The sequence below is a fragment of the Ornithinibacillus caprae genome, from assembly GCF_009728145.1.
Lineage (GTDB): Bacteria > Bacillota > Bacilli > Bacillales > Amphibacillaceae > Ornithinibacillus > Ornithinibacillus caprae.
The window spans coordinates 230,686-281,897 of the sequence record NZ_WOCA01000004.1; the positions used below are offsets into that span (position 1 = coordinate 230,686).

At 34.7% G+C, this 51,212-nt stretch carries 53 protein-coding genes and 2 pseudogenes (1 of these 55 running past the window's edge); 36 read left to right on the top strand and 19 right to left on the bottom strand.

Translation table 11 applies throughout. The features are described 5' to 3' along the window. Positions 1–98, bottom strand: the 5' portion of a protein-coding gene (locus GMD78_RS07700; protein WP_155668298.1) for a response regulator transcription factor. It extends 595 nt beyond the left edge of the window; only the first 98 of its 693 coding nucleotides appear in the window; it begins with the start codon at positions 96–98; the stop codon falls past the left edge of the window. A gap of 268 nt (positions 99–366) precedes the next feature. Continuing rightward, entirely contained in the window at positions 367–957 is a 591-nt protein-coding gene (locus GMD78_RS07705; protein ID WP_155668239.1) for a DNA-3-methyladenine glycosylase, read from the bottom strand. Positions 958–1,123: 166 nt separating this feature from the next. Here GMD78_RS07705 and GMD78_RS07710 point away from each other — a divergent pair, with 166 nt between their 5' ends. Further along, positions 1,124–1,918: a S16 family serine protease gene (locus GMD78_RS07710; protein ID WP_155668240.1), complete on the top strand. Its 795-nt coding sequence runs from the start codon at positions 1,124–1,126 to the stop codon at positions 1,916–1,918. Positions 1,919–1,931: 13 nt separating this feature from the next. Continuing rightward, positions 1,932–2,585, top strand: a complete 654-nt coding sequence (locus tag GMD78_RS07715; protein ID WP_155668241.1) for a DUF4328 domain-containing protein — start codon at positions 1,932–1,934, stop codon at positions 2,583–2,585. A gap of 43 nt (positions 2,586–2,628) precedes the next feature. Here GMD78_RS07715 and GMD78_RS07720 read toward each other — a convergent pair whose 3' ends face one another. Next, complete coding sequence (locus GMD78_RS07720; RefSeq protein ID WP_155668242.1) at positions 2,629–3,315, bottom strand: DUF421 domain-containing protein; 687 nt, start codon at positions 3,313–3,315, stop codon at positions 2,629–2,631. 306 nt (positions 3,316–3,621) lie between these two features. On the opposite strand from GMD78_RS07720, the gene GMD78_RS07725 reads away from it, so the two are divergent. After that, positions 3,622–5,517 (top strand): PrkA family serine protein kinase, encoded by a 1,896-nt coding sequence (locus GMD78_RS07725; protein WP_155668243.1) that lies wholly within the window; start codon positions 3,622–3,624, stop codon positions 5,515–5,517. Positions 5,518–5,777: 260 nt separating this feature from the next. Further along, complete coding sequence (yhbH, locus tag GMD78_RS07730; RefSeq protein ID WP_155668244.1) at positions 5,778–6,938, top strand: sporulation protein YhbH; 1,161 nt, start codon at positions 5,778–5,780, stop codon at positions 6,936–6,938. Positions 6,939–6,942: 4 nt separating this feature from the next. Here yhbH and GMD78_RS07735 read toward each other — a convergent pair whose 3' ends face one another. After that, positions 6,943–7,167 carry a hypothetical protein gene (locus GMD78_RS07735; RefSeq protein WP_196493757.1) on the bottom strand — a complete coding sequence of 75 codons (225 nt, stop codon included), beginning with the start codon at positions 7,165–7,167 and terminating at the stop codon, positions 6,943–6,945. A 62-nt stretch (positions 7,168–7,229) separates the two neighbouring features. Continuing rightward, a complete protein-coding gene (gene ymzB, locus GMD78_RS07740; RefSeq protein WP_155668246.1) occupies positions 7,230–7,583 on the bottom strand; it encodes a protein YmzB in 354 nt (117 codons plus the stop codon). A gap of 196 nt (positions 7,584–7,779) precedes the next feature. Between ymzB and htpG the strand changes: the two genes are divergently transcribed. Continuing rightward, a complete protein-coding gene (gene htpG, locus GMD78_RS07745; protein ID WP_155668247.1) occupies positions 7,780–9,660 on the top strand; it encodes a molecular chaperone HtpG in 1,881 nt (626 codons plus the stop codon). Positions 9,661–9,690: 30 nt separating this feature from the next. Here the strand turns inward: htpG and GMD78_RS07750 are convergent, their stop codons facing one another. Then, positions 9,691–10,800, bottom strand: a complete 1,110-nt coding sequence (locus GMD78_RS07750; RefSeq protein WP_155668248.1) for a metal ABC transporter solute-binding protein, Zn/Mn family — start codon at positions 10,798–10,800, stop codon at positions 9,691–9,693. A gap of 358 nt (positions 10,801–11,158) precedes the next feature. On the opposite strand from GMD78_RS07750, the gene GMD78_RS07755 reads away from it, so the two are divergent. From GMD78_RS07755 to GMD78_RS07795, 9 genes and pseudogenes are all read left to right on the top strand, one after another. After that, positions 11,159–12,235, top strand: coding sequence for a YibE/F family protein (locus GMD78_RS07755; protein WP_155668299.1), 1,077 nt, complete (start codon positions 11,159–11,161; stop codon positions 12,233–12,235). Next, positions 12,232–13,005, top strand: a complete 774-nt coding sequence (locus GMD78_RS07760; RefSeq protein ID WP_155668249.1) for a YibE/F family protein — start codon at positions 12,232–12,234, stop codon at positions 13,003–13,005. The genes GMD78_RS07755 and GMD78_RS07760 overlap by 4 nt, the downstream gene beginning before the upstream one ends. 116 nt (positions 13,006–13,121) lie before the next feature. After that, on the top strand, positions 13,122–14,528 hold the full coding sequence (locus GMD78_RS07765; protein ID WP_155668250.1) for a SpoVR family protein: 1,407 nt from the start codon (positions 13,122–13,124) through the stop codon (positions 14,526–14,528). Positions 14,529–14,868: 340 nt separating this feature from the next. Next, complete coding sequence (locus tag GMD78_RS07770; RefSeq protein WP_155668251.1) at positions 14,869–15,213, top strand: ArsR/SmtB family transcription factor; 345 nt, start codon at positions 14,869–14,871, stop codon at positions 15,211–15,213. A gap of 24 nt (positions 15,214–15,237) precedes the next feature. Further along, on the top strand, positions 15,238–16,527 hold the full coding sequence (locus GMD78_RS07775; RefSeq protein ID WP_155668300.1) for an arsenic transporter: 1,290 nt from the start codon (positions 15,238–15,240) through the stop codon (positions 16,525–16,527). A gap of 15 nt (positions 16,528–16,542) precedes the next feature. Next, positions 16,543–16,962 carry an arsenate reductase (thioredoxin) gene (gene arsC / locus GMD78_RS07780; RefSeq protein WP_155668252.1) on the top strand — a complete coding sequence of 140 codons (420 nt, stop codon included), beginning with the start codon at positions 16,543–16,545 and terminating at the stop codon, positions 16,960–16,962. Between the two features lie 88 nt (positions 16,963–17,050). After that, positions 17,051–17,161: pseudogene (locus GMD78_RS07785) on the top strand (arsenic metallochaperone ArsD family protein); the annotation flags it as partial. 286 nt (positions 17,162–17,447) lie between these two features. Next, positions 17,448–18,020 (top strand): hypothetical protein, encoded by a 573-nt coding sequence (locus tag GMD78_RS07790; protein WP_155668253.1) that lies wholly within the window; start codon positions 17,448–17,450, stop codon positions 18,018–18,020. A 171-nt stretch (positions 18,021–18,191) separates the two neighbouring features. Continuing rightward, positions 18,192–19,019 carry a mechanosensitive ion channel family protein gene (locus tag GMD78_RS07795; protein WP_155668254.1) on the top strand — a complete coding sequence of 276 codons (828 nt, stop codon included), beginning with the start codon at positions 18,192–18,194 and terminating at the stop codon, positions 19,017–19,019. A gap of 133 nt (positions 19,020–19,152) precedes the next feature. Here the strand turns inward: GMD78_RS07795 and GMD78_RS07800 are convergent, their stop codons facing one another. Next, entirely contained in the window at positions 19,153–20,166 is a 1,014-nt protein-coding gene (locus GMD78_RS07800) for a DUF3231 family protein (protein ID WP_155668255.1), read from the bottom strand. A 125-nt stretch (positions 20,167–20,291) separates the two neighbouring features. Continuing rightward, on the bottom strand, positions 20,292–20,708 hold the full coding sequence (locus tag GMD78_RS07805; RefSeq protein ID WP_155668256.1) for a hypothetical protein: 417 nt from the start codon (positions 20,706–20,708) through the stop codon (positions 20,292–20,294). A 135-nt stretch (positions 20,709–20,843) separates the two neighbouring features. On the opposite strand from GMD78_RS07805, the gene GMD78_RS07810 reads away from it, so the two are divergent. Together GMD78_RS07810 and GMD78_RS07815 are read left to right on the top strand one after the other, a co-directional pair. Continuing rightward, positions 20,844–21,569 (top strand): metallophosphoesterase family protein, encoded by a 726-nt coding sequence (locus tag GMD78_RS07810; RefSeq protein WP_343042184.1) that lies wholly within the window; start codon positions 20,844–20,846, stop codon positions 21,567–21,569. Between the two features lie 14 nt (positions 21,570–21,583). Next, entirely contained in the window at positions 21,584–22,336 is a 753-nt protein-coding gene (locus GMD78_RS07815) for a class I SAM-dependent methyltransferase (RefSeq protein WP_155668257.1), read from the top strand. Positions 22,337–22,482: 146 nt separating this feature from the next. Here GMD78_RS07815 and GMD78_RS21335 read toward each other — a convergent pair whose 3' ends face one another. From GMD78_RS21335 to GMD78_RS07835, 4 genes are all read right to left on the bottom strand, one after another. Continuing rightward, a complete protein-coding gene (locus tag GMD78_RS21335) occupies positions 22,483–22,962 on the bottom strand; it encodes a hypothetical protein (protein WP_196493758.1) in 480 nt (159 codons plus the stop codon). Between the two features lie 231 nt (positions 22,963–23,193). Further along, positions 23,194–24,720, bottom strand: a complete 1,527-nt coding sequence (locus GMD78_RS07825; protein WP_155668258.1) for a hypothetical protein — start codon at positions 24,718–24,720, stop codon at positions 23,194–23,196. Beyond that, positions 24,713–25,261, bottom strand: a complete 549-nt coding sequence (locus tag GMD78_RS07830) for a sigma-70 family RNA polymerase sigma factor (protein ID WP_155668259.1) — start codon at positions 25,259–25,261, stop codon at positions 24,713–24,715. The genes GMD78_RS07825 and GMD78_RS07830 overlap by 8 nt, the downstream gene beginning before the upstream one ends. 170 nt (positions 25,262–25,431) lie before the next feature. Next, positions 25,432–26,259: a CAP domain-containing protein gene (locus GMD78_RS07835; protein ID WP_246187599.1), complete on the bottom strand. Its 828-nt coding sequence runs from the start codon at positions 26,257–26,259 to the stop codon at positions 25,432–25,434. 153 nt (positions 26,260–26,412) lie between these two features. Between GMD78_RS07835 and GMD78_RS07840 the strand changes: the two genes are divergently transcribed. The 8 genes from GMD78_RS07840 (at position 26,413) to GMD78_RS07875 (ending at position 32,934) form a co-directional block, all read left to right on the top strand. Continuing rightward, positions 26,413–27,084: a response regulator transcription factor gene (locus GMD78_RS07840; protein WP_155668260.1), complete on the top strand. Its 672-nt coding sequence runs from the start codon at positions 26,413–26,415 to the stop codon at positions 27,082–27,084. Beyond that, positions 27,081–28,448: a sensor histidine kinase gene (locus GMD78_RS07845; RefSeq protein ID WP_155668261.1), complete on the top strand. Its 1,368-nt coding sequence runs from the start codon at positions 27,081–27,083 to the stop codon at positions 28,446–28,448. Before GMD78_RS07840 ends, GMD78_RS07845 begins: the two co-directional genes overlap by 4 nt. 369 nt (positions 28,449–28,817) lie before the next feature. Beyond that, positions 28,818–29,498, top strand: coding sequence for a zinc metallopeptidase (locus tag GMD78_RS07850; RefSeq protein ID WP_155668262.1), 681 nt, complete (start codon positions 28,818–28,820; stop codon positions 29,496–29,498). Between the two features lie 29 nt (positions 29,499–29,527). Further along, positions 29,528–30,265: a GTP pyrophosphokinase gene (locus GMD78_RS07855; RefSeq protein WP_155668263.1), complete on the top strand. Its 738-nt coding sequence runs from the start codon at positions 29,528–29,530 to the stop codon at positions 30,263–30,265. Between the two features lie 41 nt (positions 30,266–30,306). Continuing rightward, complete coding sequence (locus tag GMD78_RS07860; protein ID WP_155668264.1) at positions 30,307–30,756, top strand: YwnF family protein; 450 nt, start codon at positions 30,307–30,309, stop codon at positions 30,754–30,756. Positions 30,757–30,776: 20 nt separating this feature from the next. Next, complete coding sequence (locus GMD78_RS07865) at positions 30,777–31,064, top strand: hypothetical protein (RefSeq protein ID WP_155668265.1); 288 nt, start codon at positions 30,777–30,779, stop codon at positions 31,062–31,064. 60 nt (positions 31,065–31,124) lie between these two features. Then, positions 31,125–31,535: a Spx/MgsR family RNA polymerase-binding regulatory protein gene (locus tag GMD78_RS07870; RefSeq protein WP_155668266.1), complete on the top strand. Its 411-nt coding sequence runs from the start codon at positions 31,125–31,127 to the stop codon at positions 31,533–31,535. A gap of 232 nt (positions 31,536–31,767) precedes the next feature. Continuing rightward, positions 31,768–32,934, top strand: coding sequence for a TraB/GumN family protein (locus GMD78_RS07875; protein WP_155668267.1), 1,167 nt, complete (start codon positions 31,768–31,770; stop codon positions 32,932–32,934). Positions 32,935–32,980: 46 nt separating this feature from the next. Here GMD78_RS07875 and GMD78_RS07880 read toward each other — a convergent pair whose 3' ends face one another. Next, positions 32,981–33,700, bottom strand: coding sequence for a YebC/PmpR family DNA-binding transcriptional regulator (locus tag GMD78_RS07880; protein WP_155668268.1), 720 nt, complete (start codon positions 33,698–33,700; stop codon positions 32,981–32,983). A gap of 234 nt (positions 33,701–33,934) precedes the next feature. Here GMD78_RS07880 and GMD78_RS07885 point away from each other — a divergent pair, with 234 nt between their 5' ends. Together GMD78_RS07885 and GMD78_RS07890 are read left to right on the top strand one after the other, a co-directional pair. After that, the gene (locus GMD78_RS07885) at positions 33,935–35,176 is read left to right on the top strand and encodes an MFS transporter (RefSeq protein WP_155668269.1); all 1,242 of its coding nucleotides are present in this window, start codon (positions 33,935–33,937) and stop codon (positions 35,174–35,176) included. A gap of 142 nt (positions 35,177–35,318) precedes the next feature. After that, the gene (locus GMD78_RS07890) at positions 35,319–37,013 is read left to right on the top strand and encodes a methyl-accepting chemotaxis protein (protein ID WP_196493759.1); all 1,695 of its coding nucleotides are present in this window, start codon (positions 35,319–35,321) and stop codon (positions 37,011–37,013) included. Positions 37,014–37,123: 110 nt separating this feature from the next. Here the strand turns inward: GMD78_RS07890 and GMD78_RS07895 are convergent, their stop codons facing one another. Next, positions 37,124–38,038 carry a class I SAM-dependent methyltransferase gene (locus GMD78_RS07895; RefSeq protein WP_155668270.1) on the bottom strand — a complete coding sequence of 305 codons (915 nt, stop codon included), beginning with the start codon at positions 38,036–38,038 and terminating at the stop codon, positions 37,124–37,126. Positions 38,039–38,323: 285 nt separating this feature from the next. Between GMD78_RS07895 and GMD78_RS07900 the strand changes: the two genes are divergently transcribed. The 7 genes and pseudogenes from GMD78_RS07900 to GMD78_RS07930 all read left to right on the top strand — a co-directional run bounded on the left by GMD78_RS07900 (position 38,324) and on the right by GMD78_RS07930 (position 42,860). After that, positions 38,324–38,674 carry an ASCH domain-containing protein gene (locus GMD78_RS07900; RefSeq protein ID WP_155668271.1) on the top strand — a complete coding sequence of 117 codons (351 nt, stop codon included), beginning with the start codon at positions 38,324–38,326 and terminating at the stop codon, positions 38,672–38,674. 106 nt (positions 38,675–38,780) lie between these two features. Beyond that, positions 38,781–39,257, top strand: coding sequence for a GNAT family N-acetyltransferase (locus GMD78_RS07905; protein WP_155668272.1), 477 nt, complete (start codon positions 38,781–38,783; stop codon positions 39,255–39,257). 222 nt (positions 39,258–39,479) lie between these two features. After that, positions 39,480–40,165, top strand: a pseudogene (locus tag GMD78_RS07910) (HAD family hydrolase). Between the two features lie 144 nt (positions 40,166–40,309). Continuing rightward, the gene (locus GMD78_RS07915; RefSeq protein ID WP_155668273.1) at positions 40,310–40,675 is read left to right on the top strand and encodes a DUF3221 domain-containing protein; all 366 of its coding nucleotides are present in this window, start codon (positions 40,310–40,312) and stop codon (positions 40,673–40,675) included. A gap of 288 nt (positions 40,676–40,963) precedes the next feature. Beyond that, on the top strand, positions 40,964–41,668 hold the full coding sequence (locus GMD78_RS07920) for a DUF5694 domain-containing protein (RefSeq protein WP_155668274.1): 705 nt from the start codon (positions 40,964–40,966) through the stop codon (positions 41,666–41,668). Between the two features lie 272 nt (positions 41,669–41,940). Continuing rightward, positions 41,941–42,255 carry a hypothetical protein gene (locus GMD78_RS07925; RefSeq protein ID WP_155668275.1) on the top strand — a complete coding sequence of 105 codons (315 nt, stop codon included), beginning with the start codon at positions 41,941–41,943 and terminating at the stop codon, positions 42,253–42,255. A 170-nt stretch (positions 42,256–42,425) separates the two neighbouring features. After that, positions 42,426–42,860 carry a hypothetical protein gene (locus tag GMD78_RS07930; protein WP_155668276.1) on the top strand — a complete coding sequence of 145 codons (435 nt, stop codon included), beginning with the start codon at positions 42,426–42,428 and terminating at the stop codon, positions 42,858–42,860. A 191-nt stretch (positions 42,861–43,051) separates the two neighbouring features. Here GMD78_RS07930 and GMD78_RS07935 read toward each other — a convergent pair whose 3' ends face one another. Continuing rightward, positions 43,052–43,561, bottom strand: a complete 510-nt coding sequence (locus GMD78_RS07935) for a GNAT family N-acetyltransferase (protein ID WP_155668277.1) — start codon at positions 43,559–43,561, stop codon at positions 43,052–43,054. Positions 43,562–43,920: 359 nt separating this feature from the next. On the opposite strand from GMD78_RS07935, the gene GMD78_RS07940 reads away from it, so the two are divergent. Next, complete coding sequence (locus tag GMD78_RS07940; RefSeq protein ID WP_343042190.1) at positions 43,921–44,832, top strand: peptidase U32 family protein; 912 nt, start codon at positions 43,921–43,923, stop codon at positions 44,830–44,832. Positions 44,833–44,843: 11 nt separating this feature from the next. Next, positions 44,844–46,076 carry a peptidase U32 family protein gene (locus tag GMD78_RS07945; protein ID WP_155668279.1) on the top strand — a complete coding sequence of 411 codons (1,233 nt, stop codon included), beginning with the start codon at positions 44,844–44,846 and terminating at the stop codon, positions 46,074–46,076. A 279-nt stretch (positions 46,077–46,355) separates the two neighbouring features. Here the strand turns inward: GMD78_RS07945 and pstB are convergent, their stop codons facing one another. From pstB to GMD78_RS07965, 4 genes are all read right to left on the bottom strand, one after another. Continuing rightward, complete coding sequence (gene pstB / locus GMD78_RS07950) at positions 46,356–47,138, bottom strand: phosphate ABC transporter ATP-binding protein PstB (protein ID WP_246187604.1); 783 nt, start codon at positions 47,136–47,138, stop codon at positions 46,356–46,358. Between the two features lie 84 nt (positions 47,139–47,222). Continuing rightward, entirely contained in the window at positions 47,223–48,107 is an 885-nt protein-coding gene (pstA, locus tag GMD78_RS07955) for a phosphate ABC transporter permease PstA (RefSeq protein ID WP_155668281.1), read from the bottom strand. Then, positions 48,108–49,064 carry a phosphate ABC transporter permease subunit PstC gene (gene pstC, locus GMD78_RS07960; protein ID WP_155668282.1) on the bottom strand — a complete coding sequence of 319 codons (957 nt, stop codon included), beginning with the start codon at positions 49,062–49,064 and terminating at the stop codon, positions 48,108–48,110. 96 nt (positions 49,065–49,160) lie between these two features. Then, on the bottom strand, positions 49,161–50,183 hold the full coding sequence (locus tag GMD78_RS07965; RefSeq protein WP_155668283.1) for a PstS family phosphate ABC transporter substrate-binding protein: 1,023 nt from the start codon (positions 50,181–50,183) through the stop codon (positions 49,161–49,163). A gap of 227 nt (positions 50,184–50,410) precedes the next feature. Here GMD78_RS07965 and GMD78_RS07970 point away from each other — a divergent pair, with 227 nt between their 5' ends. Continuing rightward, positions 50,411–51,013 carry a YpjP family protein gene (locus GMD78_RS07970; protein ID WP_155668284.1) on the top strand — a complete coding sequence of 201 codons (603 nt, stop codon included), beginning with the start codon at positions 50,411–50,413 and terminating at the stop codon, positions 51,011–51,013. Positions 51,014–51,212: the final 199 nt, after the last annotated feature.

Here is a 51,212-nt window from a genome sequence, read left to right on the forward strand (position 1 = left end):
TCATTAACACCATGTACGGTATATGACCACTGCGATAATCGTTCCTTTATTTCATGAAATAAAGTTGTATCGTCTTCAATAAGCATAATATTAAACAATGGTTTCACCACATTTTCTATTAGTAACTACATCTACATACTATAGTAATATGTTTGTAGCTTATGTGTAAATGAATTAGTGAACTGTTCCGAAATAGTTAGAAATCAGGTAAGGAAAAGAGGAGCTTTGCTGAAAATAGTTGTTACATGAACAACGTAAGAAAATTTGAAGGAGATGGAAAAGCAATTATAGTTCAAGCGAGTATGGCTATCTTAAATACACAACCTATATAATTATGTAATGATCAAATTCATGCTCAACATTTATTTACTTAGAAACAAACGGATTATTCGGAATCCAAAATCGATAGGGATAATCCCTTGCTTCACCAGAATTATCAATACCGATTCGTTTCCCTTGGGCTATCTTCCCGGGCTTTTTTCCTTTTGCTATGTATAACGGAGGTTCTAAGAAGGATTGTCCATAATCTTCCATGGTTATACCTAGTGCTTTGGTAAGCTTTCCAGGACCACTGGTAAGGTTTTGGAATTTCTTTACTGGGCGTCTTTGTAACATTATATGAATCCCCCTATATGGCTCCACTGCACGAATGAGTACTGCTTCCGGTTGATTAACTTTTCCACTTACCACATTAACTAGACAGTGAGTGTGCATTGTATAGGTGTATACCATGCCAGGCTGATCAAACATAATTTCCGTTCGTTTTGTTCTACGGTTTCTGTAGCTATGAGCAGCTTGGTCATATTCCCCTAAGTATGCCTCTGTTTCCACGATAAAACCTGATGTGATCCCATCTTTTGTTTCCTTCACTAGGATACAGCCAAGTAAAGATTTAGCTAAATCTATAGTAGGTTGAGAATAGAAATCTACGTCTAATGATTGTAAATGCCAATCCATCGTTATCATCGTCCTTGTATTTTTTAGTTTTGCCTTAAATATAACAAAAGAAAATGTATATCTCCAAAAAAGAAATATGGTAAGGGGGGTGTCAATAATCTTTAGATAACTCTTTAAATTTCTGAAGGTTTGTACGATAGATAGAAAGAGAGGAGGTAAAGGGGGATTGGCAGATAAAAAAGACAAAACAAACTCATGGATAAATTTGCTTAAGAAAAAGGAGTATGTTGCTAGTTTTATCATACTTTTAGTAACAATCGGTATCACCATTCTGTTACTAAAACCATATCATGCAGAATTTATAGCTACAGGCGGAATTAGCTCCGTTGAAGAATTAGGAATTGATGGTAGTGTGTATTTCACTTATGTGGAATCTGGATTGACAAATAATTATTATGAGAGAATCACCTTAGAAATGTTATATGATGATATGGAATTTATCCCGTTAGATGAGCAGGACTTAATTGCCTATGAGTACTACGAGGAAATGGGTGACCAATTTAAGGAAGATACCATTGTTAATGCCGTGGAAAGTGCAAGCTTTGATCAGTTGGCGGATCCTTCTTCAGACGATTTTTTGGATCGTGTATGGGAAATTACAAATAGTTCTGCGCAGTATAGTGGAGATTCCTTTGGATTAATGATTGCGATTGGTTTAGTCGAAGAGTTAAATCAAGAAGATTTTTCAAAGGATGGAACCTATGTAATTGCTGGAACTGGAACGATGGAAGCAGATCATTCCGTTGGTTCAATAGGCGGTATTCGGCAAAAATTGCTAACTGCAGAGAACAATGGGGTAGATATTTTCTTTATTCCAAAGGATAAACAATATTATTATGACATTAGTTTAAGCAATGAGGTAGAGGCAGAACAAGTAATAGCAGAAGAGGGACTTGATGTAAGAGTCGTGGCAGTGGAAACATTAGAGGATGCCATAATATACTTGAGAAATCTGCCATAATAGGGAGGAAATCATGGAAATTACAAGTAAAACAACCGGTAATATGTTAAAACTATTTTTAACCCTTGGTATGGTACTAAGTAGTATTTTAGTTGTGACAACATTTTTTTATGCTTATTTCTACGAGGTTTTTCTATCTATTTCGATCATTGACCAAGCGGTTACTATTATTAATGTAATTATATGGATCATAACAATCATTCTTTATTTAGTATGGATTTACAAAGTTCATAAAGATCTACGAAATTTAAATGCAACTTATCCTATTAAACCTTCTGGTGCATTAGCTAGAATATTGATACCGGTGTATAACTTATATGGATTGTGGAATATCTTTTCGACTATGGTGGACTTTTTAAAAGGAAATACCAGTACAGCAAAACATGCGAAGCGAATAGGATTATTAATTCCTTTTTATTACATATTATTTTTTGTAACGGATCTTTTAAATCGATTAATTGGTGCAGAGTTAATCTTCAATGATCATGTACTCTTTTTATCCTATGTATTGGATGCAGTATTAATGGTTGTCTTTTTAATGATGACTAAATCCATCTTTGAATCTTTAAATATCATGGGTGCTGAATATATTGCGGAGGCAGAATCAGAAGAACTACCTGGTGAAGTAATAAGTGAGGAAACAATGGAGCTTGAAAAGCCATTATAATTACCTAGGGAGGCAGTACCAACAGGTATACTGTCTCCCTATTTTAAGTTTCATAGGGAATGACATAGATTCCATCCGTTGATAACCAATCAGCATAAAGTACTTCCTTGCTACTATTATATCCTTTCCTTTTAAGTTGGTTATCAAGCCAGCTTTGGTTATAGCCTAAGCTTTTCACATTATCCGCTATTATTTCTCCATCCATAATTAATGTCGTACTTGGGTAAGCTGGTTGAGGTGGTAAGTTTAAGTCCTTCACCGTAACTTTTTGATACGTATGCTTCTTTAGAATACTTATGGAACCATTCGTCTCTAGGACGGCATAAGCAACTTCACGTATGGAAAAAATCTCACTTTGTCTTAACAGGCTTAGGAGCTGGTTAATATTCATCCGATTCTTTTTTAACTGATATCGATCTATTTTGCCATCACGAATAATTATGGAGGGATTTCCTTCCCAAAATCCTCGTAAACCTTTAAATTTTAATAAGCCCTTCTCCATCATAATCATGAGAATTCCCCATAAGAATACAGTGTGAAAAATATTTATTAAGGATACATTTTCTTCATATATGCCATTTCCTAGTAATTCAGATAAAACAATAGCAGTAATAAAGTCAAAGGGTGTTAACTGTTTAATCGTGGTTTTACCCAGTATTTTTGTGATGAAAAATAGTAAAAAGAAACCAACAACCACTTTTATAGTTAGGTCCATTACGTTTAATTCCATACATTCCGCTCCTAAAACTATATTGATCTAGTTATAGATCACCAATATACAGTTTTGTCAGTTTTAAAGATTTTATTCTTTCATCTAATATCTCGCTTGATTTGTAGAAAACTAGTTTATTAATCATAGGTGTAAGTAAATAATGAGTTTTGCCTATAGAATATAAAAAGATATAAATTTTCATATCCTGCATCTGCGCAACGAAGCTTGGCAATAGACAAGCTTCCAGAAAAAAACTTGTCGGAATCTTGAAACCGATTCTTGCATAGGATGTATAAATACCGCGACCTATATGGAGGGAATTCGATGGACATTTTAAGCAAAGTGAAGAGCTATCGGGAAGAAGAGAGACGTTTGCAGTGGGAAGGAACATTCGCGGAGTATTTAGAGATTGTGAAGGAGCGACCTGAAGTTGCCCAAACCGCACATTCACGTGTGTATAATATGATTAAAGCCTCTGGTTTAGCCGAAAGAAATGGCAAGAAAATGTATAAATTCTTCGGTGAAGAAATCTTTGGACTAGAGGATGCTATTGAAAGATTAGTAGAGGAATATTTTCATCCTGCTGCAAAACGACTAGATGTACGTAAGCGAATATTGCTTTTAATGGGACCTGTTAGTGGAGGAAAATCAACTATTGTAACCATGCTAAAGCGAGGTCTAGAACAATACTCTAGAACAGAAGAAGGCGCGGTGTATGCGATTAAGGGCTGTCCAATGCATGAAGATCCATTACACCTTATTCCGAATCATTTACGAGAGGATTTTTTCAAAGAATATGGCATTCGTATTGAGGGAAGCCTTTCTCCTTTAAATACGATGCGCTTAGAAAAGGAATATAATGGTCAAATTGAAGACGTAAAAGTAGAAAGAATATTTCTTTCTGAAGATAAACGAGTTGGCATTGGAACATTTAGCCCTTCAGATCCGAAATCACAGGATATCGCAGATTTAACAGGTAGTATTGATTTTTCTACGATTGCTGAGTATGGATCCGAATCAGATCCCCGTGCCTATCGCTTCGATGGTGAATTGAATAAAGCCAACCGTGGTATGATGGAGTTTCAAGAAATGCTTAAATGTGATGAGAAGTTTCTTTGGCATTTATTATCTCTTACACAGGAAGGCAATTTTAAAGCAGGTAGATTCGCGTTAATTAGCGCAGATGAATTGATTGTGGCTCACACAAACGAAGCGGAATATCGCTCGTTTATTTCGAATAAAAAGAATGAAGCACTGCATTCTAGAATTATTGTGATGCCGATTCCTTACAACCTGAGGGTAAGTGAGGAAGAGAGAATTTATGAAAAAATGATTAATGAAAGTGATATGGCTCATGTGCATATTGCACCGCATGCACTGCGGGTTGCAGCGATTTTCTCGATACTAACTCGGCTGAAAGAATCTAAGAAACAAGGCGTAGACCTTGTAAAGAAAATGCGCCTTTATGATGGAGATAGTGTAGAAGGGTTTAATCAAATGGATGTGGATGAACTTCGCAAGGAATTTTCGGATGAAGGAATGAACGGAATTGATCCGCGGTATGTAATTAATAGGATTTCATCGACGATCATTCGAAAAGAAGTGCCGTCAATCAATGCGCTTGATGTATTACGTTCACTGAAAGATGGATTAGACCAGCATGCATCTATTTCTCAGGAGGATAAAGAGAGGTATATGAATTATATCTCTATCGCAAGAAAAGAATATGATGAAATTGCTAAGAAGGAAGTACAGAAGGCATTTGTTTATTCGTATGAAGAATCAGCTAAATCATTAATGGATAATTATTTAGATAATGTTGAGGCATATTGTAATAAAAATAAATTACGAGATCCACTAACTGGTGAAGAAATGAATCCTGATGAGAAATTAATGCGTTCCATTGAAGAACAAATAGGGATCTCTGAAAACGCGAAAAAAGGCTTCCGAGAAGAAATTCTTATTCGTATATCTGCATACGCACGAAAAGGGAAGAAATTTGATTATAACTCTCATGAACGTTTACGCGAAGCGATACAGAAGAAGCTATTTGCGGATTTAAAAGATGTCGTGAAAATCACTACGTCTTCTAAAACACCAGATGAATCTCAGTTGAAGAAAATCAATGAAGTTATTGCTCGATTAATTGATGAATACGGATATAATTCTGTTTCTGCAAATGAATTATTGCGGTATGTTGGAAGTTTATTGAACAGATAATAACAAAGGAATATAACAAGACTGACATTTCGTTAGTCTTGTTATTTTTTAACAGAAAAGAAGTATAAGCTTTTCTTATGCTGCATAAGTGCAACTAAGGTTTTTGCCAAAAACACTTGGCAAAAAGCCAAGTATTCTAAAAACAAAAATAGGATATGGTAATGCAATAATATACATCTTCATGCATAAGATAAAGAAATATCATAACAAACCTATTTTGGTTATATGATATTTTAATAAAAGTATAGGAGGGAAAGGTATTGCAGGATCAAAGTAAGAGTTTTGTTGTCTCCAAGGAAGACTGGTCCCTCCATCGCAAAGGCTTTCAAGATCAACAACGTCATATGGACAAAGTAAAGGAAGCCATTAAAAATAATTTGCCAGACTTAATTAGTGAAGAAAGCATTATAATGTCTAATGGACGCGATGTAGTGAAAATTCCAATTCGTTCTTTGGATGAGTACAAAATTCGCTATAATCACAACAAGCAAAAGCATATAGGCCAAGGTGATGGTGACAGTCAAGTTGGTGATGTAGTTGGTCGTGAACCAGGAAAAAGCAAGACTGGATCTGGTCAAGGGAAGAAGGCTGGAGATCAGCCCGGTAAGGACTACTATGAAGCGGAAGTATCATTTGCTGAATTAGAAAAAGCTTTGTTTAAGGAATTAGAACTACCCAATTTAAAACAAAAGGAACAAGAAGAAATTATTACCGAAAAAATCGAGTTTAATGATATCCGCAAAAAAGGTCTGATGGGGAATATCGATAAAAAGCGAACGATATTAACAGCATTAAAACGAAATGCAACGGAAGGGAAAGCTGAAATCACCCCAATTTATAATGACGATCTACGTTTTAAGACGTGGAATGAAGAAATCAAGCCAGAATCTAAAGCGGTTGTTCTAGCTATGATGGATACTAGCGCATCCATGGGAACGTTTGAAAAGTTTATGGCAAGAAGCTTCTTCTTTTGGATGACGCGGTTCCTACGTACGAAGTATGAATCAGTAGAAATTGCATTTATCGCACATCATACCGAAGCTAAGGTCGTCTCCGAAGAGCATTTTTTCTCAAAAGGAGAGAGTGGAGGAACGATTTGTTCATCAGCTTATGACAAAGCATTAGAATTAATTGATGAGAAGTTCAATCCATCCCGCTATAATATCTATCCATTTCATTTTTCTGATGGAGAGAATATCACATCCGATAATCCAAAATGTATCAAACTAGTTAATGAAATTATGGATGTATCGAATATGTTCGGATATGCTGAAGTAAACCTATACAATCGTCCTTCCACACTAATGCGAGCGTATCAATCTATTGATAATGAGAAGTTCCGTCATTATATTATGAAAGAGAAGAAAGATGTGTACCATGCTATGAAGAAATTTTTTCAAAAACAAGAAGCATTCGTTTAGATTTTTAGATTAAAAAGCCCCCTGTTTGGGGGTTTTTATTGTATGAGCGTGCTTTGGTTAGGTGGTGAGTTTTCGGGTTCTCGGTATCAGCAGATATTTTGGTTAATTCAGCAGATACGGACATTAATTCAGCAGATGTAGATCTTAATTCAGCAGATGTAGATTTTAATTCAGCAGATAGAGGCATTAATTCAGCATTTCGGTCCATTAATTCAGCATATCCACCCACTAATTCAGCATTTCTCCTCACTTATTCAGCGAAGTGCTTATTCCAAGTCACCCCCCCCAAATTTAATCCGCTACCTCAATCTTATAAACACCACGATCAGTGCTAATTAAAAACTTTTCTCCATCAAATTCATACAACGAGTCATCCTGTAATGGGATTTCGTACATGGAGGCTGGAAGTGGCTCGGTATTACTAGTTGCCTCAGGTGCAATGTTTCCATCACCATTTAGTTGTAACGTGTGCATGGGCTCATATTCATCTATTCTACGTGTGTTTCTGGAATAAGAAATATCTTGTAGGTTTAAAACGGTTTGGTCAAGATCATCCATTTCATGTTTGGTTACTTTTATCGTTTGTCCATTCCATTGTTGTAGTAAGTCATTGAATTCTTCAATCGATAAGAAATTCTGGTCCATATTATCCCTCCTACTATTAGACTATCCCTGTTAAACACATTCATTCAGACGAATAAATGTTGCCTTGTGGTAATTTTTAACTTGAGTTAGTATGTATAACAATTGACAGGAATTGTCCAATTATGATATTAAAAATATAGATTAGCACTCGGATGGTTAGAGTGCTAATTCAACTATGCTAAAGGAGAGGTTATTCATGGGAAAAACGGAATTTAAAGCAGAATCCAAACGATTACTGGACTTAATGATTAACTCTATTTATTCTCAGCGTGAAGTCTTTTTGCGGGAGTTAATTTCCAATGCTAGTGACGCAATAGACAAAATATATTACAAAGCTTTAACCGATGAAAAGCTTAACTTCAACCAAGATAATTACTACATAAAAGTAGATCCTAATAAGGATAAAAGAACGTTAACTATTACGGACACTGGTATTGGTATGACGAAGGAAGAGCTGGAGAATAACCTTGGTACCATTGCAAAAAGTGGGTCGTTATCCTTTAAAAATGAAAATGAAATAAAAGACGGTCATGATATCATTGGACAGTTTGGTGTTGGTTTTTACGCTGCCTTTATGGTTGCTGACATTGTGACAGTAATTAGTAAGGCATTGGACAGTGACCAAGCCTATAAATGGGAATCTCAGGGATCTGATGGTTATACGATTGAGCCAGTTGATAAGGGCGATGTAGGAACCGAAATCATTTTAAAAATTAAAGAAAATACTGATGAAGAATCCTATGATGAATTTCTTGAAGAGTTTCGCTTGAAAGAAATCATCAAAAAATATTCCGATTTTATTCGTTATCCAATTAAAATGGACGTTACTGAAAGAAAGCTAAATGAGGGTAGCGATGACGAATACGAGGATGTTATTGAAGAACAAACCATAAATAGCATGGTGCCAATTTGGCGAAAAAATAAAAATGAGTTAACCGAGGAAGATTATACAAACTTTTACCAAGAAAAACGATATGGTTTTGATAAGCCATTAAAGCATATTCACGTAAGTGTAGATGGAACCATTCGGTATAATGCTATCTTATACATTCCAGAAAATAGACCATTTGATTATTACTCACAGGATTATGAAAAAGGTCTAGAGTTATATTCCAATGGTGTGCTGATCATGGAAAAATGTGCAGACTTAATTCCAGATCATTTTAGCTTTGTAAAAGGTCTAGTGGACTCAGAAGACTTATCCCTAAACATTTCTAGGGAAATGCTCCAGCATGATCGACAATTAAAGCTAATCGCAAAAAACATCAGTAAAAAAATAAAAACACAGCTACTAAACCTACAAAGAGATGAACGTGAACAGTATGAAAAGTTCTATGAAGCATTTGGCAGACAACTAAAATTTGGTGTGTATAATGACTTTGGAGCAAATAAAGATGTTTTAAAAGATCTTCTCATGTTCTACTCATCTAAAGAGAAAAAACTAGTTACGCTCGAGGAATATGTATCAAGAATGCCTGAGGAGCAAAAATATATTTACTATGCTACTGGAGATTCATATGAAAAAATTGAAAAGCTTCCGCAAACTGAATTAGTAGCAGATAAAGGCTATGAAATTCTTTACTTTACAGAAGAAATTGATGAATTTGCCATTCGTATGCTTATGAACTACAACGATAAGGAATTCAAATCTGTATCAAGTGGAGATTTAGGTATAGACTCAGAAGAAACAAAAGAAACTGAGAATGAAAAAGAAGAGAATAAAGAACTGTTTGATTTAATGAAAGAAACACTTGCAGGAAAAGTAAAAGAAGTACGCGTATCTAAACGGTTAAAAACACATCCTGTTTGCTTATCTGCTGATGGTGAAATTTCCATTGAGATGGAAAAGGTAATTAACGCAATGCCTGACAATCAACAGATTAAAGCGGAAAAGATATTAGAAATTAATACAAATCATGAAATCTTCCAAGCATTAAAGCAAGCATTTGAACAAGATAAGGAGAAAGTAAAATTATTTACAACCATATTATATAACCAAGCACTTTTAATTGAAGGATTACCAGTAGAGGATCCGGTTGAGTTTACAAATAATATGTGTAAAGTGATGGTTTCATAATAAAAAAACAGGCCCAATTTGGCCTGTTTTTTATCGTAACACTTGATTTAATACTTCTAAATTCCTGTTCATTAAACTAAAATAATCTTCTCCATTAGCAATATCTTCATCAGTTAATACAGATAAATTGTGTAAATACATTGCTTCTGCATTAATTTCTTCACGAATTACCTCAGCAACCTTAGGTGTAATATTCTGTTCAAAGATAATATAGTTAATATCTTTTTCTGTTGCTAGATTAATAAGTTCAACTAGGTCTTTTTGAGATGGTTCATCACTCGAGGATAGACCTGCGATTGGGATTTGGTGAATTCCATAAGTCTCCTCCCAATACCCATATGCAGCATGGGATACGACCATCTCTGGGTTTTCTTTTTCCTCTACTAATTCATGAAAAGCATGATCTAAATTCTCCAGCTCTGTTTTCAAAGCTTCATAGTTTTGCTCGAAATCTTCGGTTGCTTCTGGATGTAACTCAACCAAAGCATTTTTAATATTCTCAGCTAGTTTAATAGAACGATAAGGGTCTAACCAAACATGAGGGTCAAGATCACCATGATCATGTCCGTGATCGTCATGTTCAACTTCATCATCATGGTCATGGTCTTCCTCATGAGATTCCTCTTCATGTTCATCATGCTCATGATTCTCGTGCTCGTGATCCTCGTGTTCATGATCTTCGTGCTCATCCTCATGTTCGTGACCTTCATGCCCGTGATCATGTTCATGCAAATGCTCGATAGTTTCTATATCTTGAGTTGCTTCTATAAGTACCACATCTTCATTTTCAAGAGCCGATGAAATTTTTTCTGCATAAGGTTCCATCCCTAAACCGTTAAAAATAAATGCATCTGCTCTTGCTATTTCAACCATTTCTTTGGAGGTTGGTTCATACGTATGGCTATCAGAGCCTGGAGGAATAATGCTTTCAACCTCGACGATATCCCCTCCGATTTTTTTAGCAAAATCTGCTAAAGGATACAAAGTTGTATAGATTGTTAATTTGTTTTCCACTAATTCTGTGTCATTATTATTTTCTCCATCAGAATTAGAAGTTTGTTTAACTTCAGTGTTACAGCCTATCAAACCGATTGTTAGAAATAATACCCCAAGTATTAATCCGATGTATTTTTTATTCATTGTTCATCTCCTCTTCATTTGCTATTCAAAATTATATCGGAATCATTACGGTTTGTAAATAGTAATGATTCCGATTTGTTTTTTGTAAATATATATGCGAGCAAACTACTATTATCCATACTATTTTTGGTGTTCCTATATTTTAATGTAAATTTTGCTCCCAGATTTGCTTTGTGAAATAATAAAAAACGTAGATATTTCTAAGGCAAATAAACAAAGATCTATTTGAAAATTGATGGATTCCTCCTAATTTAGTTAACAACTCGGTTCCATCTTTATAGTTGGAGGTATTTTGGTGGATAGCTTAATAAATATATTTAAAAAAATTACTTACAAAAAGCTTTTATATTACATCTTTATGATAATTTGTTTTGTCGGATCCCTTATCTTTGTGAACAATAATTATTCTTTCTATGAGCGTACTATAGCTCAAGTAATCACAACAAACCTTGAAGAGGAAGTTGAAATAAGTGACCGACATAATAATGAAGATCGTCTATTTACACAGCATATTATTGCTGAAGTAAAAAATGGTCCAAAGAAAGGCGATCAGATCCACTTAACAAACGAGTATTCCTTATCTGGTGCTTATGATCAGGAATATCATGTTGGAAATGAATTTTTTGTATTAATTGACAAGGACTCCGAAAAAAAAGCAAAATTAACTGGGTCCATTACTGATGTAAAGCGAGATAAAGTTCTTGTACTTGTCACCTGGATTTTTATTTTTACGCTATTATTAGTTGGAAAAAGACAAGGAATGTTAGCAATTATTAGCTTGGTAATTAATGCTGTCTTGTTATCATTTGCATTAGATATTTATGTGAATACTTTTAACGTAAATTTGTTATTGATTTGTGGGATCAGTATAATATTGTTTACAATGATCTCATTATTACTGGTGAATGGTTTTAATGAAAAATCATATGCAGCAATCGTTGCAACCCTGTTGGGAACTTTTCTCTCTTTAATAATAACTTACCTTGTCTTCGTATTAACTTCCGAAAGAGGTCTTCGTTATGAGGAAATGCAATTTCTAACACGTCCACCTCAATTGGTATTTATGGCAGGATTATTAATAGGTTCATTAGGGGCAGTAATGGATGTAGCTATTACGATGTCTTCCTCTATTTTTAGTTTATATGAGAAGAATCACAATATTTCAGTAAAAGCACTTAAAGCTTCGGGGATGGAGATTGGAAAGGATATTATGGGGACAATGACTAATATTTTATTTTTTGCTTACATTAGTGGATCTATCCCTATGATGATTATCTATTTGAAGAACGCATCTACACTGTCATTTACCTTTTCTATGAACCTTTCATTAGAATTAGCACGTGCCCTTGCTGGTGGTATTGGAATCGTGTTAACTATCCCGATAGGTGTATATATATCTATATATTTTGTTAACCGAAAGAGGACTAGATCATGAATGTATTAGTAACTTTATCAATCATATTATTCTTATTAATGATCATGATAGGTGGGAAGAAAGGTGCACGGTCTTTTATAGCTTTATTTCTAAATTTTAGTGTGCTGGTCCTTACCATATTTTTTATGTTGGATCCTAATGCAGATCCAGTAGTAATCACCTTGATCGCATGTGCTGCGATTAGTTGTATCAGTCTGTTTTATATTAATGAAGTAAACATTAAAACTACCACCGCATTTATCTCATCTATTATTACAGTGATAATTTTACTGCTGTTTATAGTAATTGTGACTAAAAAGGCTATGATCCAGGGATTTAGTGAAGAAGAATCAGAGGAATTAAGTATTTATTCTCTTTATATTGGAGTAGATCTTGTAAAAATTGGAACGTCCGTAATTATTATGAGTACGATAGGTGCTATAACGGATATTGCCATTTCTATTACATCACCCATGCGAGAAATTTTTCATCATAACCCAACCATAAGTAGAAAATCACTATTTATGTCTGGTCTAAGTATCGGGAAGGATATATTAGGGACAAGTGCTAATACGTTGTTTTTTGCATTCTTTGGAGGGTATATGGGGTTGCTTATTTGGTTTAAAGATTTATCGTATTCTACAGGGGCAATCGTAAATTCCAAAGTATTTAGCGCTGAAATGATAACGATACTTTGCGCTGGAATTGGCGTAGCTCTAACAATTCCTATTAGTTCCGGAATTACGGCATATTTATTAGTGAAAGGAAGAGAAAAAAGTAAAGAAACTTAACCATCCGTATAGTTATAAAAATATATGTACAAGTATTGTTCCTTTCCATGCTTTTTCCTGTTCATCATTTCTTTTTCACATCATAAAATATAAAAAGCAATCATGGAGGGATCAACTTGACGGAATCAAAGGAGCTAACTAAAGCGATTGATGAAATTACAGAAATAGCATCCGGATTTGGTTTAGATTTTTACCCAATGCGCTATGAAATCTGTCCTGCTGATATTATTTATACATTTGGGGCGTACGGAATGCCAACTCGATTTTCACACTGGAGCTTTGGAAAACAATTTCACAAAATGAAACTCCAATATGACCTTGGTTTAAGTCAAATTTATGAGTTAGTAATTAATTCTGATCCTTGTTACGCCTTTTTATTAGATTCCAATACGCTAATTCAAAATAAATTGATTATTGCTCATGTATTGGCACACTGTGACTTTTTCAAAAATAATGTACGATTTTCTAATACGAGACGCGATATGGTTGAAAGTATGACAGCTACGGCTGAACGTATTGCCAATTATGAAATGATCCATGGAAAAGATGAAGTGGAAAGCTTTCTGGATGCGGTACTATCAATTCAAGAGCATATTGATCCATCCATAGTAAGGCCGAAGCTTCCATCTTATGAGATAGAAGAAAAGGAAGAAAAAAAGATGAAACAACAAACACCTTACGATGATTTATGGGACTTGGATCATGTGAAATCAGATATTGAACCAGCGGCAAAGGTACGTAAAAAGTTCCCACCCAAGCCAGAAAAAGATTTATTACTCTTTATTCAAGAATACAGTCGCGAACTTGAGGATTGGCAGCGAAATATTCTAACCATGATGAGAGAGGAAATGTTATATTTTTGGCCACAGTTAGAGACAAAGATCATGAACGAAGGCTGGGCTTCCTACTGGCATCAACGCATCTTGCGAGAAATGGATCTAACCTCAGAAGAAACAATCGAGTTTGCCAAACTAAATGCAAGTGTTGTTGCGCCATCTAAACAGCAAATTAATCCATATTATCTCGGTTTGAAAATCTTTGAAGATATTGAAGAGCGCTATAATAATCCAACCGATGAAATGAAGGAACGTGGAGTAGAATCTGATTCTGGTAGGGAAAAGATTTTTGAAGTTCGTGAAATCGAGTCGGATATTTCCTTTATCCGAAACTACCTTACCAAAGACCTTGTACAGCAAGAAGATATGTATTTGTTTGAAAAACAAGGGGAGTATTATCGTATAACAGATAAGGATTATGAAAATGTCAGGGACCAGCTTGTATCCATGCGGGTAAATGGTGGGTTTCCTTATATCACGGTAGAGAATGGTGATTATATGCGGAATGGAGAATTGTATTTAGTGCATAGTTATGAAGGGACAGAGCTTGATATAAAATACTTGGAGAATGTATTGCCGTATATTTATCAACTATGGGGACGGAAAGTGTATATGGAAACGGTTGTGGATGATAAGGAAGTGGTTTATTCGTTTAATGGGGATAAGGTTTACCGGCGGTTGATGTGAAGGACTATTGTGGAATGAGAGCTTGATATATTTATCGAGCTCTTTTTTATCGTAACTATTCCTAATAAATTTCTAAATCTTTTTTAACTGATGGATGACAACAGCTCCCGATACCCATGCTTCTTAAAGGAAAATTAGAAAAAAACACGACAAAGAATCACTTATATATTTACAAAATTCTTGTCGGAATCTTGTTTAGGGGAATTATCCCACTCATTTAGCGGTTAGAGTTTTGATCATATTGTTCAGCCCATTTACAAAAACTTAACAAATAGTAAATTGAATATATAAGCAAATCATTATATAATGATTTACAAATTGATAAAGGTGGTGTTAGGATATGTTAAAAACTTCAATTGAGATGGATAAAGCTGCAAGTATATTAAAATTATTAGGAGACAAAACTCGTTTAACTATGATGAAAATACTCGACAAACATGATTGTTGTGTTTGTGAGTTTGTGGAGATCTTTAAGACCAGTCAACCTTCAATCAGTCAACACTTACGTAAACTAAGGGATATAGGTTTGGTTAAAGAAGAGCGGAGGGGTCAATGGATTTTTTACTCGATTAATAAAAGCAATGAATATTATCCATTTATTGAACAAATTCTAAATCAACTACCTAGTCAAGATGATAAATTAAAAGAATTAGAAGAACAAGGTGCACGAATAACTTGTTGTTAATTGGGGGTAACGAAATTGTCATCAATGGTTATACTAGCCATATTAATCTTCTTAGTCACTTTAGTCCTAGTCATCTGGCAACCAAAAGGACTGTCAATTGGCTGGTCGGCATGTGGTGGAGCTGTATTAGCATTACTTGTAGGAGTCGTAGGTTTTCAAGATGTAATAGAGGTTACAGGAATTGTATGGAATGCAACATTAGCATTTGTAGCTATTATTCTTATTTCATTAGTTTTAGATAAAATTGGATTTTTCGAGTGGGCATCATTACACATGGCAAGAGCTGCAAAAGGTAATGGGATCAAGATGTTTGTTTATGTCAGTATTTTAGGGGCGATAGTTGCGGCTTTCTTTGCTAATGACGGTGCAGCGTTAATTCTAACTCCGATTGTACTGGCGATGGTTAGAAATTTAAATTTTAAAGAGAAAATGGTATTTCCATTTATTATGGCAAGTGGATTTATTGCTGATACAACTTCACTGCCACTTGTTGTTAGTAACCTGGTAAATATTGTTTCAGCAGATTTCTTTAATATTGGATTTGTAGAATATGCAATGAGAATGTTTATTCCAAATCTATTTTCACTCGTTGCAACTATAGGTGTCCTCTTATTTTACTTTAGAAAAAGTATCCCTAGAAATTATGATTTATCTCAACTGAAGAAACCAGCTGAAGCAATAAAGGACCAAAGGATGTTCCAACTTTCTTGGTACGTTCTTGGAGTACTATTAGTCGGTTATTTTGTCAGTGAATTCATCAATCTTCCGGTTTCTATTGTGGCTGGAATAATTGCAATCTTCTTCTTGCTGATGGCAAGAAATAGTGCGGTGGTTAATACGACTGCTGTTATCAAAGACGCACCATGGGCGATCGTTTTTTTCTCTATTGGAATGTATGTTGTTGTATTTGGATTACGAAATGCTGGATTAACAGACATTTTAGCAAGTGTTATCCAACTTGCGGCAGAGGAAGGATTATTTGTAGCAACTATTTCAATGGGATTCATCGCTGCAATTCTTTCATCGATTATGAATAACATGCCAACTGTTATGATTGATGCTATCGCAATCGCGGAAACAGACACAACAGGTGTTATTCGAGAAGCGTTAATTTATGCCAATATTATCGGTTCTGACTTAGGTCCAAAAATCACACCGATTGGTTCACTAGCAACTTTGTTATGGCTCCATGTACTATCACAAAAAGGTGTGAAAATATCATGGGGAACGTATTTTAAAACAGGGATTGTTTTAACACTACCAATATTATTTATTACATTATTAGGTCTTTATTTAACATTAACTATACTTTAATAAAGGAGAATCATCATGGCTAAAAAAGTAATCTATTTTTTATGTACAGGTAATTCTTGCAGAAGCCAAATGGCAGAAGGCTGGGCCAAAAAACATCTAGGGGACGAATGGGAAGTAAAAAGCGCAGGAATTGAAGCTCACGGTCTAAACCCAAATGCTGTAAAAGCGATGAAAGAAGTAAATATTGATATTTCGGACCAAACGTCAGATATAATTGACTCGGAAATTTTAAATAACGCTACAATGGCAGTAACACTTTGCGGAGATGCAGCTGACAGATGCCCGATGACACCTCCACACGTTAAACGTGAGCATTGGGGGTTTGATGACCCAGCAAAAGCAGAAGGAACAGAAGAAGAAAAATGGCAAGTATTCCAACGCGTTCGTGATGAGATTGGCGAACGCATTAAGAAATTTGCGGAAACAGGTGAATAATTAAAAAGCCATGAACGTTTGTTTCATGGCTTTTCCTCTAAACAATAATATAAGTATATACTTATAATGATGAGAGGAGTTGAATGTTATAAAAAAAAATGAAATCTACGATCCTGCGATGTGTTGTTCTACTGGGATATGTAATCCGAGTGTTGATCCTAATTTGACACGAGTAGTGTCAGCTATCTATTCTCTTGAATAAAAAAACTTTATTGTTACTAGGTATAATTCAGCCAATGAATCTGCCAAATAAGAAATACCTAACGAACTGGTTCGATCTCATCGTGGGGTGAATTCTGAAGACAACAACTTACTAGCTCACTTCCCGATTCGATTTTATCAAATCCTAACCTTCCCACCTGATATCAATTTATAGATGGATTAAAAAAATACTATTGTACTATTAATAGGTTTAGATGCGCATAAAATTGTTAGTTTGTATAACAATATCCAATAAATAGAAATAAATATTGGAGGCTACTTTAATGAATTATAGTCAATATTGGAATGAAATTTATGAAAAAAGTAGAGATTTAAATTCAACGCTTATTTCTTATTGGCAGCAATACTCCTTTATAGATTCATGGCAGTTTTGGTTTGTATTATCATTGTTCATAATCCCATTAGTAATTTTGTATTTTGCATTGGATCGAACTAGAATTTTTGAAATATTATTTTTTGGTTATACCGTTCATATCCTATGGACATATGTAGATACAGTGTTAGGGTCCACTACTCTATTTGTCCATAAATACTTTTTAATTCCCCTATTACCTTTTGCCTTAAGTTTGTCTTCTGCATTGCTTCCGGTTGGGTTTTTGTTAATTTATCAATACTGTACGAACAATAATAAAAATTTCTACCTCTTTACCATTCTTATTAGTGCTATATTTGCTTTTGGATTTGCTTCTCTTGAAAGGTATATGGGCTTAGTCGAATTTAATAATGGGATGAATCAATTTTATGTTTTTTTGATTGATATCATCATAGCAGTGGTTGCGTTTTGGTTAACCAAATTTTTCCTGAAACTAAGGGATAACAAACATAAAAATAAGTAAGGCTTAGTTCTTTCAAGTAGTAAAGGTTACTAAATGATGTACAGCTTAGAGACAACCTCTAAGCTATTTTCATATGTTTAAAATTAAGTTATAAGGGAATCTATTTTGTATTAGTAAATAGACTAGGTTAAAATAGGAACTAAACGTTAAAAAATACATAGAGGTGAGTTCATGTTAGATTGGGTAAATGAGGTAAATTGGGCTGAGCTGATCGTTGATTGGGGGACAATCCTAATTAGACTAATAGCTATAGTCATCGTTTATTTTATTGTTAAATCTATTGGAAAAAGAGCAATTGAAAAAGCCTTTCATAGGTCGGAAGATTTGTCTGCTGGGCGTTCCAAGACACTACAATCGATAAGTGTTAATATCTTTTCTTATTTTCTATTTTTTATTCTATTGGGGATTGTATTTCCATTATTCGGTTTAGATATAATGGCATTATTAGCTGGTGCGGGGATTGTTGGTTTAGCTATTGGTTTTGGCGCACAAGGATTAGTTAGTGATGTTGTTACAGGTTTTTTCATTTTATTGGAGAAACAAATAGATGTAGAGGATTATGTTACATTAGCCGGTAAGGATGGAATTATCGAAGAAATCGGTTTAAGAACAACTAAATTACGGGGATTTGATGGCACACTTCATTATATTCCTAACAGAGAAATTACAAGCGTAAGTAATCATTCAAGAGGAAATATGCGTGCTTTAGTTGATATAGGTATATCTTATGATGACAATATTGACCAAGCGATGGATATTATTCAACAAGTTTGTGATCAAATTGCAGAACAAGAAGAAGACATCATGGAAGGTCCAGACGTAGTCGGTGTACAAGCACTAGGTACATCAGATGTAGTAATTCGTGTAATTGCTAAGACAAAAAATATGGAACAATGGGCAATTGAGCGTAAATTGAGAAAAGCTATTAAAGAGTCTCTTGATCAAAATGGTATTGAAATACCATACCCACATCAAGTGTATATTACTAAAAGTAATTAATATATAACCCACTATCACACTGATATGCTCCCCTATAGATAGGCAGATTAAAAAATAAAGTCTGGCTACTTATGGGGAGTATTTTTATGTCTATAAGATATTACTGTGCAGAAGAAAAAATATGAAGTAATAATTAGGTTTTATTTCTAGCTAATTTATCACGGTCTTTAACCCCTGGTGGTTCCTCTAACCAGCTATACTTAATCATAATATCAGCACCAGTTTTAGCAAGTTTTGCTATCTCAAGAGATAGCCTTTCATAGTTAACAGCCACATCCAGTCGTTGACTGACTCCTCCTGCAGTGGCATAGTTTCCTACTCCAGAAGACATTAATAATGACATATGAAACATGATAAATTTATCTGAGAAGGTTTGAGTTGTTGAATCGCTCACACCGACATCAGGTAGTCTAGGCGTTTCAATATTATCCTTTAAAAGAGTATCAGAGAATATTTTTGTATGTTTTTTTGCAACATCCTTCGCTCGTATTAAATATTCTTGAACCTCTTTGTTTGGGGATGTTTGAGCAAAGGCTAAGCATAATCTAATACCGATTGAATTGGTTAATGTATTAAAGTATAAGTGTGAAATTTCAATAGAATTTAACGGTCGCTTTTCACTGAAAGGGTTTATCCCACTTAGGTATTCTTTACTACCAATATAATCGGATTTTTTCGGTACTTTTATATAAGGGTGTCGAGGATTTACTCCCTTAGATAAGGCAATTTCTATTGCTTGATTAAACAACTTTGATGTCTCATGTAGACAGTCGGTATAGTAGTCTCTTATATCTACTCTAGAACTCATGCTAAGAAACCCACTATAAGATATCATTCCAACTCTTGCCATATGGGAAACATAGGATAAACAGAACACGTCTGTAAAAAGCCAAGGTGCATCCATATCTACATCATTTTCTGTAAAACCATTGGGTATAGCAAATTCTTCTTTGTTAAAAATATGGCTTAATTTTTTTAAGTGCAATGTAGAAATATCCAGAGCAGATTGAAGAACTGTTTTGATTTCTGGGTCACTTATATCCTTAAGCATAAATTTTAAGATGGTAGTGGACATGCTATCATTCATATACGAGGTCCATAATGAACCAATTTCACCCGATGTCAGGTGTATTCTCTTTTCTTCCATTCATAATATCCTCCAACGAAAGGCATAGTATATGAGTTATTATGAACAAGATTTCTATTATTATGTTCGAAAAATGGCTTCCATTATTATTGATTGGGGTTCATACAAAAAGGGAATAGATCTTTTTATCTTTCCAAAAGTAAATGCTTCAATAAATTAACATTTTCCAATACTCCATAAAGGTTCTCATCATTATTTTTAACAATAGCTAATTGATCTTGTTGATCAAACCATATGAGGTATTCTACCAACCGTTCTGGCATATTTTTATCAAACTGGAAAAACAGTGTAACTTTTATATCTTCGTTGCCGTTAATAACTGTAGGAACATTCTCTTCCCATTTTATGCTCGAAAAAATCTTTCTTACCTCATGAACAGTTTCTGAACCGGTAATGATTAGATCTTCCTCACCTACTTGTACATCTAATCTTGTTAGGTCATTCCAATCCATTTCATTGTTTGCACAGCCTGAGACAATAAACAAACTTAGGATAGGAATCCAAAGAATAGTTTTTCTCAAAAAATTTTCTTTCCCTAGCATTTGCGTCCCCCTTTATAATATTAGACTTCCGATCATCAAAAAAGGTTGCAAGAAAAATTATTTTTCTTAATTGTACAATTCTTAAGATAGATTCGATACAATAATAGGTACCTAGATAAGATGGAGGTATAGAATGTGACAAAAATAGCGCTGATTTCAGATATTCATGGTAACCAAACAGCATTAGAAGCCGTTTTAACAGATATTGACCAACGAGGTATTAAACGAATTTTTTGTTTAGGTGATTTAGTGGGAAAAGGACCTCGTAGCTCTGCGTGTATAAAATTAGTTCGAGAGCATTGTGAACAAGTTATTCGAGGAAATTGGGATGTATTTATTCGTCAAGAGTCAGATAATGAGTTTATCAACTGGTTTCAGGATCGATTAACAGAAGAGGACAATGAATATCTAGCAACCCTTCCATTTCATATTGATTTGAATGTTAATGGACAATTCGTTCGTTGTTTCCATGCTTCTCCAAGAAGTGAGTTTGAGCGCATTATCCCGGGATATCATCCTCCTGAAAAAGTTCTTTCCATGTTTGAAAATAGTGAAACAACAGGTACACAGTCGTTAGAGCGAACTCCTGATATTGTTTTTTATGGCGACATACATACAACCCTCCTTAAGACATATGAAATTGGAATTCTATGTAATGTAGGAAGTGTAGGGAATTCTCTAGATTTAACTTCTGCATCGTATGTTATTTTGGATAGTACCTTTGAAACGAATTCTATTCAATTTATAAGAGTTGCATATGATCGAGATGCTGAGCTGGCAGCAGCAAAGGATTTAGGTTTAGCGGGATATAAACAATACTATGATGAAATAATGTATGCCAAGTATCGTAACGCAAAATAATAGGGGGGATTAGCATGGAAACAGAAGAAATTTTAAAGCTAAATAAAGATAGCTGGGAGCTTTCCGCAGAGCGATTTTTTGGAAGAACTGCACTTCCAGAATATGGTCCATTAGCTCCAACTGAACATCAGTTACAGTTGTTTGGAGATATATCAGACAAAAAAGTACTTGATATTGGTTGTGGAAGTGGACATTCACTACAGTATATGGGAGACAAGGGAGCAAACGAGCTTTGGGGGATCGATTTGACTACTAAACAAATTCAAACTGCTCAAGAGGTACTTAGAAATCAAAAGGTTAACGTCTCTCTGTTTGAATCTGCAATGGAAGAAGATCCTGGATTGCCTCATACTTACTTTGATATAGCTTATTCGATTTATGCCTTGGGATGGACAACGGATCTTAGACGTACACTAATGAATATCCATAACTATTTAAAGCCTGAAGGGATATTCATTTTTAGTTGGGAGCATCCAATGCATGACAGAATTAAGTATACTGGGGAGGCGTTTCATCTAGAGAAATCATATAATCTCGAAGGACCTGAGTTCAATGAAGCCTGGCATAATAATGTAGTTATTTTTCACAGGAAGCTTACTACATATATTAATACATTGGTTGAAACAGGGTTTATGATTGAAAGGGTAGTAGATGATGTGTTACTCCCGGAAGGGGAAGTGCCACAGGATTATACGAAGTGGTATTCAGTACAAAAAGCACAGCTTTTGCCAACAACATTTATTATAAAAGCTCGGAAAAGATCTTAATATATATGCTATTGTAAAGCTGAAGTGTACATTCTAAAGATGAATGATAACATTCAAAATACCATTCCCGAATATACACTTCACTTTTACTTCCAGTACAAGATGGACATCTGTTCAGAACTCCTTTTTAGTCGACTCTCTCTTTTTTAATCAATTTGATTTAAATAAACAATACCATCCTCTTTACTTATTTCAAAAGTAGGATTATCTTCTGCATGAATAGTGGCTACTTGGTCTGTATAATCGGATGGATTAATATTGATGCTGAAATTGTTATTGGATGGATAACCATATATATAACAAACCACTTCATTACCATTCATAAACACAATCTGATTCATACCTTCATTTACCGTTGAGGAAATACTGTCCCATTTATATCCGATAACGTCGTAGATATGATCAGTAGGTGTATAAGGTGTAAAGGAATAAAGCGTATCCCATTCAAAAGGAGTAACCGCTGTTAAGTTTACTTGTTCTGCTGTCTGGTCATGGTGTAGAATCTCTTTTCTAAGTAAATCATAATTTTTATCCCAAATGTCTTTTGTAGCAGAATAAATGAGCAGTGCACTAATAATGAACATACTTAGTGTAAAAGCAGACAGAAAAACTTTTTTGAATATCATTTGAATCTCCTTAGCTTAATCGTAGACATGGAAAGAGCTTGTTACATGCTAATAATAGACAGATTGTTAGAGTCATTAGGCTTGAGACAAAAATTCAATTCCATCATCATTTGAATAAGCTTCTTTTAATATTTTTGTTATTTCGGGAAAATTCTAACATATGGTAAGGGTTAATACTAGTAAATAAATAGACTTAGAGAGAGTCTCTAAGTCTATTTTAAACATTTCGTACTATTCACTGGAAACAGGAATTTCGATGGATTGGTCAACATTTATTTCGTACAATAAGTTTTCAACACTGATGTCTACTACTTCTGAATTAGTGATAAACTCTCTGTCTATAAGTACATTAAATTGATCATCTGATTTGCTCCCAGGGTGACCAAATAAGGCTGTTTCTCCTTTTTCATTTTGTCCAGATATAAATAAAGGTTGTTTATAGGAAGAATCATTATGAAAGAATACCGATGGATTGTCGGCATGAAGTTTCAGTTGCTGATTTTTGTCTAATGGTTCATATTGAATCGTCATAACAATGCCAGTCGACGTGTATAAAAGTTTTTCTAAATAGATACTGTTATCTTTGAATTCACCTACCTTTTGATGTGTATTTACCTCATATCTACCAGAGTTACTAGACTGTTTCTCCTTATAATCAGTAACGTCTAAAGAAAACTCGAATGAATCATTACTTTCAACAAATATTTTATCAATGTTTACGTTAATATGTTCAGGTATTTGGTTAAAGGTAGGTATCGAAATCATAAATTCATCAGGACCATTTGGTACTCCATAAACTGATTCATTCTGGTAATTTTGGTCATCTGAAAATGAAGCTACTAATGATGAAAAATTATATTCATCGGGAAGATGAATGTCACCGTAAATAAAATTATCCGTAACACCGATGTCCAACTGATTAAATTTCATCGACATGTCTGTATCTTTAACTTCCTTATTCATTTTTGTTGTTAAAACTGTTTCATTTTCTTTATCGTAGCGTACAGGAATGTCTACATTGGGTATAGTTATCTCATCATGAAATAACGAAACTCTTATATCCGTATTTAATACGTGATTAATTTTTTCCAAAACTCCATATTCATTATCGGCTTCTTTAAATACATGATCAGTTGTAATGTAGTGATATAAGCGGTCTTTATAAATAATCCCTTCTCTTGGGTAATTTTTTTCTTCATAAAAACCTAATTGCTGTTTAGGAATATCGACATCCTCATTTCTATTAACCCATATACTACTTATTATCGGTTCTGGAGCATATTCTGGAATTAAGCTTGGGTCTGGTAAACCAATACTATAGAAAAACTCAATTTGTCTTGAGTTATACCAAATTTTATCTAAATGGAGGGTTGAATCATCATTTAGTGTAAAGATCTTATCGACTTTCGTAACAAGTCCTAAGTTTTCAGCTCGTTTTAGTCCAGGTATTCTATCTAAATAATATTGTTCCACTTCTTCCCAAGAATCTACCGTTTTAACTCCTTCACCAAAATCATATTCGGCTTGTGGCTTAGGATTGGTGAGTGACGATAAAAATGATGTATCCTCTTTAAAAAACTGAACACCTATCACTAGTACTCCTAATAATAAAGCAGAAGTTAACAATTGAGGAAACCAATGATTTTTCGTTGGTTTTTTGCGATTAATATTTTTTATAAAACGTTCTTTATCTTGATCGGTGTAATAAGCATCTTCCCCAAGAAAAGCGTCAAAATCCTTTTTGGACAATTTACTCATGGAGAAACTCCTCCTTTAATTTCACTTTCAATTTTTCCTTTGCTCGCATAATTCTTGTTTTGACAGTGGAAGGATTGACCTCTAAAAGGTCACTAATCTCTTGGATGCTAAACTCCTTATAATATTGTAAAATCAATACTTCCCTATACTTTACTGGTAGATCCATTATTGCTTCAATGACTGTTTTCTTTTGTTCATCCAAAACGTAAGACTTTTCAGGTGTAAATTCATCTGATTTCTCCAAAATTTGATCCTTTAAACTAATTAGTCTGTGGACAGGAGAGCGTAAATAATCCTTACATTTATTTGCAGTTATTTGATAGAGCCAATTCTTGATGGATGAACGTTCCTGAAATGTATCTATTTTTCGATAAACGGTAAGCATAACTTCTTGAAAAATATCATCTGCTTGGGATCTGTTTTTAACATAAAAGAATATAAACCGTTTTAGCCCTTCACCGTACTCCTCCATAATCCATTCAATAGCGCCTTCCTTGCTTAAGGAATGAATGGAGGTGGTTGGTTCAACCATTTCGTGCATAAACCCACCTCTTTCTAACTTGCCTTTACAATCGATTGTATTATTAAAGACGAGCGAGCACAAAAAAAGTCCCAAAATTGATAAAAATTCGGGACTCTTACATGTATTTTTATTGAACGTTGCGAATTAAGTGAGTCAAAAAAGCCCCTCCGTATAGAGGGACTCTCATCTTATTTTCGAATAAACATCTGTGTCCAGTTGTTACCTTGATCTTCAAATCCTACACCAATATGAGTAAATCCACCGTTTAATATATTTTCACGATGTCCTTCACTGTTCATCCATGCACGAACTACTTCTTCAGGAGATTGCTGCCCTGCAGCGATATTCTCAGCAGCAGAACGGTAGCTTACACCAAATTGAGACATCATGTCAAATGGTGATCCATACGTAGGACTAGTGTGTGAAAAATAATCATTTGCTTGCATATCCTTTGATTTTTCTCTAGCAACATTACTTAAGGTGTTATCCACTTCCAGAATGTCTAATCCTGCTTTTCTGCGTTCATCATTTGTTAATTCCACAACTGCTTGTTCATATTCATTTAGAGCATAATTAGGTTGCGTCTGACCATCTCTGTCTGTGTCACGCTCTTCCTCTTGAGGCTGCTGTGGTTGCTGAGGTTGTTGTTGTTGTTCTTGTTGCTGATCTCTGTTTTGATCTGGTGTTTGTCCTTGTTGTCCTTGGCCTTGACCTGGTTGTGGTATAGCTGGAAATTGTTCAAGATCAGGATGTCCAGGTCTTGGTTGGTTAGCATCTCCAGATTGAGCTCCAATGGGTCGGAAGTTATTTCCATATCCCTGTCCCTGTTGGTTTGGAGGTTGGGTTTGTCCATAATCCTCACTTGGGGAATTGGTGCTTAGACTAGAAATATTTCCATTATTGTTATTATTGTTGTTTCCAAATAGATCATTATCTGTTGCGTTATTATCAGCACATGCCACTAACGTCAAGATAAAAATGAACATAAGCGGTATAAACCATTTTTTCTTATCCATGTTTCTTAACTCCTTTTTTAATTTTTTCTTAGTTTTTCGAGAACCAACGAAATTATTTATGGAAATGTAAAAATTCAACAGGTAAATAAAGGGGCATGGGAATACATGAAGTGGTAAACTAATAAGTAAAGAAGAACAGGTAAGGGGGATCTTATGAATACGATTCTCGTAGTGGATGATGATGCACATATACGGAAATTAATTCGGTTATATTTGGAAAATAGTCAATATGATGTAATTGAAGCAGAAGATGGACAAAAGGCATTAGACATTCTAGAGCACCAACAAGTGGATCTCGCCATTGTGGATGTGATGATGCCGAATGTAGACGGATATGAATTAACAGAAGACATTCGTTCTTTTTTGGACATACCCATATTAATGGTAACAGCAAAAGGAGAATCTCAGGATAAAGTAAAAGGTTTTCGTGCAGGAACAGATGATTATGTGGTGAAGCCGTTTGACCCGGTCGAATTAATTCTTCGAGTAGAGGCATTATTAAAACGCTATAATATTCGTTCGGAAAAGATGATTAAACTTGGTTCTATAGTTATTGATGTTGAACGATTAGTTGTGGAATCAGAAGAACATGTTATTCATTTGAAAAAGAAGGAATGTGAACTTTTGTTTGTTTTGGCAAATTCACCAGGGAAAATTTTTACTCGGAATCAATTAATTGAAAAAATATGGGGCTATGACTATGAAGGTGATGAAAGGACCGTTGATGTTCATATAAAACGGTTGCGCGAACAGCTTACACCATTTACAGAATTTACAATTACAACAGTAAGAGGTTTAGGGTATCGTTTGGAGGAAGTGGATTGATCAGACGAAGTCTTTATTTGAAAATTGTTGGTATATTTATAAGTGTTGTTCTTGTAAGTATTGTTGTTTCTTATTTCATAACTCCATATTCATTTAAACAAGAAGATGTATTTCAAGAAGAGATATCTAAAATAACGCTCGGGTTTGCAGATTTGATTGAGATATCGGATCCGGAAAAAATCCCTAAATTGATGAAAACTTTTGATGAAATTGACTTTGATGTTCTAATTACGGATGAATCATCTGTATTCTATGCATCTCCAAATGCTCCAACAACGATTCCAGATAGTATAGTAAAAGATATTTTAAACGAAAAGATACAAGAGCCAAAAATCCTTAGAAGAGGAAGTGGTGAGCCAGTTAGGTTAGTGGGAATCCCTGTCCATATAGACGATCAAACGTATGCCTTATTCATTCACATTAATTATGAGGATGAATTTGATGATATACAACATGGGATCTTCATATCGTTATTATTGGTTTTGTTAGTAGGTAGCTTGTTAATTGTACTAGCTTCTAGATATCTAGTTCACCCAATAAGGAAACTTACAGTTGCTGCGAAAAAGGTAGCAACAGGTGATTTTGCCGTTCGAGTGGAGAGAAAAAGAAACAGAAATCAAGATGAAGTAGGGGAGCTTATTACTAGCTTTAACCATATGGCTGCTGAATTAGAAAAGATTGATCGAATGCGTGATGATTTTGTTAGTAATGTTTCTCATGAGATACAATCCCCCCTAACTTCTGTAAAGGGATTTACAAAAGCATTACGCGATAATGTGATTCCAGAGGAAAACCGCAAAGAATATTTGGATATCATTTATCAAGAAATTGAAAGGTTATCGAGGCTAAGTGATAATTTATTACGTATTGCATCACTTGATTCCGAGCATCATCCATACCATCCAACTTCCTATCGTTTAGATGAACAATTACGAAATGCAGTGTTAACAACAGAACCACTATGGCAACATAAAAAGCTTGAAATGATATTAAATGTAGAACCACTAGAAATTTACGCTGATGAGGATTTAATGGAACAAGTATGGCTTAATTTAATCACAAATGCTATCCGATACACAGAAGAGCATGGTGAAATAGAAATATCACTTCGTATTATTGGAGAAGAGATACAGGTAAGTGTAAAAGATAATGGGATTGGTATTCCTCAAGAAGCAATTCCAGAACTATTTGGTAGATTTTATAAGGTTGATCGATCTCGAAATCGATCGATAGAAGGAAATGGTTTAGGGCTATCGATTGTTAAAAAAATCCTAACCATTCATAAATTTAGTATTGATGTGCAAAGCAAAGAAGAAGTAGGATCTGTTTTTACAGTGAAAATTCCTACACATATTGATCAATAGAGGTTGTTAACGGAATGAGGAATCCCGATTTGTGAATTTGTCGGATTATCATTCCGTTTTTTTTATACATTCCCAGTTTAAAGCTTCGTATTGAATTCTTAGTCAGCTACATCGTTAGTTCATATTCAGTTCATATTTGTTTTATATACTTTAATTACACTAATCCATGAAGTTTATTGAGATTATGAAAAAAACTAAAATAATGCAACCAAATGCATTTTCATACGTATACGTATTAGAATGCAAGAATAGATTCAACCCGAATCATAATTACAATGAATGAATGGTTGTATAGATAGGTAATACTTGTTAGAAGTAGTTACTTTAAAATAATTTATCAACTTATGCTGCTGACAGGAGGAGTTCGGGATGTTTTTTCATCCAATGGATTTTTTAATTATTCTTGCTTTTATATTGGCTATGTGGGCTCAGTCCAAAGTAAAGGGAAGCTTTCAACAGGGCTCAAAAATTCAGGCTTCATCAAGAATGACTGGAGTAGAGGTAGCACGTAAGATATTGGATGATGAAGGGTTAACAGATGTAAAAATAGAACTGTCACGGCGTGGAGCATTATCTGACCATTATGATCCTACGGCTAAAACAGTTCGTTTATCAGAACCAGTATACAGAGGTAGTTCGATCGCTTCGTTAGCGGTAGCAGCTCACGAGATTGGGCATGCCATTCAACATGCAAACAATTACTCGATGCTGGTGTTGCGACATAAATTATTTCCCGTTGCAAATATTGGCTCACAGTTAGCTCCGTTTTTATTACTAGGTGGTTTTTTCCTAGAGCTAACTAATTTAATTGGGCTAGGTATTTTGCTTTTTTCCGGGGCAGTGTTATTTCAAGTCGTGACCTTACCAGTTGAGTACAATGCAAGTAGTCGAGCAAAGACAAAACTTCTTGAATTAGGAATGATCTCTAATCGTGAGGAAAGAAGTGTAGGGAAGGTATTAAATGCCGCTGCCTTAACATATGTGGCAAGTACATTAATAGCTGTTTTACAGCTTGTGAAATTTATCATGATATTTAACAACAGGCGTTAAAATCGAACTGCTAAAAGGAGATATGCATCATGGAAGTAAAAACTCCAACAGATTTTCAGCAAGTGAAAAAGCTAAAGACTGACCTAATTCGTTTTATGATGTCATATAAGTTTGCCCTAGATGAAATTAATACAAAAATAGATATTCTATCACAAGAATTTAAATATATTCACGATTACAATCCAATTGAGCATGTGAAATCACGAGTGAAATCTCCTGATAGTTTATTGAAAAAAGTAGAGCGAAAGGGATATGGACTTTCCTTGGAATCCATTCAGGAAAATATTAGAGATATTGCGGGAGTTCGAATCACATGTTCATTTATATCCGATATCTATGAAATTAGTAATATGCTACAAAAGCAAAAGGATATTACAGTAATTGAATGTAAGGATTATATCGAACACCCCAAACCAAATGGCTACAGAAGCTTACACTTAATTGTTCAGATTCCTATTTTTATGTCAGACAGGGTAGAGAACGTATACGTGGAGATACAAATTCGTACGATTGCCATGGATTTTTGGGCGAGCCTAGAGCATAAAATATACTATAAATATAATAAAGAGGTACCTCAAAACATGTTGACAGAACTGAAAGAAGCAGCAGAATCTGCAACACAATTAGATAAAAAGATGGAAGGTATCCATCAGGAAATAAGCCAATTAAAAGATAATGAAAGAAAAACAGATGAACTATATGATTTTGCCGTAGACAATGAAAATTTTCGCCTTCCATATGAATTTCTTAAGCTAACAAATAAGTAATAAGATGGTTCGAAAATAATGATTAGAAAGAAGGGAAGTCAATGAATCTCTCTATGCCAGATATGCCGGCCTTTGTGAAAAGAGAGGTCGAAAAATTAGAAGAAGTTTTATCTCCTTTTGTGAAAAAAGTATCAAAGTATGCGTTTTGGTCATTCCCGTTAGTAACGTTTTCTATCGTTAATCTGTTTTTCTTACTCTTTATTGTCCCAAGTGAAGATCGGGTTTTAGCAGCTCTGGTTTTTTATGCAGTATTAGGTGCTTTTGGTATGGCACTATCTAAAGAAGCTAAAATACAACGTAAGGAAATCCAAAAGATTAGTAGTGATTATATTATTGAACGAATGAAGAAAAGTGACATTGTCGATGAGCAACGCAAAGGCGACTACATCACCCGTGTACAGAATCAGCCAATTCGAGCTATGGATCATTTTGTAAAATTTCTTGAAGAAGAGAATCGTATCAATAGACAACAGTGGTATGGAAATAATTAGGCTGAAGTTGGAGGTCTTGGATGGAGTTAATTGCGGAGCAGACTTATTTTAAAACGGAGAGACGTGTAAGTAGTATCGAACAAGTGAATATCGAGCACGAGCGAACATTATATTTGTATGATGATCGAATAGTATCTAAGCATCGAGAATTTCCAATCCATGAAGTGTTAGATGTTTCATACAGGTCGTTAGGAGCAGAAGGTGGACTCTTATACTTGCATACGAAGAGTGGGGTTTTTTCCTATACGGTCAAATCATCACCAAAGTCATTTGTGGAGCTGTGTAAAAAGCAAATAAAAAGAGACTGAGGAGATGGATAAACGAAAAAAGGATGTAAATATAACTATAATGAGAATGGAGAATGTGAAATGACTGTTATGATTTTTGGTGCAGCTTGTTCATCAACTAGAAAAGCAAAAGAGTGGTTTAGAAAACAAGGGATAGCGTTTGTAGAACGAAATATTATCAAGGAGCCTCTAACTGTTCATGAATTACAATCAATCCTTCGTATGACAATTGAAGGTACAGAGGAAATTATTTCAACCAGATCAAAAACGTATAAAGATTTAGATTTAGATATCGATTCACTCCCGTTACAAGAGTTGCTAAAATTCATTCATGAGCATCCGCGATTATTGCGAAGTCCAATTATTATTGATGAAAAAAGATTACAAGTAGGTTACCACGCGGATGATATACGTCAGTTTTTACCTAGGGAAACGAGAGAAAGACAATACCTAAAGTGGCGGATGAATAATCTGCAAGTAGTCGAGGGCTAGGCCAAATAAAGCTTTGGCAGATAAGAAAGCTTTCTTATTGTAACGAAGTCTTTTGCCATTAAGGCCAGTGTAAGGCCTTCTAAAAAGAGCTTTTTGCAAGATTGCCTTTAACAAATGCTAAGTTTTATAAAAATATTCAATATTATTCTGTTCTAGTATATTATGGTATAATAAGGTACTAATTTTATGTAGCAATAGATACCGTAAATGTTCATATAAAGGAAGGTAGTTTATGTCGGAGGAGAATATAACTAGAATAGAAATAGACGGCAAGGAATTAATTTTAATTGGAACTGCCCATGTATCTAAAAATAGTGCAGAACAGGTCAAAGAAGTTATTGAAGCGGAAAATCCTGATTCTGTTTGTGTTGAATTAGACGAACAACGCTATAAATCTGTCATGGAAGGTAGCAAATGGCAGGATACAGATATTTTTAAGGTTATAAAAGATAAAAAGGCAACATTATTATTAATGAACCTTGCCATATCTTCTTTTCAAAAACGGATGGCAAAACAATTTGGAATCAGTCCAGGTCAGGAAATGATCCAAGGTATAGAGTCTGCAAAAGATATTGATGCTGAATTGGTTTTAGCGGATCGTAATATCCAAATAACTTTTTCTCGAATATGGCGTGGAATTGGCTTAAAGGGAAAGGCAATGTTACTTACTCAGGTAGTTGCGAGTATCTTTACAAAAGAAACGATTACAGAAGAAGAATTGGAAAAAATGAAATCTCAAGATATGATCGATTCCATGCTACATGAGTTTACGGAAAGCTTCCCAAGATTGAAGAAGCCATTAATCGATGAACGTGATCAATATCTAGCACAGAAAATTAAAGAAGCTCCAGGTAAAAAGGTAGTTGCTGTTTTAGGTGCAGCTCATGTACCTGGTATAAAAGAAGAAATTAAAAAAGATCATGACTTGAAGCAATTAGCTAAACTACCACCTAAGTCAAACAAACCAAAAATTATTGCGTGGTCCATTCCTTTCATTATTCTAGGAATTATTATTTACACCTTTATGTCTAACCCATCCGCAGGCATCCAACAAACGATTAGCTGGGTGATTTGGAATGGAGGATTATCTGCTATAGGTACAGCGATTGCCCTAGGGCATCCATTGGCAATTTTAACTGCATTACTTGTAGCGCCGATATCCTCGTTAAACCCATTACTAGCAGCTGGATGGTTTGCAGGCTTTGTTCAAGCATATATAACAAAACCTAATGTAAGAGACTTTGAACTTTTAACCGAAGATGCATTCACCGTGAAAGGATTTTGGCGAAATAAGGTAACACGAATTTTACTTGTTGTGGTATTTGCTAATATTGGTAGTTCTTTAGGGACATTTATTGGTGGAGCCGATGTCGTTCGATTGTTTATTCAAAATTTATAAAGCTTATATTAAAAGCAGACCTATGTAGGGGTCTGCTTTTTCGTATCTATTCACCTAGGTCTACATTATGATAAACCTGTTGTACATCCTCTAAGTCCTCTAAGGCATCTACTAATTTTTCAAATTGAGCTAGTGCATCATCTGGTAAGGAAACATCATTTTGAGCAAGCATGGTTAATTCTGCTACCTTGAATTCTGTTATTCCAGCATTTTTGAATGCTTCCTGTACGGCATGGAATTGGTCTGGTTCTGCATAAACGATTATTACATCATCTTCTTCTAGGATGTCGCGAGCATCAACATCAGCTTCCATGAGTATTTCTAACACTTCATCCTCAGACTTACCTTCAACACCAAAGACTGCTGTAGCATCAAACATGTATGCAACTGATCCATTTACACCCATGTTTCCACCATTTTTTCCAAATGCAGCACGTACATCGGCTGCAGTTCGATTTACGTTATTTGTTAGTGTATCAACAATAAGCATCGATCCATTCGGTCCAAATCCCTCATAACGTAGCTCATCATAGCTTTCTTCGTCCCCACCTTTTGCTTTTTCAATTGCACGGTCAATAATTGATCTCGGTACGTTATATGTTTTTGCACGTTCTAATACAATCTTTAAAGCTTGGTTAGACTCAGGATCTGGTTCTCCTTGTTTAGCTGCAACATAAATCTCACGACCAAACTTAGCATAAATACGGCTAGTGTTTTTATCCTTTGCCGCTTTCTTTTCCTTAATATTATTCCATTTACGGCCCATAATGAACACTCTCTTTCTAATTATGTGTAAACAAGTTTCATAACCTGTTGTATTCCCATTTTTAAGTATACATCAAAACGCAATAATTTTTAAGTTGCTAGAAATATGGATTGGTATTTTAAGAGTTGTGATAAAGTGAATTGGAAACAAAAAGTGGGTTCAAATCTATTTACTTTTTTCGAAAATAGGAATAATATACTTAGGGGCACGAAATATTAAAGGCGGCGATCAACCATGAGTCTGTTCTTCAAAGAATGGTCCGATCAGTTTAAGACGTATAATAAAAATATTAAACTGGCAATCTTAGCAAATTTATATTCCCAGATTGGACTGGGAATGTTTATGGTTATATATAATTTTTATATTCGCGAGCTGGGAATGAGTCAGGATGTAAATGGTCAAGTAATTGCATTACAGGCACTTGCTACAGCCATTATTTTAGTACCAGCTGGAATCTTAAGTGATAGACTAGGTCGAAAGAAAGTAATGATTTTTGGGGTTATATTCTCCGGGTTTGTTTTAATCTTTCGTAGTATAGTAGAGTTTCAATCTCTTTTATTGACACTGGGGTTTGGAACCGGTTTGTTTATCGCATTTTTACAAGTATCAACCATTCCTTGGCTTGCAGAAAACTCAACTCCAAAGCAACGTGTTCATTTATTTAGCTTACATGCTGCAATCATGACAGGTGCACAAGTTATCGGAAGTTTACTTGGTGGTGGTTTAACGGACTTATTTGCATTAGTTACAACGGATTTAATGAGTGTACGATATACTCTAATAATTGGTGGGATATTTTATCTACTAGCGTTTTTCCCAATTGTTAAAATGACAGAGCGTCCGAAGCCCATTGTAGAGAAAAAAGAAAAAATAAATCTAAAAGTCTTCTTTAAAAATAATAAAACAGGATTTAAGATTATTGCGTTATTTGCGTTTGCTCAATTATTAATCGGTTTTGGTAGTGGGTTAGTTGTTCCGTACTTAAACCTTTATTTCGCTGATCGTTTTGAGGCATCTAATTCGGTAGTGGGCTTAGTTATCTCATTAGGCCAGGGGGCAACAGCCATAGCGATGTTTATTGGACCTATGGTAGTTAAAAGAATTGGTGAGGTTCGAGCGGTCGTGACGTTGCAATTATTATCCTTACCGTTTCTATTAATCACTGCTTATACGCAAAATATATGGATAGCAAGTATTGGATTTCTATTTAGACAGGCATTAATGAATGCTGGAAATCCAATTCAAGCATCACTAATGATGTCTAAAGTAGATGACTCGGTAAAAGGATTGGCAAATTCGGTAAACCAGATGGTATTCCAATTAGGTTGGGCGTTTATGGGGCCAGTATCCACGTCTATCGTGTTAGCCTCAGGAGCCTATTGGGGATATGCACATGTCTTTACCATAACAGCTGGTCTATACCTAATAGCATCCCTATACTTCTTCTTCGTATTCCGCTCACTCAAATCAGAATAGTACCAGTATGTCGGTGCCTGTCACTTGTCGATATTCGACAAGTGACAGGCACCTTTAATTATTCTTCACAAAATCTTTACGTGTCCTTAATATCTGATTGGTACAATTTTACTATATCGCATGATACCTAGGGGGCATAAAGTTGGATATCACAAAACAGAAATATAATAGATTAAAAGAAGTTAGCTTAAGGGTAAGGTTATTAGTTATTTTTATATCACTGTTAGTTATATCAATTGTTTTGGTTGGAATATCCTCTTATATGAAAGCTAGGGATACGACTATGGATGCAATTGAAAATAGACTAGTTCGTGAAGCGGAATTAATGGGATATATAGCAAATAATTTAAAATTCACTTACGTAAGTGATGACGATTACTTCATGCAACAGCTGGACATAAATATACGTTCACAGCATGAAAAACTAGATCAAGACGGGATTACATCTGATTATTTTTACATAACAAATAATGAATTAACGCCATTCTCAGTAAGTCAGGATACCATTCCGACTATTTCAGAAGACCTCATACATACGATTAGCGAATCAAAGAATGGCATCTTACATCGGAATATTGAAGGAGTAAAATACACCATAACCTTTCGAGAGATGGAAGAAATTGATGGTATTTATGTATTACTGGTTCCAACAGCATCCTATATGGGGAATGTAAATCAAATGGCATATTTTACAATTGCTGTTGGATTAGGAAGCATAGTTGTTTCCACGATAGCTATTATTTTGTTTGTAAGAAGTTTTACAAAGCCGATTACGGTGTTACGTGAAACGATGAGAAAAGTACGGAATGGAGAATTACACTATTCGAAGGAGCTTAAAACTTCAATTCCTGAGATTACTTCCTTACATAAGAGCTATAATGCGATGATTCAGTATATGACAAGCATATTGAAGGAAATTAAAGGTACAACAGCTAACCTAGAACAAACTGGTGAAGAGCTACAACAATCATCTAGAGGAACCTTGGAATCTAGTCATGATGTGATCGAAGCTATTCAAGTTGTGAAGAATGGAGCAGAACAAACTGCTACTAGCTCGGAAACCAGTGTTGACTATTTCAAGACGATGAAAGATAAAATTGACTCCATGATAACTAATATGAGTGAGGTTTTTCATCGTGCTGATGAAATGAATCATTCTGCAATGTACGGGGAAAAAAGCATGGAAAAATTAATCACTACCATTCGTACATTTGAAACAGATTTTGAAGATTTAACAGCTACAATCCATCAAGTACATCATAGCTCACATTCGATCAGCCAGCTTGTTGGACTTATACAAGGGATTGCAGAGCAAACAAAACTACTTTCTCTTAATGCTAGCATCGAGGCTGCACGTGCAGGGGAGGCGGGAAATGGCTTTGCTGTTGTTGCAAATGAGGTAGGAAAACTAGCGGAACAATCTTCAAGTGCAGCTGTACAAATTACCGAAACCATAGCGAACATGGAGGATCTGACCACTAGTGCTTCCGATGAGTTTGATAAGATGCTATCTAAAACAAAATCTACATTGGATATATCTGATGAATCTAAACAATCTATCGATAATTTGATGGTGGAGATAGCAAACGTAAGTAGTGAACTTCAAGGAATGCAGGGAGAATTGAAGGAATTAGAAGAAATTCTACCAGGGTTAGAGCAAGAAACGGAAAGCTTTTTATCGGTGTCACAAGAAACATTAGCTAGTACAGAGGAAATGCTAGCTAGTAGTGAAAGTCAAGTACAGCAAATGGAAGCAACACATGCAATTGGCAAAAGATTAATGAAAATTTCTCAATCCTTGACTGATCATACAAAAAGATTTCAGGTAGAAAAATAAAATAAAGACTAACGAAGCAAAATATAATAAGAGATATTAATAGATATGTCGAATTGAAATAATCAAAGCCCCTCAATGATACTAATCATTGAGGGGCTTTGATGAAAAAATTATTTCTTTACAGCGTGAATAAAATGAATTGTCTCAAATGCAGACAAATAATCCGTCCTATTTGAAAAGAAAAGTTCATTGATCTTAGTTGGTGATAGATGTTCATAAATTAATAAACCTGATCTTTCTAACATATTTTCAATTTCATTATAAGTGAAATTCGATTTCATTGGTTCTCCACTTGCTGAAGCCATTTTTACCATATTTTCAACTCTATTAGATAATCCTTTTTCTTCAAAGAGTTTTTCGTCTGCATAATCTAAAACAATAGAGCTACCTGATGGGACGTTAGCAAATAAATGATTGATCAAGCCCGTAATCTCCTCTTTAGTTAAATAATATGAAACTCCCAGAAGGCTAAAGAAAGTTTTTTTGTTATCAAACCCTTCATCTACTAAATCTTGAAGAGAAAACTTAGTAGTAAAGTCCTTAGAGACAAAATGAAGATTATTCGGGATATTAAAATTAGCATCATTCAATTTTTTCTTTTTAAATGCTTGTGTAGCTGGATAATCAATTTCAAATATGTTTAAGCGTTTTTTTAATTCTGGATGGCGGAAACAGAAAGTATCTAACCCAGCTCCCAGTATGACATACTGTTTTACCCCTAACTTAACTTCATTAAGTAATACGTTTTCGCAATAGGCAGAACGTGCTAAGGGTGTTGGGGAAAGCTGGACTTGTGTAATCCATTTTAATATTTCTTCTGAATCATCTTTAAATCTTTGCCCAATATCTCTGTTGAAAAAGTTTATGCCGTTAATCATATTCTTGCTGATAGATGAAAACTCTTCTTGAGAAATTAAATTGTGTGCAATATAATCATCAAAAATTTTTGGTGTGTCATATTTACTGTGATATGCTCGACCAAAAGCCGATACTAAGGAAGTTAAACTGGACTCATTTTGCTTCATACCATTTTCCTCCCATAAAAAAATAAGATTACCCCTGGCCAGGAGAATCTTATTATACACAACAAAATAATAAAAGTAAATTATAGCACAAATCAATTTTTTTGTCAATAAATTTAAAGGTGTTATAAAGAGGGAAAAGGTTAAATAGTTAAACAAGGCGATCATTGAAATTGGCCGCCTTTCTCTATTTTAAAGTTTTGACTTTAATATTAGAATATTATGGTAGTATTGAACTGACACGAAGCAGGTTTATAAAATATGGAATAGAAAGTTGGGGTAGAGAAAATGGAACACAATATGGGACTTTATGAAACGCCTTTTAATTCGATGAAGTCAGGTAGAAAGAAAGTTGAAGTAAGATTAAATGATGAGAAAAGAAGAAAGTTGAGGATAGGGGACACTATAAGATTCACAAAAGTACCAGAAAGCAATGAGACATTAACTGTTGAGGTTATTGAATTAAGGGAGTTTCCAACATTCCAAGAAATGTATGAGAGCATACCTGCAAGTGATTTTGATGCTGTTGGTGGTTCAATTGACGAAATGATAGCAAGGACTTACCGAATATATACTCCAGAGGAAGAAAAGGCATGGGGTACAGTAGCAATTAAAATAAAATTATTAGAAGAATACTAATTAAAGTAACGAGCGCGTTATTTGAACATGTTCAAACACTTATTATTATAACGGAGCACAATAGTAGAAATATACGTTGAATACAACGAAGGAGAAGTTGTAACTAATGAGCTATGAAATTATTAAAGCGAGTTTTGATAATAAAGAAACACTTATGAATTTATTACAATTCTACATTTATGATTTTTCAGAGTTTATTGACGTCCATGTTGAGGAAAATGGGAGGTTCGGTGAGTATCCTTTAAACGATTATTGGACTGAAGATAATCATTTCCCATATTTAATTAGGTTAAATGGAAATTATGCAGGATTTGCCTTGGTTAAATTAATAGAAACAGAAACTAAATCCTATTTTTCAATTTCTGAATTCTTTATTATGAAAAAATATCGAAGAGCTGGTGTAGGCAAATTTGTCGCTAAAGATATTTTTCGATTACATAAGGGAGATTGGGAAGTTTTCCAAATGGAAAAAAATGAACCAGCACAATTGTTTTGGAGAAATGTAATCAAGGAGTACACAAGTGGACAATTTACTGAACGAATAGAAGAAGGTAAAAGAATAACACAAGAGTTTGTTAGTTAAGTAATTAAACAAAAAGTCACTTTGTTAAAACTTTCACTTAAACAAACGTGGGCAATAGTTGAACAAGAGATCATCAAATCGGTGGTCTTTATTTTTATAATAAATGGTTGGAATATTATGTTAATATAATTATAAGGAACCGGCGGAATAGTGTAATAAGCGAAGAAAGATAATTAAGTAGTATATGATTTTCATAAATGGGGACAGAGGGTGAACAGTATCGTGATATTTTTTGACATAGATGCAACATTACTTGACCATGACCGAGCAGAAAAAATGGGAGCAATTGAATTTTATAGAATTTATGAAAATGATTTAGAGTATGATGAAAACGAATTTGTTGAACTATGGTATATCTTATCTGAGAAATACTTTGAAAAGTTTTTAGCGAAAGAATTGTCCTTTCAAGAACAACGAAGAATGCGGATTAAAGATTTGTTTGGTCATCATTTAAACGACGAACAAGCAGATAGTAAATATAATAATTATTTGGGTTTATACAAAAGTAATTGGACACCTTTTAAGGATGTAGTTCCTTGCTTAAAGCAACTGAAACAACAGGATTTCGCCTTGGAATAATAAGTAATGGTGAATATAATCAACAATTAGAAAAGTTAGAGTTAATAAAGATACATAATTTTTTTGATTGTATTATTACTTCAAGTGAAATAGGAGTGGCTAAACCTAATACTACTATTTTTCAAGAAGCATGTAGTCAAGCGAAAGTTCAAGCACATAAAAGTTATTATATAGGAGATAGGCTTGAAACTGATGCAATAGGAAGTAAAAAAGCAGGGATGGTAGGAATATGGTTAAATCGAAAAAATAACACCACCAATACAGATGTAATAGTAATACATAGCCTCGATGAATTAACAGGGGTATTTGATATTTCTTTATTAAAGTAACTGGGGCAATAGTTGAAAAGAGCAAAGCTGTTATAATACGCACTGTCTTTAATATTCTAGATATAATTTCTATAAAACTCTTTAGAATTAAGATAGGTTATTGAACTTGCGAAGCAGTTTACTTGAAGAAGAGGAGGGGCTTATTTGAGGAGTATTCTATCATTGTTTTTTGTGATTTTTATACTAATGACGGGATGTAGTGATGGAATAGAAACAGAGACTTATGATAATAGTGATGGAGAGGAAGTTCCGATTCCTTCTATAGAATTTGGTATATCTGATAATAAAGTCCTCAGTGGAGAAGTTATCAAAAAAAGAAAGAAAGAGATCACTCTTGAGGTTAGCGGTGATTCCATTATTGGTGAAGGTACAATCTGGGTTAAGGTTGATGATGAAAATATGTTGGTTGACATAAAAAAAGGACAGAAAGTAAATGTTTGGTATGATTACATTAGGGAGTCGTATCCACCACAAACTACAGGGTTAAAAATTGAAGTTGAAAGCAAGTAAGCAATTATTTATTAGTTGATGGAAAAGTTATTAGGGTGAAAGGTTTTTATAAATATAGAATCATTGGAATCTAGTTTTAAAATTGAGATAAGGTATCTTCTGCTAACGATGGAAGTAAGATTAATAAGCATCAAGACCTATTTCAGAATATTTCAAAGGTCTATTACTAGGAAATCACTCGTACGATAAGATGATAATTTCTAATGGTTGGTGTCAAGTAGTTTAATTAAAGGGGTAATGAGTGGTTGTATGAACAAGGAGAAGTTACCAAAAAAGGGGGTAAGTTCATTGAAATCGGAAAAGCCAAAAATTCTTGTATTTGGTACTTTCCATATGTTTGAACATGAGGGTTTAGATTCTATTAAAAGACAAACTGAAATTGAGGAATTGGTATCTAAAATAGCACAATTTAAACCAACAAAAATTGCAGTAGAAATGGTACCAGAAGATAGTGAAGTTATTAATGAAAAGTATAGACAATATAAATTGGGTACATATAAGTTAGAAATGAATGAAATCTTTCAAGTAGGCTTTCGTTTAGGTTTAAGGTTGGGGCATGAACAGATTTATCCAACAGATTGGATGGGTGAGTCTGAAATGGACTATGGAGAAGTGGAGAGCTGGGCTAAAGAAAATCAACCGGAACTTTTAAATGAAATATATGAGGAGTTTGAAATACCAGAATTAACGGATGGTAAAAGTATAGTAAATTATTATAAAGAATTAAATGAGCCCTCTTGGCTTAATAAGTTGCATAAGATGTATGTAAATTTGGCGCGTGTAGGTGATTTTAATAACTATATTGGAATGAAATGGTTAAGCTGGTGGTACAAAAGAAACTTAATTATGTTCGGTAATTTAACTCGACTTATTGAATCAGATAAGGAACGTATTCTATTTATAGTGGGTAGTTCGCATTCAACTATAGTAAACAAATTCCTTGAAGAAAGTGATACATGTGAGGTAGTCCAACCATTAGGTTTTTTATCTTAATCTAACGGGTGGCGTTAATTCAAGAAGGATTAACCTTAATTTTGTAGAACTTATTGTACTAACGGAGCAGTTTAGTGGAAGATCGATGTTTTACTTGTGCTTCACTCTCGAGCCATTTTTACGGAATAAATAAAACCTATACTGAACGGGGTGTATAAAGTGAATCGGCTAATTGTTAGCTAGGTTATCATTATTTGTTTAATTGTTGTAAATGGGTGTAGTGAAGCTGAGGGGATAGAGAAATTTAAAATTTCTGATGGAGATCCAGTTGTTTGACTCATAATTTAGAATACGGTATGGAAGCAGAACTTAAAGGTGTTTTTGAATACGATAATGAAACGAAATGCTTGTATATTAAGAGCACCATCAAAGATGATCTAAATCCTATTAATGTACCCATTTGGCCAAAGGGTACTACTACATATATAGATAATGATCGACATGGTGTTAAAATTCCAGACCATGGAACTTACCTTGAGGGAGATATTGTAGAAGGTGGTGGTGGTGGTGGAGTTGATGTTTCGAATTTAGAAAGTGACTGTCTGGAAAATGGTATAAACTTTGCAGTTACAAGCCTCAATAAATAAAAAGCATAGTTCAAAGAATCGGGTGCAATAGTTCGATAAGGAATCATCAAATTGATGGTCTTTATATTTTGGATAAATATTTTAAATATTATGTTATTATTTAACTCTAAAGTTCTTGTAATAATAGGGCAAATCACTATAGGACGTACCAAAACAATGAGGGGATAATTATGAATAAGGGAAAACTTCAAGTATTATATATTATTAGCGTTTTAGCATTGCTAATGATTTTTAGCAATAGGAATTATAACAGTATTGAAGAGCTAAGTTTTATAGTACCTGTTATACTTGTTGCTCTGTTAATAGGAATGATAGGGGTATATTTATTTGGAAAAGATATGAGACTTTATAAAAACTTGTATTTCATAAGTTATATGATTACGATAGGATTTGCATTTGTACCTGTTCTAGGGGTTTATATTGAAGATGGTAGTTATTATTATGGATTTCCTGCTCAATGGTTCAATTACTATTCAAATGGCTATGTTAACTTTGAATTAGGAGGTTTTGTATTTAATTATTTTATTGTTTATTTAATTCTCCGTTTTTTAACTAAAATATTTTTAAGATTTTCTAACGATAACTACACAGAAACAAGTAATTGATATTCAAGTAACGGGAACTTTAGTCAAACAAGACAATAACAAAACAGAACGCTTGGATCCAAGCGTTTATTTTTTACTTTTTGTACTGCTATTTATGGTGATAAAACACACTTAAGTATGCTATTTCAATCGTATCTTTTACATATTCTCCATAGTATCGGAACTACTTAATCATAAATCATTTCCATAACTTATAATAACGAAGATAAGTCGTCCCAACCATATACGAGTTCATTCAGTTTTTTTCCCGCTATACTTACCTCCAGTGTATCTAGTTTTCTAGCACCAAGAGATTGATAAAAAAATTGCGATGAATTTTCTTCGAGAACAAGTACTACCATACGGTTAATCCCCTGTTGCTTTAAATCTTCGACAACAGAATGTAATAGTAATTTTCCGAGACCTTTTCGTTGATATTCCTGTAATATATAGATAGCATATAGCTCTCCAGTATACGTGGGGTAATTTCCAGATCGCTCTTTGCCACCTGCTGAAAATCCAACAATCCTTCCTGTCTCATTAACTGCTACAAATACGTTGTGTTGAGACATATTATTAATCCATAGTTGTTCACGTTGATCATAGGATAACTGTTGTAAATATTCGTCTGGGACAATACCGTTATACGTAGTTTTCCAGCTATCCACATGAACTTTTGCAATTCCCCTTGCGTCAGACATCTCAGCCTGTCTAATTTCCATGTTTACCATCCCCTATTATCGGTAGTTAAGCCAACTACTTAGCTATAAGTTATCTTTAGATTTTACCTCTATAATTGCTTTCGAGCTAAGCATTCTACTCCCTTGAACGATATCTTTTCCTTATTTTAACATGCGCCATTCTATTTTTCTCTATAAATCGATTATTCTACAGGTTAAAATTAACTGCTAGTTATGTGATGGATTTCACATCGTTTTCAGGGTGTCTGTGCTATTATTTTTGGCAGATAAGAAAGTATATCTTTTCCTATCTGCATAAGTGCGACGAAGGCTTTTGCATCAAGGCACGACTCAAATCAAGTTTTCTAATGAGCAAATACTAGTAAAGGGGTATGTGAATGATTGAAATAATCGCAACCGCAGAATCGGTAAAGCAAGCGAAAGCTTTAGTGATGGCCGGAGTGGACACGCTATACATAGGGAATGAAGAGTTTGGTCTTCGCTTACCAACCTCTTTTTCACATGCAGAAATCAAGGAGATTACAACGTTTGCCCATCAACATAATAGACGCGTATATGTAGCTGTTAATGGGATTATGCACAATGATCAAATAACAGGTATAGTACCTTACTTGGAGTTTTTACAAAAAGCTAGAGTTGACGCAATAACCATTGGGGATCCAGGTGTGATTCATCTTTTAAAAAAGAATCATATAGATTTGCCTTATATTTACGATGGGCAAACACTCGTAACAAGTGCGAAGCATATTAACTTTTGGAAAAAGCGAGGAGCACAAGGTGCTGTATTAGCTAGAGAATTAACATATGAAGAGTTAAAAGAAATAGCAAAGCAAGTAACCGTCCCAGTCGAGGTTTTAGTTTACGGTGCAACATGTATTCATCACTCTAAGCGTCCACTTGTGGAAAATTACTATAATTTTGTAGAAGGAAATAAACCAATAAATAAAGATATATATGTTTCAGAGCCAAAAAAACCTGAGACACATTATTCGATTTATGAGGACGCAAATGGGACTCATGTATTTGCAACTGATGACATTAACTTAATGCCACACCTAGGTAAGCTTGTTGAGATAGGTTTAAGGCAGTGGAAGCTAGATGGGATATTTACTAGAGGAGATAATTTTGTAGAAATTGCGAGTCTATTTGTAGAAGCAAAGCAAGGATTTCAAGCTGGAACCTGGTCACAGGAATTACAGAATAAATTAAATGAACAGTTACTTTCTTATCATCCAAAAGAAAGAACACTAAATGAAGGGTTCTTCTTAAAGGATCCAAATGAAGTACAGTAGGAGGTAATCGAATGCGAGTCATCACAAAGAAACCTGAGGTATTAGCACCAGCGGGTACTCTAGAGAAATTAAAAACAGCTATGATTTATGGAGCAGATGCAGTATACATTGGTGGAAATCAGTACGGTTTGCGGAGTCGTGCAGGGAACTTCACGTATGATGAAATGCGCGAAGGTGTTTTGTTTGCGGAAAAATATAATGGAAAAGTGTATGTAGCAGCCAATATGGTTACCCATGAAGGGGATGCGGATGGTGCTGGTGAGTTTTTCAAAACATTAAGAGACATTGGGATTCATGCTGTAATTGTATCTGATCCTGCATTAATTGAAATTTGTGCAATGGAGGCACCGGGACTTCCAATCCATTTATCTACTCAAGCCTCTGCTACAAACTATGAAACACTTAACTTTTGGAAGGAAGAAGGATTAGAACGGGTTGTATTAGCTAGAGAGGTTGGTATGGATGAGATTAAAGAAATACGTCAACATACGGACGTCGAAATAGAAGCCTTCATTCATGGTGCGATGTGTATCTCCTATTCTGGACGTTGTACATTATCTAATCATATGTCAAATCGAGATGCTAATCGAGGTGGGTGTTCGCAATCCTGCCGCTGGAAATATGACTTGTTTGAAATGGAACAGCCGAATGTACATAATTCTCTGTTGGAGGGAGAACCAATTGAGGATTTTTCAATGAGTGCGGTGGATATGTCCATGATCCGACATATACCTGATTTAGTTGATAATGGTGTAGATAGTTTAAAGATTGAAGGACGTATGAAATCGATTCATTATGTGTCTACGGTTTCTAATGTATATCGCCAAGCAATTGATGCATATTGTGCGGACCCAGATCATTATGAGTTTAAACAAGAGTGGGAAGATGAGTTATGGAAGGTGGCACAACGGGAATTAGCACCAGGCTTTTATTACGGGATGCCTACTGAAAACGAGCAACTATTTGGAGAACGTCGGAAAATTCCTGCATACCATTTTATTGGGCAAGTGTTGGAGTATGACAAGGAAAGTGGTATTGCAACGATCGAGCAGCGTAATAACTTTGGTGTTGGAGATAAAATCGAGTTTTATGGGCCTGGATTTACCCATGTATATCAGACGGTTGAGTCGATGTGGGATAAGGACGGAAACCCAATAGAGCGTGCACCTAAAGCCATGATGATCGTAAAAATGAAAGTGAATGCACCAGTTAAACCGCATGATATGATGCGAAAGTTGAAGTAACCCTTTAAAGGAGAGAAGATGGTGGTCTCTCTTTTGTTTTGTTGTTTAAAAGAATCGGCTTATGTGTGTAAAAATAGGATGTAAAATCAAAAAGTCAAAGTGAAAATAACTCTAGAAAGGGTTATAAAACTTGGTATAAGAGCATTTATCTGCGAATGTCTTCGTTGCACTTGTGCAAGTTATGAAAGTCTAAACTCTTTTCTCTGCCAAAAAAAACTGACTTCAAAATTTGAAGTCAGCTAACAGATATATAGAACGGGAGGAGTTCTTTTACTAGGTTTACCCAAAACGTCCAGAAATATAATCTTCCGTTCTCATATCTGATGGATTCGTAAAAATTGTATCCGTATGATCGTATTCTACTACTTCTCCATTTAAGAAGAATGCAGTACGATCGGAAATGCGTGCAGCTTGCTGCATGTTATGCGTAACAATAACGATGGAATAATCCTGTTTCAGCTCTTGAATTAAATCCTCGATTTTATGTGTAGATTTAGGATCAAGAGCAGAGGTTGGTTCATCCATTAAAATGACATCTGGTTCAATTGCTAGTGTACGAGCAATGCATAGTCGTTGTTGCTGCCCACCCGATAGTCCATAAGCATTTTCCTTTAAGCGATCTTTTACTTCATCCCAAATATAAGCCCCACGTAAACTTTTCTCAACAATTTCATCAATAATCTTCTTGTTACGAATTCCGTGGATTTTTGGACCATAAGCAATGTTATCATAAATAGATTTTGGGAATGGATTTGGTTTTTGGAACACCATTCCAACTCTTGTTCTCAATTCTTCTACCTTAAAACTCTTGCTTAATATTTCTCTGCCATTATACGTAATAACACCAGATGTACGAACACTTGGAACAAGCTCAACCATCCGGTTTAATGTTTTCAGATAGGTTGACTTACCACATCCAGAAGGTCCGATGATGGCTGTTACTTCTTTTTCATAGATGGGAAGATTTATATCCTTTAATGCATGTGTGTCACCATACCATAAATTTAAATCCTTTGTATCAAAAACTACTTTTTTATCGCTATTAACTGCAGTAGGCTGCATAACGGTAGTATCGATTTTTACGTTAGTATTTCCTTTAGCAATTGAAACACTCATCGTTTTCACTCCTTGAAAGTTATTAATACATTAGTAACGCTGTTGAAATTTATTACGGATGATAATTGCTGTTGAATTTAAAATAAATAATAATAGTAATAGAACTACAATTGTTGCTGCGGCAAGGTTTGCATATTCTTCTACTAAAGATGAATCAAGCGTCCAATAATAGATTTGCATTGGTAAAGCTGTAAATTTATCGAATATCCCACCTGGGAATGGAATTAATAATGCTGGAATACCAATAACCGTTAGTGGAGCAGTTTCTCCGATTGCACGGGATAATGCTAAAATAGCACCAGTTAATATCCCTGGAAGAGCTGCAGGTAGAATGATGTTTTTAATTGTTTGCCACTTTGTTGCGCCCATTCCATAAGAAGCTTCACTTAAATGCTGTGGAACCGATCGAATAGCTTCCTGTGCCGCCACAATAACAATTGGTAGCACCAAAAGGGATAAGGTTAATCCACCAGCTAACACAATGTTGCCAAAATCTAAGGCTCTTACAAAAATAGTGAGACCTAAAATGCCATAAACAATGGAAGGTACACCTGCTAGGTTGGCAATATTGGTTTGTATAAAGGATTGTACGCGTCCTTTTTTGGCATATAGCTCTAAATATATGGCTGAACCAATTCCAATTATTAACGTTACTGGAGCAACAACTACCATTACCCAAAATGTTCCTAAAATAGCCCCCATAATTCCGGCTCTATTTGCATCTGTAGATAACTTACCACTGATGAAATCCCAATTAATCCAGCTTAGTCCGTCAGTTAGTACCTGTGCAATGAGTACGCCTAAAACGATTAATCCAAATATAGTTGCTAATAAAAACAACACTTTGAAGCTATTGTTTTTGAGAATTCGTCCATTCATTCGCTTTTGAACCTGTGTAACATCTACATATTTCATTTAATATTCCTCCCTAAACTTACGAGAGATGTATCTTGCAAGTAAATTCATAAGAAGTGTAAAAACAAATAGTGTCATAGCAACTGCGTATAAACTATAGTAAATAGTCGATCCTGCCGGTGCTTCTCCACCAGAAACTTCTACGATATAAGCTGTCATGGTTTGCATGGATTGCGTAATATCAAAAGAGAAGTTTTTTGAACTTCCGCTTGCTATCGTTACGATCATTGTTTCTCCGATTGCACGAGAAATTCCCAAAACAAATGATGCAATGATTCCAGATAATGCAGCAGGGATTACAACTTTAAATGTTGACTCCAGTTTTGTCGCCCCTAATGCTAAAGCACCTTCACGCATAGAATTAGGAACAGAGGTCATCGCATCTTCTGATAGAGATGCAATCATTGGTATAATCATAATTCCCATTACAATACCAGGGCTTAAAATGTTTGTTGCTTCCACCTCGGGCCATATTGAACGAATTAAAGGTGTAACGAATGTAAAAGCAAAAAAACCATATACAATCGTTGGAATACCAGCAAGTACTTCTAAAAGTGGTTTTAGAACTCTACGAACTTTATCAGATGCATATTCACTTAAATAAATAGCAGCCATTAACCCGATGGGGCCGGCTACTAGCATTGCAATTACCGAAGAAGTAACCGTACCGGCTAGTAATGGAAGTACGCCAAATTCTGGGTTTTGACTCATAGGTTTTAATACAGTTCCTGTGAAGAATTCAATCATGGGTACTACTTTAAAAAATTCAATCGTTTCGCTTAATAACGTGTATATAATTCCAATCGTTGTAAGAATGGAAATAGCTGCAAATAAAAACAGGAGGACAGGCACAGCTTTTTCAAGAAAGTTAAACAAGTTTTTCTTTTTTTTCTTTTGTTCGATCATGTCTCTGATCTGAACAGCATTTGTGTTGTTCAAATCGCTACTCGTTGCCATTTTTTCATAGCACTCCTTTCAGAGCTTAAAAGTGAGAATAAGATGAGAGCATAGAGCCCTCATCTTAATTCTGTCTATTTTCATTTCAATGTCTAATTATTTAAGTGCTTCTAATTCTTCAACTAAAGTTGTAGCCTCTTCTTCTGGAATTGGTGCAAAACCAGTTTCTCCAGCAAAGTCGTTGACGCTATTCATTACATAAATTGCATAGTCTAATACTTGTGGTTTTTCTTTTGCGTTATTCACGTTTAAATATGTGAATACTGGTCGAGTAAATCCAGCATAGTCACCATCTTCTGCGATTGTATCAAGTGATGGTTCTACTGGTCCTTCTCCAAAATCAACGTGAACCGCATTTAATTGATCTTGATTATTAACATAGTATCCAAAGCCGAAGAATCCAATTGCATTCACATCTTCAGAAACTAGTGTTACTAGAGTTGAATATTCTTGTTGAAGGTTTACATCATCAACAAGATCTTGTTCTTCAAGAATAGATTCATAGAAAAATTCATAAGTTCCGTGATTTTCATTTGGTCCGTACGTGTTAATTTTTTCATCTGGCCAATCAGGATTGATATCAGACCAATTTGTAACCCCACCGTCTGCTAAGAAGATGCTTTTCAATTCCTCTGGTGTCATCTCAGTAGCCCAATCATTGTCAGGGTGAGTAACAAATGTTAGTCCATCTAAAGCAACCTTTAATTCTTTTACTTCAATTCCTAATTCCTCTGCTTTAGCTTTCTCTTCGTCTTTAATGAAACGTGAAGCATCGTTAAAGTCTGTTCCATCTTCTTGTAGGAATTTTTCAAATCCAGCGCTTGTACCAGCACGACTAACTTCAACTGAAACGTTTGGTTGTTCGTTGATCATGTATTCTTCAGCTAATCTAGACATTAAAGGAAAAACTGTTCCAGAACCGTCGATTACAACACTGCCTTCTAGTTCGTCCGATTCAGTATTCTCTTCTTCATTATCGCTGGCATTGTCTGAAGAAGTATCCTCAGTATCCGTATCATTACCATCTGTATTGCTTTCCTCTGAATCTGTTCCACAAGCTACAAGCATCACAGCAAGAGCAGCTACGAAAAGGAACATAAGATACTTTTTGAATTTCATTAAAATTGTCCTCCCTGTTTTTGCGTTTTTTTTATTTATGGAAAGGAGGCGTGACCCCTCTCTCAATTGCTAGTATAGTACTCTAGTATTAAATGAATATATAGCTAGTGTAAATATTGTGTAAAGTTGAGATTTCATATTTTTAATGAAATTTTAAGAATATAATAGACATTTTTAATGAACATGGTAAACTTTATAATAAGTAGAAATGTTGAGGGTGAACATATATGAATCGATGGATGAGAAAAATAGCTGTTGCTTTAATAGCCATTCTGACATTAGGAATATATACACCGACCTATTTAATTGCTGATGAGGATAATAATGAGGTTATTACACCGAAGGAAAATAATGGTGAAGGATTATCTGATTTAGGTAGTTCAGTTGAAAGTACGGGAGATTTGGATATCCATATTCCTTCCTATGAATATGACTATGTTCAAACGATTACAGAGCAAGCGAAGGAACAAACGATTACTAAATTAGGACCTAGAATAATAGATAAAGTGGAGGATGAATTCACTGCTAGTATTTTACCTAATTTAGAAGTAGCGCTTCAGTCGATCTTGGCAGACGTAGGAGAGGACACCCTAGCATACATCTCCATTACGGAACAGCCGGCAGAGGGCTATGGTGAAAGAATATTTAATATACATGATCATCAAATAAATAAAGATATTGCTAGATTTCATGTTAGACGTGACAATCGTCCGAAAGAGGGATATTGGTTTAACTTTCACTATCATTTAAGAAAAGATGGTTATGAAAACCACTATACTATTGGTGAAATTTATTGGGATAAAAATACTCCACCAAAGTGGATGTCGTAAAATAGGAAAACAATTGAGTATGTATATTCAATTGTCAGCTTGTAGAGAAAGTAGGTGTTTTTTCTCTACAAGCTTTTTTAATTCTGTCATAACTATTTCATTAAGTAAGAAATTTTTAATGAAAATAAACTCCCACACACCTAGCCTAGCTTTGCTAGGTGTGTGGCAATCTTCTTCATGTTCTGGCACGCTGCTGTGA

Bases quoted from the DNA above. Each gene is read 5' to 3' on its own strand.
- GMD78_RS07905 (WP_155668272.1), top strand. From the start codon at position 38,781: ATGAGCTATGAAATTATTAAAGCGAGTTTTGATAATAAAGAAACACTT.
- GMD78_RS07935 (WP_155668277.1), bottom strand. From the start codon at position 43,561: ATGGAAATTAGACAGGCTGAGATGTCTGACGCAAGGGGAATTGCAAAA.
- GMD78_RS07880 (WP_155668268.1), bottom strand. From the start codon at position 33,700: ATGGGCCGTAAATGGAATAATATTAAGGAAAAGAAAGCGGCAAAGGAT.
- GMD78_RS07900 (WP_155668271.1), top strand. From the start codon at position 38,324: ATGGAACACAATATGGGACTTTATGAAACGCCTTTTAATTCGATGAAG.
- GMD78_RS07760 (WP_155668249.1), top strand. From the start codon at position 12,232: ATGAATGTATTAGTAACTTTATCAATCATATTATTCTTATTAATGATC.
- GMD78_RS07885 (WP_155668269.1), top strand. From the start codon at position 33,935: ATGAGTCTGTTCTTCAAAGAATGGTCCGATCAGTTTAAGACGTATAAT.
- GMD78_RS07775 (WP_155668300.1), top strand. From the start codon at position 15,238: ATGGTTATACTAGCCATATTAATCTTCTTAGTCACTTTAGTCCTAGTC.
- GMD78_RS07815 (WP_155668257.1), top strand. From the start codon at position 21,584: ATGGAAACAGAAGAAATTTTAAAGCTAAATAAAGATAGCTGGGAGCTT.
- GMD78_RS07965 (WP_155668283.1), bottom strand. From the start codon at position 50,183: ATGAAATTCAAAAAGTATCTTATGTTCCTTTTCGTAGCTGCTCTTGCT.
- GMD78_RS07970 (WP_155668284.1), top strand. From the start codon at position 50,411: ATGAATCGATGGATGAGAAAAATAGCTGTTGCTTTAATAGCCATTCTG.
- GMD78_RS07835 (WP_246187599.1), bottom strand. From the start codon at position 26,259: ATGGATAAGAAAAAATGGTTTATACCGCTTATGTTCATTTTTATCTTG.
- GMD78_RS07705 (WP_155668239.1), bottom strand. From the start codon at position 957: ATGGATTGGCATTTACAATCATTAGACGTAGATTTCTATTCTCAACCT.
- GMD78_RS07840 (WP_155668260.1), top strand. From the start codon at position 26,413: ATGAATACGATTCTCGTAGTGGATGATGATGCACATATACGGAAATTA.
- htpG (WP_155668247.1), top strand. From the start codon at position 7,780: ATGGGAAAAACGGAATTTAAAGCAGAATCCAAACGATTACTGGACTTA.
- ymzB (WP_155668246.1), bottom strand. From the start codon at position 7,583: ATGGACCAGAATTTCTTATCGATTGAAGAATTCAATGACTTACTACAA.
- GMD78_RS07875 (WP_155668267.1), top strand. From the start codon at position 31,768: ATGTCGGAGGAGAATATAACTAGAATAGAAATAGACGGCAAGGAATTA.
- GMD78_RS07805 (WP_155668256.1), bottom strand. From the start codon at position 20,708: ATGCTAGGGAAAGAAAATTTTTTGAGAAAAACTATTCTTTGGATTCCT.
- GMD78_RS07930 (WP_155668276.1), top strand. From the start codon at position 42,426: ATGAATAAGGGAAAACTTCAAGTATTATATATTATTAGCGTTTTAGCA.
- arsC (WP_155668252.1), top strand. From the start codon at position 16,543: ATGGCTAAAAAAGTAATCTATTTTTTATGTACAGGTAATTCTTGCAGA.
- GMD78_RS07800 (WP_155668255.1), bottom strand. From the start codon at position 20,166: ATGGAAGAAAAGAGAATACACCTGACATCGGGTGAAATTGGTTCATTA.
- GMD78_RS07830 (WP_155668259.1), bottom strand. From the start codon at position 25,261: ATGCACGAAATGGTTGAACCAACCACCTCCATTCATTCCTTAAGCAAG.
- GMD78_RS07850 (WP_155668262.1), top strand. From the start codon at position 28,818: ATGTTTTTTCATCCAATGGATTTTTTAATTATTCTTGCTTTTATATTG.
- GMD78_RS07865 (WP_155668265.1), top strand. From the start codon at position 30,777: ATGGAGTTAATTGCGGAGCAGACTTATTTTAAAACGGAGAGACGTGTA.
- GMD78_RS07790 (WP_155668253.1), top strand. From the start codon at position 17,448: ATGAATTATAGTCAATATTGGAATGAAATTTATGAAAAAAGTAGAGAT.
- pstC (WP_155668282.1), bottom strand. From the start codon at position 49,064: ATGGCAACGAGTAGCGATTTGAACAACACAAATGCTGTTCAGATCAGA.
- GMD78_RS07895 (WP_155668270.1), bottom strand. From the start codon at position 38,038: ATGAAGCAAAATGAGTCCAGTTTAACTTCCTTAGTATCGGCTTTTGGT.
- GMD78_RS07825 (WP_155668258.1), bottom strand. From the start codon at position 24,720: ATGAGTAAATTGTCCAAAAAGGATTTTGACGCTTTTCTTGGGGAAGAT.
- pstB (WP_246187604.1), bottom strand. From the start codon at position 47,138: ATGCAGCCTACTGCAGTTAATAGCGATAAAAAAGTAGTTTTTGATACA.
- GMD78_RS07855 (WP_155668263.1), top strand. From the start codon at position 29,528: ATGGAAGTAAAAACTCCAACAGATTTTCAGCAAGTGAAAAAGCTAAAG.
- GMD78_RS07750 (WP_155668248.1), bottom strand. From the start codon at position 10,800: ATGAATAAAAAATACATCGGATTAATACTTGGGGTATTATTTCTAACA.
- GMD78_RS07720 (WP_155668242.1), bottom strand. From the start codon at position 3,315: ATGGAATTAAACGTAATGGACCTAACTATAAAAGTGGTTGTTGGTTTC.
- GMD78_RS07770 (WP_155668251.1), top strand. From the start codon at position 14,869: ATGTTAAAAACTTCAATTGAGATGGATAAAGCTGCAAGTATATTAAAA.
- GMD78_RS07755 (WP_155668299.1), top strand. From the start codon at position 11,159: ATGATAATTTGTTTTGTCGGATCCCTTATCTTTGTGAACAATAATTAT.
- GMD78_RS07860 (WP_155668264.1), top strand. From the start codon at position 30,307: ATGAATCTCTCTATGCCAGATATGCCGGCCTTTGTGAAAAGAGAGGTC.
- GMD78_RS07945 (WP_155668279.1), top strand. From the start codon at position 44,844: ATGCGAGTCATCACAAAGAAACCTGAGGTATTAGCACCAGCGGGTACT.
- GMD78_RS07715 (WP_155668241.1), top strand. From the start codon at position 1,932: ATGGAAATTACAAGTAAAACAACCGGTAATATGTTAAAACTATTTTTA.
- GMD78_RS07725 (WP_155668243.1), top strand. From the start codon at position 3,622: ATGGACATTTTAAGCAAAGTGAAGAGCTATCGGGAAGAAGAGAGACGT.
- pstA (WP_155668281.1), bottom strand. From the start codon at position 48,107: ATGAAATATGTAGATGTTACACAGGTTCAAAAGCGAATGAATGGACGA.
- GMD78_RS21335 (WP_196493758.1), bottom strand. From the start codon at position 22,962: ATGATATTCAAAAAAGTTTTTCTGTCTGCTTTTACACTAAGTATGTTC.
- GMD78_RS07870 (WP_155668266.1), top strand. From the start codon at position 31,125: ATGACTGTTATGATTTTTGGTGCAGCTTGTTCATCAACTAGAAAAGCA.
- GMD78_RS07795 (WP_155668254.1), top strand. From the start codon at position 18,192: ATGTTAGATTGGGTAAATGAGGTAAATTGGGCTGAGCTGATCGTTGAT.